General features: G+C 67.0%; 55 protein-coding genes and 1 pseudogene (1 of these 56 cut by a window edge). 22 read left to right on the top strand and 34 right to left on the bottom strand.

Annotation, left to right across the window (positions count from 1 at the left end):
• Positions 1-508 (top strand): OmpA family protein (locus QTH97_RS19575; RefSeq protein ID WP_286570120.1); only part of this gene is annotated, 508 nt, incomplete at its 5' end.
• A gap of 88 nt (positions 509-596) precedes the next feature.
• Here QTH97_RS19575 and QTH97_RS19580 read toward each other — a convergent pair.
• The 3 genes from QTH97_RS19580 to QTH97_RS19590 all read right to left on the bottom strand — a co-directional run bounded on the left by QTH97_RS19580 (position 597) and on the right by QTH97_RS19590 (position 4,377).
• On the bottom strand, positions 597-2,174 hold the full coding sequence (locus QTH97_RS19580) for an alpha/beta hydrolase family protein (RefSeq protein WP_286570121.1): 1,578 nt from the start codon (positions 2,172-2,174) through the stop codon (positions 597-599).
• 170 nt (positions 2,175-2,344) lie between these two features.
• Positions 2,345-3,364 (bottom strand): 4-hydroxythreonine-4-phosphate dehydrogenase PdxA, encoded by a 1,020-nt coding sequence (locus tag QTH97_RS19585; RefSeq protein ID WP_286570122.1) that lies wholly within the window; start codon positions 3,362-3,364, stop codon positions 2,345-2,347.
• A gap of 26 nt (positions 3,365-3,390) precedes the next feature.
• On the bottom strand, positions 3,391-4,377 hold the full coding sequence (locus tag QTH97_RS19590) for a Bug family tripartite tricarboxylate transporter substrate binding protein (protein ID WP_286570123.1): 987 nt from the start codon (positions 4,375-4,377) through the stop codon (positions 3,391-3,393).
• 103 nt (positions 4,378-4,480) lie between these two features.
• On the opposite strand from QTH97_RS19590, the gene QTH97_RS19595 reads away from it, so the two are divergent.
• Positions 4,481-5,419 (top strand): LysR family transcriptional regulator, encoded by a 939-nt coding sequence (locus QTH97_RS19595; RefSeq protein WP_286570124.1) that lies wholly within the window; start codon positions 4,481-4,483, stop codon positions 5,417-5,419.
• 28 nt (positions 5,420-5,447) lie between these two features.
• Here the strand turns inward: QTH97_RS19595 and QTH97_RS19600 are convergent, their stop codons facing one another.
• Together QTH97_RS19600 and QTH97_RS19605 are read right to left on the bottom strand one after the other, a co-directional pair.
• Positions 5,448-6,128: a cupredoxin domain-containing protein gene (locus QTH97_RS19600; protein ID WP_286570125.1), complete on the bottom strand. Its 681-nt coding sequence runs from the start codon at positions 6,126-6,128 to the stop codon at positions 5,448-5,450.
• A 2-nt stretch (positions 6,129-6,130) separates the two neighbouring features.
• Positions 6,131-6,532: a COG4315 family predicted lipoprotein gene (locus QTH97_RS19605; RefSeq protein WP_286570126.1), complete on the bottom strand. Its 402-nt coding sequence runs from the start codon at positions 6,530-6,532 to the stop codon at positions 6,131-6,133.
• A gap of 131 nt (positions 6,533-6,663) precedes the next feature.
• On the opposite strand from QTH97_RS19605, the gene QTH97_RS19610 reads away from it, so the two are divergent.
• Entirely contained in the window at positions 6,664-7,269 is a 606-nt protein-coding gene (locus QTH97_RS19610) for a class I SAM-dependent methyltransferase (protein WP_286570127.1), read from the top strand.
• On the opposite strand, the gene QTH97_RS19615 is transcribed toward QTH97_RS19610, so the two are convergent.
• Entirely contained in the window at positions 7,217-8,218 is a 1,002-nt protein-coding gene (locus QTH97_RS19615) for a LysR family transcriptional regulator (RefSeq protein WP_286570128.1), read from the bottom strand. The two genes, QTH97_RS19610 and QTH97_RS19615, sit on opposite strands and share 53 nt — an antisense overlap.
• 77 nt (positions 8,219-8,295) lie before the next feature.
• On the opposite strand from QTH97_RS19615, the gene QTH97_RS19620 reads away from it, so the two are divergent.
• Positions 8,296-8,808 carry a YybH family protein gene (locus QTH97_RS19620; protein ID WP_286570129.1) on the top strand — a complete coding sequence of 171 codons (513 nt, stop codon included), beginning with the start codon at positions 8,296-8,298 and terminating at the stop codon, positions 8,806-8,808.
• 13 nt (positions 8,809-8,821) lie between these two features.
• Here the strand turns inward: QTH97_RS19620 and QTH97_RS19625 are convergent, their stop codons facing one another.
• From QTH97_RS19625 to QTH97_RS19635, 3 genes are read right to left on the bottom strand one after another with little or no spacing between them, the layout of a single operon-like run.
• Positions 8,822-10,906: an acetate--CoA ligase family protein gene (locus tag QTH97_RS19625; RefSeq protein WP_444813454.1), complete on the bottom strand. Its 2,085-nt coding sequence runs from the start codon at positions 10,904-10,906 to the stop codon at positions 8,822-8,824.
• Between the two features lie 5 nt (positions 10,907-10,911).
• The gene (locus QTH97_RS19630; protein ID WP_286570131.1) at positions 10,912-11,703 is read right to left on the bottom strand and encodes an enoyl-CoA hydratase/isomerase family protein; all 792 of its coding nucleotides are present in this window, start codon (positions 11,701-11,703) and stop codon (positions 10,912-10,914) included.
• 32 nt (positions 11,704-11,735) lie between these two features.
• A complete protein-coding gene (locus QTH97_RS19635) occupies positions 11,736-12,716 on the bottom strand; it encodes a tripartite tricarboxylate transporter substrate binding protein (RefSeq protein WP_286570132.1) in 981 nt (326 codons plus the stop codon).
• Between the two features lie 142 nt (positions 12,717-12,858).
• Here QTH97_RS19635 and QTH97_RS19640 point away from each other — a divergent pair, with 142 nt between their 5' ends.
• Complete coding sequence (locus QTH97_RS19640) at positions 12,859-13,656, top strand: IclR family transcriptional regulator (RefSeq protein WP_286570133.1); 798 nt, start codon at positions 12,859-12,861, stop codon at positions 13,654-13,656.
• A 6-nt stretch (positions 13,657-13,662) separates the two neighbouring features.
• On the opposite strand, the gene QTH97_RS19645 is transcribed toward QTH97_RS19640, so the two are convergent.
• Positions 13,663-14,580, bottom strand: a complete 918-nt coding sequence (locus QTH97_RS19645) for a LysR family transcriptional regulator (RefSeq protein ID WP_286570134.1) — start codon at positions 14,578-14,580, stop codon at positions 13,663-13,665.
• A 121-nt stretch (positions 14,581-14,701) separates the two neighbouring features.
• On the opposite strand from QTH97_RS19645, the gene QTH97_RS19650 reads away from it, so the two are divergent.
• The 9 genes from QTH97_RS19650 (at position 14,702) to QTH97_RS19690 (ending at position 23,796) form a co-directional block, all read left to right on the top strand.
• Positions 14,702-15,856 (top strand): muconate/chloromuconate family cycloisomerase, encoded by a 1,155-nt coding sequence (locus tag QTH97_RS19650; RefSeq protein WP_286570135.1) that lies wholly within the window; start codon positions 14,702-14,704, stop codon positions 15,854-15,856.
• A gap of 11 nt (positions 15,857-15,867) precedes the next feature.
• A complete protein-coding gene (gene catC, locus QTH97_RS19655) occupies positions 15,868-16,158 on the top strand; it encodes a muconolactone Delta-isomerase (protein ID WP_286570136.1) in 291 nt (96 codons plus the stop codon).
• A gap of 49 nt (positions 16,159-16,207) precedes the next feature.
• Positions 16,208-17,128: a dioxygenase family protein gene (locus QTH97_RS19660; protein ID WP_286570137.1), complete on the top strand. Its 921-nt coding sequence runs from the start codon at positions 16,208-16,210 to the stop codon at positions 17,126-17,128.
• Between the two features lie 147 nt (positions 17,129-17,275).
• Positions 17,276-18,661, top strand: a complete 1,386-nt coding sequence (gene benA, locus QTH97_RS19665; protein ID WP_286570138.1) for a benzoate 1,2-dioxygenase large subunit — start codon at positions 17,276-17,278, stop codon at positions 18,659-18,661.
• A complete protein-coding gene (gene benB, locus QTH97_RS19670) occupies positions 18,661-19,146 on the top strand; it encodes a benzoate 1,2-dioxygenase small subunit (RefSeq protein WP_286570139.1) in 486 nt (161 codons plus the stop codon). The genes benA and benB overlap by 1 nt, the downstream gene beginning before the upstream one ends.
• A gap of 31 nt (positions 19,147-19,177) precedes the next feature.
• The gene (gene benC, locus QTH97_RS19675; protein WP_286570140.1) at positions 19,178-20,194 is read left to right on the top strand and encodes a benzoate 1,2-dioxygenase electron transfer component BenC; all 1,017 of its coding nucleotides are present in this window, start codon (positions 19,178-19,180) and stop codon (positions 20,192-20,194) included.
• A complete protein-coding gene (gene benD, locus QTH97_RS19680; RefSeq protein ID WP_286570141.1) occupies positions 20,191-20,979 on the top strand; it encodes a benzoate diol dehydrogenase BenD in 789 nt (262 codons plus the stop codon). Before benC ends, benD begins: the two co-directional genes overlap by 4 nt.
• A 51-nt stretch (positions 20,980-21,030) precedes the next feature.
• Positions 21,031-22,413 (top strand): MFS transporter, encoded by a 1,383-nt coding sequence (locus tag QTH97_RS19685; RefSeq protein ID WP_286570142.1) that lies wholly within the window; start codon positions 21,031-21,033, stop codon positions 22,411-22,413.
• A 9-nt stretch (positions 22,414-22,422) separates the two neighbouring features.
• A complete protein-coding gene (locus QTH97_RS19690; protein WP_286570143.1) occupies positions 22,423-23,796 on the top strand; it encodes a benzoate/H(+) symporter BenE family transporter in 1,374 nt (457 codons plus the stop codon).
• A 68-nt stretch (positions 23,797-23,864) separates the two neighbouring features.
• On the opposite strand, the gene QTH97_RS19695 is transcribed toward QTH97_RS19690, so the two are convergent.
• The 5 genes from QTH97_RS19695 to QTH97_RS19715 all read right to left on the bottom strand — a co-directional run bounded on the left by QTH97_RS19695 (position 23,865) and on the right by QTH97_RS19715 (position 30,560).
• Positions 23,865-25,379 carry an efflux transporter outer membrane subunit gene (locus QTH97_RS19695; RefSeq protein ID WP_286570144.1) on the bottom strand — a complete coding sequence of 505 codons (1,515 nt, stop codon included), beginning with the start codon at positions 25,377-25,379 and terminating at the stop codon, positions 23,865-23,867.
• Positions 25,380-25,457: 78 nt separating this feature from the next.
• Positions 25,458-26,588, bottom strand: coding sequence for an ABC transporter permease (locus tag QTH97_RS19700; protein WP_286570145.1), 1,131 nt, complete (start codon positions 26,586-26,588; stop codon positions 25,458-25,460).
• Positions 26,589-26,593: 5 nt separating this feature from the next.
• A complete protein-coding gene (locus tag QTH97_RS19705) occupies positions 26,594-27,748 on the bottom strand; it encodes an ABC transporter permease (RefSeq protein ID WP_286570146.1) in 1,155 nt (384 codons plus the stop codon).
• Entirely contained in the window at positions 27,745-29,535 is a 1,791-nt protein-coding gene (locus QTH97_RS19710) for an ATP-binding cassette domain-containing protein (RefSeq protein WP_286570147.1), read from the bottom strand. The genes QTH97_RS19705 and QTH97_RS19710 overlap by 4 nt, the downstream gene beginning before the upstream one ends.
• Positions 29,535-30,560: an HlyD family secretion protein gene (locus QTH97_RS19715; RefSeq protein WP_286570148.1), complete on the bottom strand. Its 1,026-nt coding sequence runs from the start codon at positions 30,558-30,560 to the stop codon at positions 29,535-29,537. The genes QTH97_RS19710 and QTH97_RS19715 overlap by 1 nt, the downstream gene beginning before the upstream one ends.
• Positions 30,561-30,665: 105 nt before the next feature.
• On the opposite strand from QTH97_RS19715, the pseudogene QTH97_RS19720 reads away from it, so the two are divergent.
• A pseudogene (locus tag QTH97_RS19720) lies at positions 30,666-31,184 on the top strand (TetR/AcrR family transcriptional regulator); the annotation flags it as partial.
• Positions 31,185-31,287: 103 nt separating this feature from the next.
• On the opposite strand, the gene QTH97_RS19725 reads toward QTH97_RS19720, so the two are convergent.
• Complete coding sequence (locus QTH97_RS19725; RefSeq protein WP_286570149.1) at positions 31,288-32,280, bottom strand: LysR substrate-binding domain-containing protein; 993 nt, start codon at positions 32,278-32,280, stop codon at positions 31,288-31,290.
• A 175-nt stretch (positions 32,281-32,455) separates the two neighbouring features.
• On the opposite strand from QTH97_RS19725, the gene QTH97_RS19730 reads away from it, so the two are divergent.
• From QTH97_RS19730 to treF, 3 genes are read left to right on the top strand one after another with little or no spacing between them, the layout of a single operon-like run.
• Entirely contained in the window at positions 32,456-33,655 is a 1,200-nt protein-coding gene (locus tag QTH97_RS19730; protein ID WP_286570150.1) for an acyl-CoA dehydrogenase, read from the top strand.
• Between the two features lies 1 nt (position 33,656).
• Positions 33,657-34,898 carry a CaiB/BaiF CoA transferase family protein gene (locus QTH97_RS19735; RefSeq protein ID WP_286570151.1) on the top strand — a complete coding sequence of 414 codons (1,242 nt, stop codon included), beginning with the start codon at positions 33,657-33,659 and terminating at the stop codon, positions 34,896-34,898.
• A complete protein-coding gene (treF, locus tag QTH97_RS19740) occupies positions 34,895-36,565 on the top strand; it encodes an alpha,alpha-trehalase TreF (RefSeq protein ID WP_286570152.1) in 1,671 nt (556 codons plus the stop codon). The genes QTH97_RS19735 and treF overlap by 4 nt, the downstream gene beginning before the upstream one ends.
• Here treF and QTH97_RS19745 read toward each other — a convergent pair.
• Positions 36,483-36,749, bottom strand: coding sequence for a YjiS-like domain-containing protein (locus tag QTH97_RS19745; protein ID WP_286570153.1), 267 nt, complete (start codon positions 36,747-36,749; stop codon positions 36,483-36,485). The genes treF and QTH97_RS19745 overlap by 83 nt on opposite strands.
• 88 nt (positions 36,750-36,837) lie before the next feature.
• Between QTH97_RS19745 and QTH97_RS19750 the strand changes: the two genes are divergently transcribed.
• Positions 36,838-37,725 (top strand): LysR family transcriptional regulator, encoded by an 888-nt coding sequence (locus QTH97_RS19750; RefSeq protein ID WP_286570154.1) that lies wholly within the window; start codon positions 36,838-36,840, stop codon positions 37,723-37,725.
• A 12-nt stretch (positions 37,726-37,737) separates the two neighbouring features.
• Here QTH97_RS19750 and QTH97_RS19755 read toward each other — a convergent pair whose 3' ends face one another.
• The 7 genes from QTH97_RS19755 to QTH97_RS19785 all read right to left on the bottom strand — a co-directional run bounded on the left by QTH97_RS19755 (position 37,738) and on the right by QTH97_RS19785 (position 43,321).
• Positions 37,738-38,202: a CopD family protein gene (locus QTH97_RS19755; protein ID WP_286570155.1), complete on the bottom strand. Its 465-nt coding sequence runs from the start codon at positions 38,200-38,202 to the stop codon at positions 37,738-37,740.
• A gap of 46 nt (positions 38,203-38,248) precedes the next feature.
• Positions 38,249-39,229, bottom strand: a complete 981-nt coding sequence (locus QTH97_RS19760) for a tripartite tricarboxylate transporter substrate binding protein (RefSeq protein ID WP_286570156.1) — start codon at positions 39,227-39,229, stop codon at positions 38,249-38,251.
• Between the two features lie 79 nt (positions 39,230-39,308).
• Complete coding sequence (locus QTH97_RS19765; protein WP_286570157.1) at positions 39,309-39,668, bottom strand: cupin domain-containing protein; 360 nt, start codon at positions 39,666-39,668, stop codon at positions 39,309-39,311.
• A 12-nt stretch (positions 39,669-39,680) separates the two neighbouring features.
• Positions 39,681-40,676 (bottom strand): quinone oxidoreductase family protein, encoded by a 996-nt coding sequence (locus QTH97_RS19770; protein ID WP_286570158.1) that lies wholly within the window; start codon positions 40,674-40,676, stop codon positions 39,681-39,683.
• Positions 40,673-41,560 (bottom strand): beta-keto acid cleavage family enzyme, encoded by an 888-nt coding sequence (locus tag QTH97_RS19775; protein ID WP_286570159.1) that lies wholly within the window; start codon positions 41,558-41,560, stop codon positions 40,673-40,675. The genes QTH97_RS19770 and QTH97_RS19775 overlap by 4 nt, the downstream gene beginning before the upstream one ends.
• Positions 41,557-42,321, bottom strand: a complete 765-nt coding sequence (locus QTH97_RS19780) for an SDR family NAD(P)-dependent oxidoreductase (protein ID WP_286570160.1) — start codon at positions 42,319-42,321, stop codon at positions 41,557-41,559. Before QTH97_RS19780 ends, QTH97_RS19775 begins: the two co-directional genes overlap by 4 nt.
• 130 nt (positions 42,322-42,451) lie before the next feature.
• On the bottom strand, positions 42,452-43,321 hold the full coding sequence (locus tag QTH97_RS19785) for a dioxygenase family protein (protein ID WP_286570161.1): 870 nt from the start codon (positions 43,319-43,321) through the stop codon (positions 42,452-42,454).
• Positions 43,322-43,455: 134 nt separating this feature from the next.
• Here QTH97_RS19785 and QTH97_RS19790 point away from each other — a divergent pair, with 134 nt between their 5' ends.
• Entirely contained in the window at positions 43,456-44,487 is a 1,032-nt protein-coding gene (locus QTH97_RS19790) for a LacI family DNA-binding transcriptional regulator (protein WP_286570162.1), read from the top strand.
• Here QTH97_RS19790 and QTH97_RS19795 read toward each other — a convergent pair whose 3' ends face one another.
• The 6 genes from QTH97_RS19795 to QTH97_RS19820 all read right to left on the bottom strand — a co-directional run bounded on the left by QTH97_RS19795 (position 44,488) and on the right by QTH97_RS19820 (position 49,251).
• Positions 44,488-44,964, bottom strand: a complete 477-nt coding sequence (locus QTH97_RS19795) for a hypothetical protein (RefSeq protein WP_286570163.1) — start codon at positions 44,962-44,964, stop codon at positions 44,488-44,490.
• A gap of 20 nt (positions 44,965-44,984) precedes the next feature.
• On the bottom strand, positions 44,985-45,899 hold the full coding sequence (locus QTH97_RS19800) for a glutaminase (protein WP_286570164.1): 915 nt from the start codon (positions 45,897-45,899) through the stop codon (positions 44,985-44,987).
• Complete coding sequence (locus QTH97_RS19805) at positions 45,896-46,798, bottom strand: DMT family transporter (RefSeq protein WP_286570165.1); 903 nt, start codon at positions 46,796-46,798, stop codon at positions 45,896-45,898. Before QTH97_RS19805 ends, QTH97_RS19800 begins: the two co-directional genes overlap by 4 nt.
• The gene (locus tag QTH97_RS19810; RefSeq protein ID WP_286570166.1) at positions 46,795-47,334 is read right to left on the bottom strand and encodes a BON domain-containing protein; all 540 of its coding nucleotides are present in this window, start codon (positions 47,332-47,334) and stop codon (positions 46,795-46,797) included. The genes QTH97_RS19805 and QTH97_RS19810 overlap by 4 nt, the downstream gene beginning before the upstream one ends.
• A complete protein-coding gene (locus QTH97_RS19815; protein ID WP_286570167.1) occupies positions 47,334-47,843 on the bottom strand; it encodes a flavin reductase family protein in 510 nt (169 codons plus the stop codon). Before QTH97_RS19815 ends, QTH97_RS19810 begins: the two co-directional genes overlap by 1 nt.
• Before the next feature lie 178 nt (positions 47,844-48,021).
• The gene (locus QTH97_RS19820) at positions 48,022-49,251 is read right to left on the bottom strand and encodes a spore maturation protein (protein ID WP_286570168.1); all 1,230 of its coding nucleotides are present in this window, start codon (positions 49,249-49,251) and stop codon (positions 48,022-48,024) included.
• 78 nt (positions 49,252-49,329) lie between these two features.
• Here QTH97_RS19820 and QTH97_RS19825 point away from each other — a divergent pair, with 78 nt between their 5' ends.
• Positions 49,330-50,877, top strand: coding sequence for an alkaline phosphatase D family protein (locus QTH97_RS19825; protein WP_286570169.1), 1,548 nt, complete (start codon positions 49,330-49,332; stop codon positions 50,875-50,877).
• Here QTH97_RS19825 and QTH97_RS19830 read toward each other — a convergent pair.
• Complete coding sequence (locus QTH97_RS19830; protein ID WP_286570170.1) at positions 50,869-51,798, bottom strand: helix-turn-helix domain-containing protein; 930 nt, start codon at positions 51,796-51,798, stop codon at positions 50,869-50,871. The genes QTH97_RS19825 and QTH97_RS19830 overlap by 9 nt on opposite strands.
• A gap of 115 nt (positions 51,799-51,913) precedes the next feature.
• Between QTH97_RS19830 and QTH97_RS19835 the strand changes: the two genes are divergently transcribed.
• Complete coding sequence (locus QTH97_RS19835; RefSeq protein WP_286570171.1) at positions 51,914-52,705, top strand: fumarylacetoacetate hydrolase family protein; 792 nt, start codon at positions 51,914-51,916, stop codon at positions 52,703-52,705.
• A 9-nt stretch (positions 52,706-52,714) separates the two neighbouring features.
• On the opposite strand, the gene QTH97_RS19840 is transcribed toward QTH97_RS19835, so the two are convergent.
• The 3 genes in view from QTH97_RS19840 to QTH97_RS19850 are tightly spaced (at most 35 nt apart) and all read right to left on the bottom strand, a layout consistent with a single transcriptional unit that may run on beyond the window.
• Positions 52,715-53,470 (bottom strand): fumarylacetoacetate hydrolase family protein, encoded by a 756-nt coding sequence (locus tag QTH97_RS19840; RefSeq protein ID WP_286570172.1) that lies wholly within the window; start codon positions 53,468-53,470, stop codon positions 52,715-52,717.
• The gene (locus tag QTH97_RS19845; RefSeq protein WP_286570173.1) at positions 53,467-54,447 is read right to left on the bottom strand and encodes a Bug family tripartite tricarboxylate transporter substrate binding protein; all 981 of its coding nucleotides are present in this window, start codon (positions 54,445-54,447) and stop codon (positions 53,467-53,469) included. Before QTH97_RS19845 ends, QTH97_RS19840 begins: the two co-directional genes overlap by 4 nt.
• 35 nt (positions 54,448-54,482) lie before the next feature.
• On the bottom strand, positions 54,483-54,763 hold the end of the coding sequence (locus tag QTH97_RS19850) for a pyridoxal-phosphate-dependent aminotransferase family protein (RefSeq protein ID WP_286570174.1). It continues 961 nt past the right edge of the window; only the last 281 of its 1,242 coding nucleotides appear in the window; its start codon lies beyond the right edge, outside the window — the gene reads right to left on this strand; the stop codon is at positions 54,483-54,485.

Below are 54,763 nucleotides of genomic sequence, written 5' to 3' on the forward strand. Positions count from 1 at the left end.
GGGCCTGCAGATTCCCTTCGGGCCTGCACCCCAAGTGGCGCGGCCAGCCCCGCCACCGGCGGCGCCGGCCGTGGTGCCGCCGCCGCCACCACCACCGCCCCCGGCGACGCGAAACTTCGAGCTCAAGGCCGACGGCACGTTCGCGTTCGCCAAGTCGGACTTGACGCCTGCCGGGCGCACTCGCATCGACAACACGCTCGCAGAACTCAAGGCCTCGAACATCCGGCTGCGCTCGATCGCCATCGTCGGCCACACGGACCCGATAGGCACCTTCGAGTTCAACCAGCGCCTGTCGCTGGCACGGGCCAACTCCGTGCGTGACTACCTGGTGAGCCAAGGCGTGCCGGCCAACATCATCCAGACCGAAGGCCGCAGTTTCTCGGAGCTGAAGGTCACTGAAGCCGATTGCAGGGCCCAGGGCAAGGCCAGGAACCGCACGGCGCTCATCGCCTGCTTCGAGCCGAACCGTCGCGTGGAAATCCGCGCCGCCGGCGAGCAGGGCGGCTAGGCATTCCCGCTGAGCGGCTCAGGAGCGCACGCTCCTGAGTCGCAATCGCGAGCGGGGCTTTCGTAGTCGCCAAGTCCCGGTGATTGCGTCAACTCCCAGCGGCGAGGACGCCCTCGAAGAAGACCCGTGCCGATTGCATGCAATAAGCCGGCACCAGCTGACCGTGGTAGGCGAGGGCCACGGCCTGGTCCTTGGCGGCGTCGGTCCCGGATGCGCCGGCCCGCTCTTGCGCCTTGGCCTGCGCAAAGCCTGCGCGTGCTGCCGCATAGGCATCGTTCACATCCGTCGTCTCCAGATCGACCACGGTCATCGACGAAGCGGGCATGCCGCGCGCGCGGAAGTAGCCTGACGTCGCAAGGCTGCTGGTGAAGTTCACCGTCGGATCATTCGCGCCGCCGCACATCAGCACGGGCCGCGTCGGCAGCCAGTTGCGCAGGTCGTTGGCCACCGCCGCCTTGCGCAGGCCGGTCGTGGGTGCGCAGCCGAGCGGCGATGTCGTGTTGAGCGACGCCGGTGTCGCCGGCAGCGCGTTGCCAGGGCAGGGGTTGGCCTTGACGTCATTGAACCAGGTCGTCAGGTAACTCTGGCGCACCAGGTTGTCCGCGCCGTAGTTGATGGCGACGCTGGCGTTCAGCGGGCCGGGCGTGGCGTCTGCCGGAAAGAATGCGTACTTCGGCAGCTTGCCCGACGACAACAGCTCGTCGCTCGACAGGTAGCTCGGCAGCAGTGTGTCGATGCCGGATGCGTACTTGTCTTCGTAGATGTCGCTCGGGGCTGTGTACACGTTGCCGAACTGCTTCTGCCAACTGGTCGTGAGCATCGGAAAGAAGACGGTGCTGCCGAGTTCCGGTGAGCCGGCAGCGGAATAGTCGATCAGCAGGCTGATCGCCGACGGCGCGGACATGGGGGCGGACGCCGTCACCGACATGCCGGTTGCCTGCATCTCGCGATGCGCCGCCAACGCAGCGTAGCCGCCTTCCGAATAGCCGGTGACCAGCAATGCGCCGCCGTCCACCGCCGACAGCGCGGCCAGCGTCGAGCGCGCCGCCTTGAGCGCGTCGATCATCTCCTTGCCCTGCTGGTCGGCATTCAGGAAGGGGTGATAGGGCAGGGACGACTTGTCGTAGCCCGCGTAGTTGGGTGCCACCACGATGTAGCCCTGCGCCGCGAACATGGCCGCCACGACCACGCCTTCCGCACCGGCCGGCTGGTTGGTATTGCTGAGGTTGGAGATGTCGTAGTTGCGCTCTGTCGCAGTGCCGTGCCCGTAGAGCACCAGGGGGCGCGGGCCGTTGCATGCGGGGTCCGTGCCGGAGGGCAGCATGATGGCGGCGCTGGCCGGGACCGATTCACCCTGTGCGCCGACCGTCTGGTATTGCAGATAGCGCACGTCGATGCCGCACTTGGGGTCGCCCGCGGCGCGCAGGAGTTGCTCGCCGGTGGAAACGGTTCCGATCAGGCTCTTGAATTCGTCTGCCGACAAGCGGATGACGCGGTCGGGTGCGGCCGTGAGCGCGGTGCCGCGCGCTGGAGTCTCAGTGGCCCCGGCGACGGCCAGGGCCATGGCGTTGCTGCCGCCGCTGCCACCACCGCCGCAACCCGACAGCATCAGGGCACATGAAGCAGCAAGGGTGGATGCGATGAAGCAGGCGGCGTGGCGGGGCATGGTCGAGGGTCTCCGGCAGTAAGGATGAAAGGCACGGCGAGGATGCCCGCCACGCCCTTCGCTGCCATGCCAGAAACAGCCGATACCTCGTGAAGCGTCCGGCCTACAGGGGCCCAGGGCAGCGCGATACCCTGCTCCCCGCACCAGCGGCGACGGCCACAAGCCGCGATTCAGGTCGCCCGAGCTGTCGGCGCCTTCCTTTCGCGCGCCATTCGCACGCACAAGTCGAAAGCGTGTTGCAAGCCCTCGATCTTCGCTACGCCCTGGCCCGCGATGTCGAAGGCGCTGCCGCTCGCCGAGGTCGCCACCGGCACTGGCAGACCGCCATGCAGCGTCACGCCCTGTTCGAAGCCCATGAGTTTCATCGCGATCTGGCCCTGGTCGTGATACATCGAGACGACAGCATCGAAGTCGCCTCGGCGCGCGCCGATGAAGACGGTGTCGGGCGAGTAGGGGCCACGGGCGTCGATCCCTTGCGCCTGCAGCTCGCGGACGGCCGGCGCGATGATCTCGATCTCTTCGCTGCCGATGGAGCCGCCGTCGCCCGCATGCGGATTGAGGCCCGACACCGCGATGCGCGGTGCCCGGACGCCGGCACTGACGAGGGCGTCGCGAATGATGTGCACCGCGTCCTTCACGGCGTCGCCGGTGATGAGGGCCGCGACATCCTTCAGCGGCACATGCGAGGTGACGCGCGAGGTCCAGAGGCTGCCGGTGATGTTGAATTCGCAGACGAAGCCCGGTACGCGAAATCGCTCCTGCATGTAGCGCAGTTCGTCCTCATGCTGCAAGCCGCCGAGGCGCAGCGAATGCTTGTTGAGCGGCGCGAAGACGATGCCGTCGACCAGGCCCCGGCGAACGGCCTCGGTGGCCAGTTGCATCGCCTCGAAGGAAGCCACGCCGGAATGCACGTTCGATTCGCCGAGCACCGGCGGACGCCCGCCCATCGTGTCCTGCGCCAAGAGGCTCGGCCGGCCGGGCTCGAATCGCAGCGCGTCGAGACTCTGGATTCGAAGGGGATCGAGCGTGGCGCCGCCGGCGATGCGTTGGCCGCTTTCGAGCACCAGCGGGTCCGCGACGATCAGCAAATCGGCCGCATCGATGTTGGGTGCGCGCGCGAGCAGCTTTACCGTCATCTCGGGACCGATGCCGCTCGGGTCGCCGGGCAGCACTGCGATTCTGGGTTTCATCGGATTCCTTTCCTTGTTCTTCGAAGTCACTCGGCACGCATGCCCGTGTCCCTGACCAGCTTGCCGTAGCGCTCGAACTCATTGCGGTTCATCTCTGCAAAGGCCTCGATGCTCGTGGCCGAGATCTCGCCGCCGAGCGCCTTGATGCGCTCCTGCACGTCGGCCGATCGCAAGCTTTGCGCAAGCTCGGCGTTGAGTCGCTCCACGGCTGCGCGCGGCGTGCCGGCGGTGACAAAGAGGCCGTACCAGGTGTTGACGTCCGCGCCGGAGACGCCGGCTTCCGCGAGCGTCGGGACCTCGGGCAGTTCCGGTGTGCGCTTTGCGGCGGCGACGGCGAGCGGGCGCAACTTGCCGGCCTTGATCTGCTGCATGGCCGAGGAGGTGCTGTCGAACATCATCTCCACCTGCCCGCCGATGATGTCGATGTGCGCCTGCGAACTGCCTCGGTACGGCACATGGATGGCCTTGGTGCCCGTGGCCAGTGCGAAGGCTTCACCGCCCACGTGCTGCGTGCTCCCGATGCCCGAGGACGCGTACTTGAAAGAGCCCGGCCTGGCGCGCATCGCTGCGATCAGTTCTCCGACGTTCTGGTAGGGCGAGGTCGAAGGCACGACCAGGACATTCGGCATCACCGCCACAAGGCCGACCGGCTGCAGGTCCTTGAGAGGGTCGTACTTGAGCTTGAGCAGGTGAGGCGCGACCGCTTGACCCGTGTTGGTGGCCAGGAGCAGCGTGCTGCCATCGCCTGCGGCGCGTGCGGTGAGTTCGGCCGCGATGGTGTTCGACGCGCCGGGCCGGTTCTCGACGACGACAGGTTGCTTCAGCGCGGCGCCGAACTTGTCGGCGAGCAGGCGCGCGAGGATGTCGGTCCCGCCACCGGGGGAGGCGCCGACCATGATGCGCAGGGGCTTGTCCGGATAGGCAGTCTGCGCGGAGGCCGCGGGCGGCGCCGCGACCAACAGCAAGGCGGCCATGGCGCTGACTGCGCGGCACAGCAGGGGGCGGAATGTCATGGGGCGTGTCTCCGTTTTTTCTTCCAGGCTGACGGACGCAGCTTAGGGATGTTTGCCATTCCAATCCAATCGATATTCCTGAAGAATTCATATACATCTGTATATGGCTCAACCTTCCGTCGATCTTCCGCCCTGGCGCCTGCTGTTGCGCCTGCGCACGCGTCAATGGGTGCTCCTTGCGCTGCTCGACCAGCACCGGAACCTGGGCCGGGCGGCGGCGGCGATGAGCGTCAGCCAGCCCGCGGCGACCAAGCTGCTGCAACAGCTCGAAGACACCTTCGCCGTACCGCTATTCACCCGCGTGGCGCGCGGGATGACGCCAACGCCCTACGGCGAGGCGCTGGTGCGCCACGCCCGCTGGGTGCTCACCGACTTCGGCGCAGTGTGCGAAGAGGTCGAAGCGCTGCGTTCCGGCCTCAGTGGCGCGCTGCGCGTGGGAAGCGTTCCGGGTGCAGTGCCGGAACTGCTGGCGCCCACTCTGGTGGCCTACCAGCAGAAGCACGAACGCGTGGCTGTCAGCGTGGTGGTCGACACCAGCGACGTGATGCTGCGCCAGTTGGCGCGCGGCGAGGTCGACCTGATGCTGGGTCGACTCACCGAGGATCACAGCGCCGAGGCTTTCGATTGCGTGTTGCTGCTCGGGGAGCCCCAGGTCGTGGTGGTGCGCAAGACGCATCCGCTGCTCAAGCGCAAGTCGGTGACGCTGCGCGAGCTGGTCGATTGGCCCTGGCTGTTGCAGCCGCCGGGTTCGCCGCAGCGTGGGCGCTTCGAGGCGGCGCTGCGCGAGGCCGGCATCCAGCAACGGTTGCGTGTCACCGAGACGGCGTCGCCGATCGCGATGACCGCGCTCCTGGAACATTCAGACATGGCCGCCGTGATGCCGGCGTCGCAGGCGGCCCACTATGCCAGGCTGGGCGTGCTGTGCGTCCTGCCGGTGAAGCTACCGATACGCGTGCCGCCCATCTACCTGATCACGCGACGCGCGCACAGCCTGTCCCCCGCGGCGGCGGAGTTTGTAGCGCTGTTGCGGCCTGCTTCATAGGCGGTCGCTCCCGGTCCTCCTTCGCGCCTCAGATTCGTTTGCGCCGTGGAACGACATTGAGCTGAAGCGTCGCTTTCGCAGGCGCGTCGCCGAGCATCACCTGCAGCGGCGCGATGTCGATGAGCTGGTCCGCGTGCCACACCTTGACCGACGCCGCGCCTTCCGGCACGTCGATGGTCGCCAGCCCATCCATTCCCGTCAGCGCCGCCCAGGGCGAGTCGCTCACGTAGACATGCCCGCGCATCGAGTTGTGCAGATGGCAGCCGAGCAGCACGGCGCCGGCCTTTTCGAAAGTGGCGTCGGCGACCTTGCCGGGCTTGCCTTCGGGCTTCGCGGCGATCATCAGCTCGAAGCCGCCGGCCGGCCCGGCGTCGAACTGCATGACACCGGCGGCGGACGCGCGCACGTGATGCTCCCACGGGTCGTTGTTCACGAAGCGCGCCTTGGCGCCGACAGCGACCAGGCTCACCGCCGGTACGAAGCGCATCTTTTCCTGGCTGATCGTCACTTCCCTGGGCAGCGGCCTGGCGGGGCTGGCCTTCGATGCGGTGGCCACGACGACGACCGCATCCACGACAGGCTGGCCGTCCTTGTCGAGGACGCTCACCTGGAGCGGCGTCGCAGCGCACAGCGCGCAGGCAAGCGCACCTGCCAATGCAATGGCGCTGCTGCGCAAGCGCGGAACACGCAAGCGAGGAGGCGTTCCCATGCTCAGAGCTGACTCGTCTTGATGACGTGCCAGACCTTGTTGTAGTTGTCGCCGTAGACGTCGCCGGGTTCCTGGTCCTCGGGCCAGGTGTAAAGCGGTTGACCCTTGAACGCCCACTGCTTGCGACCGTCGTCCCGGGTGACGATCGAAAGGCCGCCGCTCGGCTTCGCGCCATCGGCGGCCATGACCGGCGGCCACTTGACGGCGCAGTCGCCGTTGCAGACGGAGCGGCCGCTGTTGGGTGCGTCCTTGTCGAAGGTATAGAGCGTGAGACCCTTTTCGTTGACCAGGATGCCATTGGCAAGCTTCACGGTCGAGACGTCCTTCGAGGCCATCGGCGGTGGTGTGGCGCAACCGCCGAGCATGGTCAGAGCGATGGCGAGGCTGGCAACTGCAATACGCACGAAGGTCTCCTTGTTGTGGTGGGATATGAGATGGTGCGCTCGCATTACACATTTCGATACAGTTTTGCCCTAGTGCAATTTGTCACGGACGCATGCTTTCGGTTGCCGGGCCAGTTGAAAAGGATCCACACATGGAATCAGTCAGTGCCGCCGCTTTCGACGAGTCCTACTATCAGCGCTATTACTTCGACAAGAAGACCAAGGTGGCGGACCCGCAGCACATCGAACGCCTGGGCGCCTTTGTCTGCGCCTATCTGAAATACCTGCGCGTACCCGTGCGTCGGGTGCTGGACGTAGGCTGCGGCGTCGGGTTGTGGCGCGATATCGTGGCGCGGCATTTCCCGCAAGCCAGCTTTCACGGCGTGGAATTCAGCGAGTACCTGTGCGGACGCTACGGATGGGAGCGCGGTTCGGTCGTGGACTATCGGGCCCGGCAGCCGTTCGACTTCCTCATCTGCCAGGGTGTGCTGGCCTACCTGAGCCCGGCGGACCTGAAACTTGCGCTGCGCAACCTCGGGGCGTTGAGCCAGGGTGCGCTCTACGTGGAGGTCGTCACGCGCGAGGACTACGAACGCGACATCGTGGACGAAGACCTGACCGACCCGCAGCTCTTTCGCCACCGCGCCGAGGCGTACCGCCGCGGGTTGACCCGGCAGTTCAAGGAGATCGGAGGCGGCGTGTGGCTCAGCCGGCAATCCGACGTGCCGCTCTTCTCGCTGGAGTGCGTGTCGGAGTGACCCTGAAGCCAGGGGGGCGTGTCCCGATCACGTTGAAGAGCCAAGCCAGCCCCTCGTCTTGCAAGGCCACCTTGGGTGCAACGGCTCGAATCCGGAAGCGATTCAGCCGCATTGGCGCTTCCACGGCAACGACGCCGAATCGCGCTCCATGCGCTGCGACGAATGCCCTCGGCAAGGCGGCGACCAGATCCGTCTCGGCGATGACGGCGAGGGCAAACATGAAGTTCGGAACGGTCAGCGCGATGCGTCGCGAAAGCCCCTGCTCTGCCAGCATCCGGTCGACGAAACCGAAGGCATCTCCGGTATGCGACACGAGAAGATGCTGCAACGCGAGGTACCGGTCGACGGTCGGCCTGGCTGCGAACGAATGGCCGGCGCGCATCGCGATGACGAAGTCCTCTTCGTAGAGAACCCTCTCGGCGAAACGCGTCGGGGCATCGTCCGTGGGGATGATGGCGATGTCCATCGCGCGCGCCTCCAGGTCCGCGAACGCGGCGCGCCACGCATGATCGGGCGACGTTTCCCCTTGCGCGGGAAGCAACTGGCGCACGCTGATGCCGATGCCGGGAGCGCTCTCGCGCAAGACGGCCAGAAGCGGCGGCAGGAACACCGCTGAAGCCCCGTCGGGTGCGCCGATCGTGAAACGGCGGCTCGACGTCGCGGGATCGAACTTCTCCGCGGTCGAGATCACGCTTCTGACGCGTGCCAGGACGTCCCGGATGGGAGCGGCCAATTCGGCTGCGCGGGCCGTGGGCACGACGCCTTTCGGCGTCTTGAGAAAGAGCGGGTCGTTGAGCAGCCGGCGCAGCCTGCCGAGGCCATGACTGATCGCCGAGGGCGACAGGCTCAGTCGTTCGGCCGCCCGGCCGACGTGTCGAGTCTCCAGGACCACCTCGAAGAGCACCAGCAGGTTGAGGTCGGCGCGCGCGAGATCAATCTCGTTCAGCATATCGCTGAAATCGTATCACTTGATTCAGGAGCCTGGGAGTGCGATCGTCCCGACAAACCTGCTCAGGAGCGACCCCTATGCACGCCACGCAACATCCGGATCTCCCAGCCGAAGTCGCCGAACTCGTCCGGCAATCTCAGCAGGCCAACGCAGCCCTCATGCGCGGGGACATTCGCCGGTACCTCGAATTGGTCCCCCACTCCGACGACTACACGCTGATGTCCCCGTTCGGAGGAACGCCGACGCACGGCCCGCAAATCACGAGCGAACGCTGGGAGGAAATCGGGCGATTCTTCAGGAACGGTTCGTTGACGCAGGAACTCGTCCAGTCATACGCTTCGACCGACATGGTGGTTCTTGCGACGATAGAACGAGCACATGTCGAGGTCGGCGGTTTGCCGGCGCAGGCGTGGTCGCTGCGCGTCACCTTGGTCTATCGCCGCGACGGGAGCGGATGGCGTCTGGCGCATCGGCATGCCGACCCGCTCGCCAACGGCGTCAGCCTCGAGCACGCCGCCTCCCTCGCCCGGGACCCCGGAAGTTGCGCTGGCCCGGAACAGGCAGGCCATGGCGCGGTCGTGGAAGTCTGAAGCGGCCTGGGATTCAACGCAACTCGGCCACACCGTCGGCAGCCCGGACCCCGAGACCTTGCGGCAGGACGAAGACGGGATTGATCTCTGCTTCAACCAACTGATCTTTCAACTGCGCGGCCATGCGGGAAAAGGCGACGATGGCATCGACCAGCGCTTCGACGTCGGCCTTGGGCCGGCCGCGGAAGCCGTCGAGCAGCGGCCACGTCCTGAGTTCGCGGGCCATGTTCAATGCGTCGTTCCTGCCAAGGCCGCCTTCCCGCGGGAGCAGGCGCATCGTCGTGTCCTTGAACAGTTCGGCGGTGACGCCGCCCATTCCGAGAAGAATCGCGGTGCCGAGCGGATCGCGGTGCATGCCGAGAATCAACTCGGTTCCTCCGCTCACCATCTCCTGCACCAGGAAGCGAGTGGGGCGCACTCCGGTGTTGCGCTCCACCTCACTCGCCATCGCACCGAGTCGCGCCGCAATCTGGTCCGCCGTGACGTTGACTGCCACGCCACCCACATCGCTCTTGTGCGTGATCTCGCTGGAGAGGATCTTCAGGACCACGCGGCCCCCAAGTTCACGCGCCGCGCGCTCAGCTTCGTCTGCATCGTGCACGACCAACTCGCGCGCGCAGGGCACGCCGAAGCGCGCGAACAATTGCTTCGCCTGCGCCTCGTCCAGCGAGCCCACGGGGAGATCCCGGAGCGCCTCCTGTTCCACTGCGACGGAGTCTTCGTCGACCGGCCTTTCCTGGCTCGACTGCAGCATGCCCGCAAGGGCCGCCGTACAGCTTTCAGCGGCAACGAACGCAGGCACGCCATGCTGGGTGAGCAGCGTAGCGGCCTCGGGCGCATGTGGACTGACGTAGGCCAGCACGGGCTTGTCGGAGAAGGGCAGGCACTCCGCGATGGCGCCGGCCATCAGCTCGGGCCTGCCGACACCCGATGACCCGACGATGATGACCAAGGCGTCGTAAGCCGGACTGGCCAGCAAGGTCCTGATAGCGCCGCGCAAGAGGTCCGGTTGCAGGCCTGCGAGCGTGACATCGATGGGATTGCGATCCAGCGCGGCATGCTCACCGCTCTGCAAGGCCCGCAAGGCTTCGGCAGTCGCTGCATCGGGTGCCGGAGTCTCGAAGCCGGAAACGCCCAGGCTGTCGGACACCAGGGTGCCGGCACCCCCGGTCGAGGTCAGGATGGCCACTCGCCTGCCCCGCAGCACGCGGCGCGTGGCGAGTGCGGCAGATATGTCCAGCAGGTCGCCGAACGTCGTTGCGCGGATCACGCCGGTATGGCGGAACAAGGCGTCGTACATGCGGTCCGCACCGGCGAGCGCACCGGTGTGCGACACCGCGGCCCTGGCGCCGGCTTCGGAGCGCCCGATCTTGAACGCGACGATGGGCTTCCCGGCCCGCGCTGCCTTGAGCGCGGCCTCACGGAACTTCTCCGGATGGCGGATCGCCTCGATGTACAGCGCGATCACTTGGGTCGCTGGATCGTCGACCAAGGCATCGACGAAATCAGCCAGTTCGAGGTCCATCTCGTTGCTGGTCGAAACCAGCTTGGACAGACCGATGCCCCTGGCGGACGCACGCGACAGCAACGCGCCGAGGATGCCTCCGCTCTGCGACACGACGCCAATGGCACCTGCATGGAAGTGCTCCATCTCCAGGGCGCCACTGGCCGAGAGCACGATGCCGTCAGTCAGGTTCACCAAGCCGATCGTGTTGGGACCCAGGATGCGCATGCGTCCGGCGGCTTCCATCAGTTGCTGCTGGCGCCGCGCGCCTTCCTCGCCAGTCTCGGTGTAGCCGCTCGCCAGCACGATGGCCGCGGCTGCGCCACGCCGGGCCAGATCACGAACGGCGAGGTGCGCCCGTTCGGCACCGAGGAGCACGATGCCCACGTCGGGCACCTCGGGCAGCGAATCCACATCGCGGTAGCAAGCCAGTTCCCCGATGCGATCGAGCTTGGGGTTGACTGGATAGATCGAGCCGGCGAAGCCATGCTTCAGCAGGTACGACACGGGACGGCCGGCCGTCTTGGCCGGATCGCCCGAGGCGCCGATCACGGCGACGCTGCGAGGCTGGAGCAAACGTGTGAGTGCTTCCATGGCCGTCATCCCTTCACCGCAGCCTTGGCCAGAAAGGCCTGCACCGACTCGCGGTGCTCGGTGCTCGTGTAGCAGATGCCCTGCGCCTGGCTCCCCTGGGCAAAGACCTGCTGGGCCGGCAACTCGAAGGTCTGGTCGAGGATGGCCTTGGAAAGGGCGAGCGCCGTCGCAGAGCCCTTGCTCAGTTCCGCGGCCCACGCCTGGGCGTCGGGAAGCAGCCGGTCTGCGGTGGTCTTCCGGTCCACGACGCCCAGGGCCAGCGCCTCGTCGACGTCGACCTTGCGACCGGTAAAGATCAGTTCCTTGGCCTTCGGCAAGCCCACGCGGCGCGGCAGGAAGTACATGCCGCCGCCATCGGGAACGATGCCCCGGTGAATGTATGACCAGGTGAAGCTGGCCCACTCGCTGGCGATGATGAAGTCGCAGGCCAGGGCGGTATCCGCGCCGAGTCCGGAGGCGGCGCCGTTCACCGCGGCAATCACGGGCTTGGGCATCGTGTGCAGCAGCATCTGCGCATGGTGCACGCGCTGCTGCCGGTGCCAGCCGTTGAACGCGATCTCGCCGGTGGGGGCGCTCATGCGGCGCTCCATGCCCGCAATGTCGCCCCCGGCGCAGAAGCCCTTGCCTGCGCCCGTGAGCACCAAGGCCCTGATGCGCTTGTCGGCGGCGATGCGCTCCAGAGCGATGATGAATTCGCCGCGCATCTCGTCGCTCATTGCGTTGCGCTTGTCCGGGCGGTTCAGGGCAAGCGTCGCGACGCCGCTCTCGACCTGCAGTTGGATCAGTGAATCAGTCATGGGGTCCATCCTTTTCAGTCTTGAACTCGGCCTCAATCGGCCTTCACGTTGTTTTCCTTGACGATGCGCGACCAGCGGGCAGTCTCGGTTTGAACGAAGTCGCCCAACTCGGCCGAGGAGCCGGCGCTGACGGTGAGGCCTTCCGGTTCGAGCATCTTGCGAAACTGGGCGCTCTCCGTGGCCTTCTTCGCGGCTGCGTTCAACCTGCCGATCACCTCCGTCGGCGTGCCCGCCGGGACGAAGAGGCCATACCAGCTTTCGACCGCGTAGCCCGGAACGGTCTCCGAGATGGCGGGCACATCCTTCAGGGCCTGCGCTCGGCCCGGCGTGGTGACGCCGATGGCGCGCAGCTTGCCGGCGGCGACCTGCGAGGAAGCCGCGGCGGCGGTAGCGAACATCATGTCCACCTGCCCGCCGAGCAGATCGGTCAAGGCGGGGCCCGCGCCCTTGTAGGGAACATGCGTGAGCTGCACCTTCGCCAGGTTGGTGAACATCTCGCCCGCAAGATGCGCCGAGGTGCCGTTGCCTTGCGACGCGTAGGACAACGCGCCCGGCTTTGCGCGCGCTGCGGCGACGACATCCGCCACCGACTTGTAGGAACTGTCCGCGCGCACCACGAGAACGTTGGGGCCGCGTGCGAGCAGGACAACAGGCGCGAAAGCCTTCTGCGTGTCGTAGGGGAGCTTCGCCATGAGGCTCGGATTGACCGCATGCGCAAAGGTCGAGACCAGCACCGAATAGCCGTCGGGTGGGCTCTTGGCCACGGCATCGCTGCCAATGATGGTGCCCGCGCCGGGCTTGTTGTCGACGATGACCGATTGACCCAGCGCCTGCGACATTCCCACGCCCAGCGCGCGAGCGATGGCATCGGTGCCGCCGCCCGGCGCGAAGGGAACGACCAGCTTCACGGGCCTGTCCGGAAACGCCGCGAGGGCGGCGGAGGAGGCCGCCAACGCGGTTGCGGCCAGGCAGCCGGACAAGCGCCGCAGAAATGAACGAAGGGGAAGGGTCATGGGTTGTCTCCTGCCGCGCGGGCAAATGGGCTGTCGTGATCTGGTGCTCACGGGCCGGAGTCACCATGGACGAAGCTTAGGAAGTCCTGGGCCGATTGGCATCCCACCAATTCCATCCAGTGGAACTGGCTAGACTTGCCGCATGTCGTCCAGGTCCGCGCAGTCCCTCAGACCCGAGAACCCCGGCCGCTCTCCGTCCAACAGGTCGCTCGAGCGAGGCATCGAGATACTTCGATCGTTCCGGCCCGGTTCGGAACTGCTCGGCAACGCGGAACTCGCCGAGCGAACGGGCCTGTCGCGCTCCACCGTGAGCCGGCTGGCGCAGACGCTGGTCGGCATGGGCTACCTCCAAGTGGAGCCGCGCACGCGCGCCTACAGCCTCGCGCCCGCAGTGCTCAGCCTGGCGCACGCGATGCGGAGCGGCTCCACCGCGCTCGCCATCGCAGCACCGCACATGCGCGCCGCCTCCCAGGGGGAACGCATCAACGTGGGACTGGCCGCTCCCGATCGGGATGAGATGGTCTATCTGGAATCCATCCGCTACAACCGGCGGCCGTCGCTGCGAACGGTCGTCTCGGGGCAACGCGTGCCGATGGAGCTGACCTCCCTCGGGCGGGCCTATCTCGCGAGCGCTCCGGAAGGGCGGCGCAAGGCCCTGCTGGCTCACTTCCGCCGGCTGCGGCGTGCGCAATGGACGCAACTCGGGCCAGCACTGTCGGAGGCGATTCGCGCGGTGGAAGAACAAGGCTACTGCGCGGCCGCATGGCAGCCCGAGGTCGTCGCGGTGGCCACGCCTTTGGCGTTCAAGGGCTCGCACTATGCGCTGAACGTGAGCCTGTCCACGGCTGAACCATTCGCGCAGATGGTGCGCGAGCTCGCTCCTGTGCTGCTCGCATTGAAAGCTCGCATCCAGCGTGGGCTGGACGCGGCGACCGACTGAACCTTCCTATTCCGCCCGCCTGGCCATGCTGCGCACGGAAGTCGGCAATGACCGGACCATCTCGGCCAGGTAGGTCGTCAACTCAGATTCGTCGCTTCGGCGGCGGTTCATGATCACCGGCGTGGTCACGCCTGCGTCGCCCAAGGGCAGGTAGAGCACGCCGTCGCGGTGCAGGTTCTGCACCGACTGCGGCACCAGTGCATACCCGAGGCCTGCGACCACGAGGCCGATGGCGGTTTGCACCTCGTTCGATTCCAGCGCGATCACGGGCTTCAGGCCGCGCGACTGGAACATCTCCAGCACCTGGTCGGCATAGCTCGGCCGCGGCTTCGCGGGATACAGCAGGAGCGGCTCCGTCGCCAGCTTGGCCAGGCTGATCGTCTTGTGCTTGACCAGGCGATGGTTCGCGGGCAACGCCACCATCACCGGCTCCTCACGAACCAGTTCGCCGACGACGTCATCGTCATCGAAGTTGAGCCGGCCGAAACCCATGTCGATGCGGCCCGCCTTGAGACCCTCCACCTGCTGCACCGTCGTCATCTCGTACAGGCTCAGGTCGACCGTCGGCTGTTCCTCACGGAATTTCCGGATCACGTCGGGCAGCTTGCCGTACAGCGTGGAGGGCGCAAACCCGATCGCGTACCAGGTGCGTCTGCCGCCCGCGATGCGCGCGGTTGCGGCTTGCACTTCCGACATGCGATCGAGCATCTGCTGCGCCTGGATCTGGAAGAACCGTCCGGCCGGCGTGAGACGCAGCGGACGCGACCCCCGGTGCAGCAGTTCCGCGCCGAGTTCCTCTTCGAGCGTGCGGATCTGCCGGCTCAATGGCGGCTGGGCGATATGCAACTGTTCGGCCGCGCGGCTGAAGCTCAGTTCGCGGGCGACCGCGCAGAAGTAGCGCAGATGGCGCAATTCGAGGTGCATGGCGTCTCCTGTTGGCGGATCACGTGCTCGGTGAAAACCCGGAGTCTCTATACCTTGAAGGTATTTTGCCGGACTCAATCGATATTGGACCGCAAGCCTCGTGAAGACGAACATTCAACCCATGAACACGAGCCCCACCATTCAATCCGTCGACGCCGTCCTGGTCGACTTGCCGACCATCCGCGCCCACAAGCTGGCGATGACGACCATGATGCGCCAGACGCTCGTGATCGTGCAGCTGGTCTGCAGCGACGGCCTCACCGGCGTCGGCGAGGCCACCACCATCGGCGGCCTGGCCTACGGCGACCAAAGCCCCGAGAGCATCAAGAGCGCGATCGACAACTACCTCGCGCCGCTGCTCATCGGCACGGACGCGACCGGCGTCAATGTAGCGATGCAGCGCGTGTCCGCTTCCGTCCAAGGCAACTCCTTCGCCAAGTCGGCGGTCGAGATCGCATTGCTCGATGCGCAAGGCCAGCGCCTCGGCCTTCCCATCCACGCGCTGCTGGGTGGCGCCATGCGCGAGGCTCTGCCGGTGCTCTGGACCCTGGCGAGCGGAGATGCCACGCGCGACGTCGACGAGGCGCTTGCCTTGATCGAGGCGCGCCGTCACAACGTCTTCAAGCTGAAGATCGGAAGCCACCCGCTGGCAGAGGACATCGCTCACGTCCAGGCGATCCGCCGCGGCCTGGGCGACGACGTGATGCTCACTGTCGACGTGAACCAGGCCTGGGACGAGACTACCGCCGTCCAAGGCATTGCAGCGCTCGAAGCCATCGGCGTCAGCCTCGTGGAACAACCCGTGGCACGCCGCAATCGTCGCGCATTGAAGCGGCTCAGCGCCCGCTTCGATGTCGCCATCATGGCCGACGAGGCGGTGCACGATGCGATCGATGCCTTCGACCTGGCCGCCGATGCCGCTGCCGACGTCTACGCGCTCAAGATCTCGCAGGCCGGCGGCCTGTGGCCCACCTTGCGGGCTGCTTCCGTCGCCGACGCGAGCGGCGTCGGCATCTACGGCGGCACTCTGCTGGAGGGCAGCATCGGGAGCATCGCCGCGGCCCATGTCTTTGCCGCCTGCCCGAAGCTGAGCTGGGGCACCGAACTGTTCGGCCCGTTGCTGCTCAAGGACGACATCGTTGTCCGGCGTCCTGACTACCGCGACTTCGAACTGCAACTGCCGAAGGTGCCCGGCCTTGGCGTACAGCTCGACCTCGACAAGCTCGCCTTCTATCGCCGCGACCGCTCGTCGCAGGCCGTCGCCGTCACCGCCTGAGGACCACCGCCATGCTGTTCCACGTCGAAATGACCGTTCGCCTTCCGCACGACATGCCGCCGGCGCAAGCCGACCAGCTCAAGTCGCGCGAGAAGGAGATTGCACAGGGCCTCCAGCGCGACGGTGTCTGGCGCCACCTGTGGCGAGTTGCCGGGCGCTACGCCAACGTCAGCATCTTCGACGTTGCCGACAACGCGGCGTTGCACGACACGCTGATGACGCTGCCCCTGTTCCCCTACATGGATATCGAGGTGCGGCCGCTCTGCCGTCACGCCTCGTCCATCCACCACGACGACCGCTGATTTCCATTTCCCTCAACCCTGACCCCCACGACCCCACGGAGACAAAGCCATGAACGAAATGAGCAAGACCCAGCTGCTGGAAAAAGTCACGCACTCGAACCGGCCCAACGGCAACCCACGCGTCCAGAAGATCACGGCGCGCATCGTCGGCGACCTTTTTCGCGCGATCGACGACCTGGACATCCAGCCCGACGAGTTCTGGGCGGGCGTCGACTGGCTTTCGCGCCTGGCATCGAGCGGCCAGGCGGGCCTGATCACCGCCGGCCTGGGCTTCGATCGTCTGCTGGACATCCGCCTCGACGAAGCCGATGAACGCGCGGGGCGCAATGCCGGGACCCCGCGCGCCATCGAAGGGCCGCTCTACATTGCCGGTGCGCCGCTCGCGAAGTACGAAGTGCGCGTCGATGAAGAAGGCGACGCGAAGCGCGGCGAAACGATGGTGATGGAGGGTCGCGTGCTCGACATCCACGGCGAGCCCGTTGCCGGTGCCATCGTCGACGTGTGGCACGCCAACGAACTGGGCCGCTATTCGCACTTCGACCCTGACCAGGCCGAGTACGCCCTGCGCCGCCGCATCGAGACCGACGCCCAAGGGCGCTACCGCTTTCGCAGTTTCCTGCCGCCGGGCTACGCGATTCCCCCGAACAGCCCGACCTCGGAGTTGTTCAGCGCGATCGGACGCCACGGCAACCGCCCGGCGCACATCCACTTCCTCGTGGTCGCGCCGGGGCTGCGCACGCTGACGACGCAGGTCAATGTGCCGGGCGACAGCTTCATCGACGACGACTTCGCCTTCGCAACGCGGGACGGCTTGATCCTCCAACTGGAGAAGAACACGCCCGCCAGGGGTTACGAGTCGCTCGGCGTGAACGAGCCCTTCACCCGTGTGCCATTCGACTTCATCATGCAGCCGGCCATTGACGAGAGCGAGGCCTCGCCTCAGGCCCGCGTGGCCCGCGCTGTCGGCTGATCCGACGCTGCCGCTCCCGAGCCGGCACGAGGCCGGCCGGGAGGTCCATTTCCACACCGATCGTCGATGGGTGAAGCAGCGTGCTTCGGCTTTGCGACGACCCCCTTTCAGTGAATCGCCAATTCGCCTACCTCCCAGGAGACACGCATGATCCCCATCTATCCCGTCCCGTCGACGCCGAACCTCGCCAGGCTGGATGCCTTGCTCGAAGACGATCCGGTCGAGCACAAGTACCGCCTGGACCGTTCCGTCTTCACCGATGAGCAGTTGTTCGACCTGGAGATGAAGCACATCTTCGAAGGCAACTGGGTCTACCTGGCGCACGAGAGCCAGATCGCCAACGTCAACGACTATCTGACCGTGTATGTCGGCCGCCAGCCGGTGGTCATCACGCGCAGCAAGGACGGCAAGCTCAATGCGCTGGCGAACACCTGCACGCACCGTGGCGCCATCCTGTGTCGCCACAAGAAGGGCAACAAGTCGAGCCTCACCTGTCCGTTCCACGGCTGGACGTTCAACAACGCCGGCAAGCTGCTGAAGGTCAAGGACAACAGCGCCGAGGCCGGCTACCCGTCGAGCTTCAATTGCGAAGGCAGCCACGACCTCGCGAGGCTCGGCGCGTTCGAGAACTATCGCGGCTTCCTGTTCGGCAGCGTGAACCCCGACGTCGTTCCTCTGAAGGAACACCTGGGAGAGGCCGCCAAGATCATCGACATGATCGTCGACCAGTCGCCCGATGGCCTAGAGGTGCTGCGCGGTGCGTCGACCTACACCTTCGACGGCAACTGGAAGCTCGGCGCGGAGAACGGTGCGGACGGCTACCACGTGTCGTCGGTGCACTGGAACTACGCGGCCACCACAAGCCGTCGCAGCGTCGACGGCAAGGTCGACACCGTGAAGGCGATGAACGCCGGCAAGTGGGCGCAACAGGGTGGTGGCTCTTACACCTTCAAGCACGGCCATCTGCTTTTGTGGACCAACTGGGCCAACCCCGAAGACCGGCCGTTGTATTCACAGCGCGACGAATGGATCGGGAAGTTCGGCGAGGCCCGCACGGACTGGATGCTGGGCAAGTCGCGCAACCTGTGCCTGTACCCCAACGTCTACCTGATGGACCAGTTCAGCTCGCAGATCCGCATCGTCCGGCCGATCTCGGTCAACAAGACGGAGGTGACGATCTATTGCATCGCGCCGAAGGGCGAGGCACCGGAAGCACGCACGCGCCGCCTGCGCCAGTACGAGGACTTCTTCAACGCGACCGGCATGGCCACGCCCGACGACCTGGAAGAGTTCCGGTCCTGTCAGCACGGCTACGGCGCACGGGCCGTGAAGTGGAACGACATGAGCCGCGGCGCCACGCACTGGATCAAGGGGCCCGACGCGACAGCCGACCTGATCGACCTGAAGCCGGACCTGAGTTGCGTCAAGACCGAAGACGAAGGGCTCTACATCGGCCAGCACGAATACTGGCTCGACACCATGAAGAAGGCCGTGATGGTCGAGCATGCCGAGCACGCCCCGGGAGGCCAGTGATGTTGTCCTACCAGGAACTCCAGGCCTTCGTCTACTCGGAAGCCCGCGCCCTCGACGAGCACCGCTGGGTCGACTGGCTCGCCTGCTACGCGGACGACGCCGAATTCTTCATGCCGTCATGGGATGACGACGACAAGCTCACGACCGATCCGCAGAACGAGGTTTCGCTGATCTACTACCCGAACAAGCAGGGCCTCGAGGATCGCGTGTTCCGTATCCAGACGGAGCGCTCCAGCGCCACGATGCCGGACACACGCACGGGCCATGCGATCAACAACCTCGAGGTGCTGTCCCAGGACGAGAAGCAATGCGTGGTGTCCTTCAACTGGACCACGCACAGCTTCCGCTATGACATCGTGGACGTGTACTTCGGGAGCTCCCAGTACACGCTCGACACGAGCGGAGACAAGCCGCTGATCAAGCGCAAGTACGTCGTCCTCAAGAACGACTACATCCACCACCTGCTCGACATCTATCACATCTGAACCCTTCGCCAATTGGGACAAGGAGACAACCATGTCATTCAACATCGCCTTGCAGTTCGAAGACGGGGTTTCGCGCATCATTCCGTGCGAGCCCAACGAACTGATCGCCGACGCGGCGTATCGCGCCAAGATCAACATTCCCCTCGACTGCCGCGACGGCGCCTGCGGCACCTGCAAGTGCCACTGCGAGAGCGGCAGCTACACGATGGGCGACTACATCGAGGATGCCCTGGCCGACGACGAAGCGGCCAACGGCTACGTGCTCACCTGCCAGATGAAGCCCACTTCCGACTGCGTGGTGCGCGTGCCGGCCTCGTCGGCGGCGTGCAAGACGGAGGTCGGCACGCACGGCGGAAAGCTCACGAAGATAGAACGCGACTCGGCGACGACTGTCTCGTTCTCGCTGCAGGCCGAGCGTCCGCTGGCCTTCCTGCCGGGACAGTACGTGAACCTCACGGTGCCCGGCAGCAAGGAGACGCGCTCGTACTCGTTCAGTTCCGCCCCCAACACGTCCGAACTGGCCTTCCTGATCCGCGACGTGCCCGACGGCCTGATGAGCACCTACATGCGCCAGAAGGCACAGCCCGAGGATTTCATGATGTTCACGGGACCGTACGGCAGCTTCTACCTGCGCCCGGCCGTGCGCCCGATCCTGATGCTGGCGGGTGGCACCGGCCTCGCGCCCTTCCTGTCGATGCTGCTGTGGCTGAAAGAGAACCCGACCGACCAGCCGATTCGCCTGGCCTACGGCGTGAACTCCAACGACGACCTGGTCGAACTCGAAACCCTGGCAGAGCTGAAGGCGAGCTTGCCGGACTTCGAGTTCTTCACCTGCGTGGTGGACGAGGACAGCGGGCATCCGAAGCAAGGCTACGTGACCCATCATCTTTCGGGCGATGACCTGCACGATGGCGACGTCGATGTGTACGTGTGCGGCCCGCCGCCGATGGTGGAAGGGGTGCGCAAGTGGATGTCCGGTGTCGGCGTGACGCCCAGGAGCTTCCACTTCGAGAAGTTCTCTTCCGCCAACGAAGCGGTGGCAGCATGAGCGCGCACCGCTTCAAGGACAAGGTCGTGATCGTCACCGGCGCCGCGCAAGGCATTGGCCGTGGTGTCGCGCTGCAGGTGGCGGCCGAAGGCGGCACGGTGCTGGCCGTCGACCGCGCCGACATCGTCGAGGAGGTCGTCGCCGAGATCGAAAAGGGCGGCGGCACCGCCGCGGCTTTCCGGGCCGATCTCGAAACCTTCGCCGGCGCGCAGGCCATGGTGGCGGAATGCCTGGCCCGGTTCAGGCGCGTCGATGTGCTCATCAACAATGTCGGCGGCACGATCTGGGCCAAGCCCTACGAGCACTATGAAGAGGCGCAGATCGAGGCCGAGATCCGGCGCTCGCTTTTCCCGACGCTGTGGTCCTGCCGCGCCGCGCTGCCGTTCATGGTCAGGAAGAAGCGCGGCGTCATCGTCAACGTCTCGTCGGTCGCCACGCGCGGTGTGCACCGCGTGCCGTATTCGGCGGCCAAGGGGGGCGTCAATGCGCTGACCGCGTCGCTGGCCATGGAGCACACGCGCAACGGCATCCGCATCAATGCCACGGCGCCAGGCGGAACCGATGCGCCTCCGCGTCGCGTGCCGCGCAACGCATCGAAGGCCAAGCCCAATGCGCGCGACACCGCCTGGTACCAGGGCGTGGTCGACCAGACGGTCGATTCCAGTCTCATGCACCGCTACGGGACGATCGACGAACAGGTCGCGCCCATCCTGTTCCTGGCATCCGACGACGCTTCCTACATCACGGGAACGGTCGTGCCGGTCGGCGGCGGCGATCTCGGCTGACGCCGCGGCGGCCTTCATTCCCCACACCCAACCACACATCGAGACAAAACCATGCGCAACATCGATCTCCACAAGCTGGCCGACGAGGCCCGCTTCAATCGCTTCCACGGGCTGGTTCTCTTCTGGTGCGCCCTGATCATCATCTTCGATGGCTACGACCTCGCAGTGGCCGGCATCGCGCTGCCCTCGATCATGAAGGAGATGGGCGTGAGCCCGACGAATGCGGGCTTCATGGTCAGCTCTGCCCTGTTCGGCATGATGTTCGGCGCCATCTTCCTCGGCACGATCGCGGACAGGATCGGCCGGCGACGCGCCATCGTCATCTGCATCGCGCTTTTCAGCATCTTCACCGCGGCGGCCGGCCTCACCCACGAGCCGGTCAGCTTCAGCGTGATGCGCTTCCTGGCCGGGCTTGGCATTGGCGGCGTGATGCCGAACGTAGTCGCCCAGATGACCGAGTATTCACCGCGCAAGATCCGCAGCACGATGGTCACGCTGATGTTCAGCGGCTATGCGGTTGGAGGCATGCTGGCCGCGCTGCTCGGCAAGGGACTGATCGAAGCCTATGGCTGGTCGTCGGTGTTTCTCGCGGCAGGCTTGCCGGTACTGCTGATCCCCGCGATCCTGAAATCGATGCCCGAGTCGATGCCCTTTCTCATGAAGGCGAATCGACTCGACGAGTTGCAACGCCTCGCGTCGCGCCTCGATCCCGCCTACCGGCCGGAGGCTGGCGACAGCTTCGCGTTGCCGCGCGAAGACAAGGCCGCGAGCGCGCCGATCGGCCGCCTGTTCCAGGACGGCCGCGGCTTCAGCACCGTGATGTTCTGGATCGCGTTCTTCATGTGCCTGTTCATGGTGTACGCGCTCAGCTCGTGGCTGACGCGGTTGATGGCGGGCGCCGGCTACAGCCTGGGGTCCGCCTTGACTTTCGTGCTGGTGCTGAACTTCGGCGCCATGATCGGCGCGGTGGGCGGGGGCTGGCTCGCCGATCGCTTCCACATCAAGTACGTCCTGGTGGGCATGTATGCGTTGGCGGCGGTGTCGATCACGCTGCTGGGCTATCGCGCTCCAACGGAATTGCTGTTCCTGCTGGTCGGCCTGGCGGGCGCTTCGACCATCGGCACGCAGATCGTGACCTACGCCTACGTCGGGCAGTTCTATCCGATGGCGGTGCGCGCCACGGGCATCGGCTGGGCCTCGGGCGTGGGACGAAGCGGCGCCATCCTCGCGCCGATCGTGATCGGCAGCCTTGTGGGCCTGGCACTCCCGCTGCAGCAGAACTTCATGGCGATCGCGATTCCCGCGGTGATTGCGGCCGTTGCGGTGGCCTTGATCGACCATGGTCGCTCGACAGGTGCCCAACATGTCGATGCTTCAGGTGCGCCCCGCGAGAATTCGCCAGTTGGCTCGACGGCCGCAGTCGCCGCAAAGTAGCGGCCGGCCATGTTGCACCACCTCGAGCGGCCGTCGGGGTCGCTGCCCGGCTGGCGCCGGGTGGTGGCCGATTTCGGCCCCACCTATGCAGCCAACGGATTCATCGGCTTTGTCTTCGCGGCCACCGCGCCGGTCGCGATCATCCTGTCGGTCGGCGCAGGCGGCGGCTTGAGCGAGGCGGAGTTGGCTTCGTGGCTCTTCGGCGTGTTCTTCGTCAATGGCCTCGTCAGCGTGTCGATGTGCTGGCTGTACCGTCAGCCCCTGGCCTTCTTCTGGACCATTCCCGGTACCGTGCTGGTCGGTCCTGCGCTGATGCACCTCAGCTTCGCCGAGGTGATCGGGGCGTACTACGCGACCGGTGCGCTCATGTTGGTCCTGGGTTGCACGGGCTGGGTGCGCCGGGCGATGGCAGCGATCCCGATGCCGATCGTGATGGGCATGGTGGCCGCCGTGTTCCTGAGGTTCGGATTGGACCTCGTGCGATCGTTGCACGACGACGTCGCGTTGGCGGGGCCGATGGTCATCGCATGGCTGGCGCTGACGGCGGTGCCTGCGCTGGGGCGGCGACTGCCGCCGTTGATCGGTGCCCTGCTGGTGGGTGCCGCCATGACAGCATTCCTGGCGCGAATGGACATCGCCGCGCTCGGGGCCATCGAACTGGTTCGTCCCGTCGTGCGAATGCCAGCGTGGTCGTGGTCCGCCATGGTGGAACTCGTGGTGCCGCTCGCCGTCACGGTGCTGGTCGTCCAGAACGGCCAGGGCATCGCCGTGTTGAAGTCGGCGGGGCACGAGCCACCGGTGAACGCCGTGACGGCAGCCTGCGGGATCGGAGCCATGCTGAGCGCGGCGGTCGGTGCGGTCAGTACCTGCCTCACCGGTCCCACGAATGCAATCATCACGGGCTCGGGGGAGCGTCCCCGCCACTACAGCGCGGCCATCTTCACCGGCATCCTCGCAATGGCCTTCGGCCTGATGTCGCCGGCGTTCACGCGGCTGATGCTCCATCTGCCAAAGGCCTTCATCATGGTGTTGGCTGGCCTGGCCATGCTGCGCATCTTGCAGTCCGCCTTCATGACGGCGTTCAAGGATCGGTTCACGCTCGGCTCGCTGGTGGCCTTTCTTGTCACGGCAGCGGATCTCGCGGTTCTCAACATCGGCGCCGCGTTCTGGGGATTGGTCGTTGGCTTCGCCGTGTCCTGGTGCCTCGAGCGGCAGGACTTCCCGCCGCAACGCACCTCCTTCGGCATGGTTGAGCGGCTGCGCATGATCGCAGCCGCCGTTCACCGCCTCGTCATCGCTTCCGGCGCACTGATCGACGAGGCGACACCTCCCGTCAAAGCCCACCCAAAGAAAGAGCCAAGGCAGGGCCGCAACCCTGAATGACCCCGCAAGGCCTTACGTGGGAGCCGCGCATCGGGTGCAGCGGTCACCATGCGCGAGGCCGTCGAAGTTCACGACTTGCCTCCAACATCCCCCGCCCCACCCAACGCCTTCGACACAGCCACCAACCCCATCGCCAACCGGCTCGTGCTCTCCGCGTACTCCCGCTGCGCCTGCAGCCACGTCCGCTGCGCATCCAGCTGTACCAGAAAGTCCGTGAGCCCGTGCTCGTAGCGCACTTGCGCGAGTTGCAGCGCCTCGCGGCTGCTGCGCTCCCTCACCGCCAGTTGCGCGTTGCGGCGGCGTTCAGCCGTGTAGACGTTCAGCGCATCATCGATCTCGTGCCATGCCCTCAGCACGGTCTGCTGGTAGGCCACGGCGGCTTCCTGTTGCTGCAGCTCGCGCAGGGTCACGGTCGTGCGGCGGCGGCCGCCGTCGAAGATGGGCAGTTGCAGGCTGGGTCCGATGGCCCACGTGCGGCTGCCCCAGTCGCCGAAGCTGCTGCTGTTTACCGATTCGAAGCCGAAGTTCGCGCCCAGCGTGATGCGCGGGTACAGGTCGGCCACGGCCACGCCGACGGTCGCGGTGGCCTCGTGCAGCCGCGCCTGCGCCATCTGGATGTCGGGCCGGCGCAGCGCTATCTCCGAAGGCAGGCCCAGCGACAGATCGGGCAGCCGGGGCGCTGCCGCGGTGTCGGGCAGTGGCGCGAGTTGCGCCTGGAGCGCGCCGGGCCGCTCGGCGATGAGCAGGGTGAGCTGATTGATGGCCTGCGCCTCCTGCACCAGCAGTTGCGGCAACCGCGCGCGGAGGTCGGCGGCCTGCGCGTTCTGGCGCGTGACGTCGAGGTCGGTCGTGAGCCCGCCGTCGGCGCGGGCCTTGACGAGCTGCAGTGTCTCTTCGGCGGCCGCGATGTCTTCGCGTGTCAGGCGGATCTGGCGCTGCACCGCGCGCAGGTCGAAGTAATGCCGTGCCACTTCGGCCTGCACGCTGAGCTGCACCTGTGCGAGCATGGCCTTCGACGCGGCCACGTTGGCATCGGCGGCCTCGACAGAGCGGCGCACGCGGCCCCAGAGATCGATTTCCCACGAGGCGTCGAAGCCGGCCTGATAGAAGTTGTGCGGGTCGCTCAGCACCTTGATCAAGTCGTCGCGATTGGCGGGGTTCAGTGCGCCGAGCAGCCGCGTCATTTCGCCGTCCTCGCTCTCGCGCAGCCGCGTCGCGCGCGCGCTGCCGTTGACCTGGATGCTCTTCTGCGAATCGACCACCGCGAGTTGCGCGCGGCTTTGCGCGAAGCGCAGGGCGGCGGTCTGCAGGTCCTGGTTGGCGGCGAGCGCCTGCGCTTCCAGTGCATCGAGCACAGGGTCGCCGAACATCGACCAGCCCTGCGGCGCCGCAGCGGCGGCCGGCGAGCCGAGTTGCGGGTCGAGCAGTTCCGGCGAGCCACTGTGCCATGCGGCGAAGTTGGAAGGCGCCTCGGGCTCCGGGGGCTTGAAATCGGGGCCGACGGCGCAGCCGGAAAGCAATGCAGCAGCAAGCACGCCGGCAAGGCATGCCGTGGCGCGGAGAGAGCAGGGCGAAGTCTTCATGGTTTGCCTTTCAGCAGCAAGCGATGCCGGGAATCCCGAAGTCCGGCTTTGGCGGCGCGCAGTGGGCGAGGCTGGAAGTCATACCAGTCTGTGGCGGAACAGCCAGGCAGCCAATGGCAGCGTGATCGCCGCGATGATGAAAAGGGGAATGAGGTTGTGCCAGACGGTGAGCAACCCCACACCTTCGAGATAGACGCGTTGCACGAGATCGATGGCAAAGCGCAGCGGGTTGGCCATGGTGGCGATCTGCAGCGCGCGCGGCATGTTGCTCACCGGAGTAGTCAGGCCCGACAGCAGCATCATCGGCATGATCAGCACGAAGGTGTAGAGCATGGCCTGCTGCATGTTGGCCGACACCGCCGAGATCGACAACCCGATGCCCACGCTCGCGATGGTGAAGAACGACAACCCGATGTAGAGCGTGACGAAGGACCCCGCCATCGGCACCCGGAACCACAGCAGCGTGATGAGCAGGACGAGCGTGGATTGCACCAGCCCGATCATCACCGGCGGAATGGCCTTGCCGATCATGATCTCGGTGGGCGACAGCGGCGTCACGAGCAGTTGGTCGAAGGTGCCTTGCTCGCGCTCCCGTGCCACGGACAGCGCGGTCAGCAGCAGGGTCTGGATCATGCTGAGCGCCGCGATCATGCCGGGCATGAAGTTCCAGCGCGTCTCGAGATTGGGGTTGAACCATGCGCGCGATTCGATCGAGACTGGCGCCTGAAGGCCGCCGTGCTTTCGCCGCCATTCATCATTGAAAGCGGAGACGACGGAGTTGACGAAGCCCGCCGCCGAACCCGCGGTGTTCGAGTTGCGCGCATCGATGATCACCTGGATCGGTGCGGATTCGCCCGCGTTGAGTTGCTGCTCGAACTGCGGCCCGATCTGGATCACGACCAGCGCGTCCTGCGCATTGACGATGGGCGCGATCTCGTTGGGTGAGGTGAGCGTCGCGGCGCGGCGGAAGACGCCTGTGCCGTCCAGCTTGGCGATGAGCGCGGTCGATGCGCCGCTGCGGCTCTGGTCGAGCAGTGCGTAGTCGACATGGCTCAGGTCGTAGGTGGCGGCATAGCCGAAGAGCAGGCTTTGCATCAGCGCCGGCACGATCAGGATGACGCGGCTGGACGGGTCCTTGAGGATCGCCAGCAGCTCCTTGCGGCAGAGGTTGGCGACGCGGCGCACGAAGTCGGGCAATGAGCCGTTCATGATCTTCAGTCCAGGTTCTTGCGGGTGACGAAGCGCGCGACGCAAAGCAGCACCACCGCGTAGAGCATCAAGATCGCGCAGTTCCGGAATATCAGCGGCCACACATTGCCCGCGAGGAAGAGAGTGCGCACCAGCTCCATGAAGTAGGTCGCCGGTAACGCCTGCCCCACGATGCGGACGACGGTCGGCACATTGCGCAGGTCGAACAGAAAGCCCGACAGCATCAACGACGGCAGGAAGCTCGAGATCAGCGCCACCTGGCTTGCGAGGAACTGGTTGCGGGTGACGGAGGAAATGACCAGCCCCACTCCCACCGCGACCAGCAGGTAGAGCATCGCGCTGACGACGATGACGGCAAGTGATCCGTACATCGGCACCTCGAACAGGAAGCGCGCGGCGACGAGGCACAGCAGCAGCCCGAGCATGCCGATGCCGAAGTAGGGAATGATCTTCGCCAGCAGGATCTCCACCGGCCGCACGGGCGTGACGAACAGCGCCTCCAGCGTGCCGCGCTCCCATTCGCGCGCCATCACGAGCGCGGTGAGAAAGGCGCCGACCAGCGTCATGATGAGCACGATGAGCCCTGGTACCAGGTACCAGGTGCTGGTATTGGCGCTGTTGAACCACAGCCGCTGCTCGATCGTGACTGCGCCGGTGCCCGGTGCGGTGCCGGCGCCCTGGTCGGCCATCCGCAAGGGGTTCTGTGCGAGGGCGCCGCTCGCGTAGCGCAGCACGATGCCGGCCTTGTTCGCATCCGCGCCGTGCACGATCACCTGGATGCTGGCATTGCCGGCTGCGAGCCGGCGCGAGAAGTCGCCCGGCACGCGCACGATGCCATCCACCTTGCGCTGGTGCATGAGCGCTTCGGCCTCGCGCATCGAGGTCAGCATCACCGGCGAGATGTAGGGCGTGAGCTGCAGGCCCGAGACGGCCTGCACGGCGGTAGGCGAGGTGTCTTCGAGCACCACGGCCATCGGCGCGTTCTTCACGTCGAGCGAGAGCCCGTAGCCGAAGATGAGGATCAGGATGATCGGCAGCAGGATGCCGATCGCCATGCTGCTCGGATCGCGCAGCAGTTGGCGCGTCTCCTTGCGCGTGAGCGCGAGCAGCCGTGGCCAGAAGCGGCTGTGCGTCGCGGGGGCCTGCGCGGGCGTGTTCATGCGGGCGCTCCGGCCGCAGGAGCGCTCGCGTTGCCGCGTGCCTGCGTGACGATGTCGATGAAGGCCTCTTCCATGCTGAGGCGGCTGTCCGGTGCGCTGCCGGCCTGCACGCGCACCTGCTGCGGCGTGCCGATGGCAAGCAGCTTGCCGGCGTCCTGGATCACGATGCGGTCGCAGTATTCCGCCTCTTCCATGAAGTGCGTCGTGATGATCACCGTCACGCCCGCCGCGGCCAGCGCCGTGATGCGACGCCAGAACTCGCGGCGCGCCAGTGGGTCGGTACCGCTGGTGGGTTCGTCGAGGAAGAGGATCTCCGGCTCGTGCAGCAGGCCGGTCGCCATCGCCAGGCGCTGCTTGAAGCCGCCGGGCAACTGGCCGCTGGTGGCGTTCTCCTGGCCCACCAGGTCGAACTGCTGAAGCACCGTCTGCATGCGGTCGTGAAGCCGCTGCCCGCGGAGGCCGTAGGCGCCGCCGAAGAATTGCAGGTTCTCGGTGACGGAGAGGTTGCCGTAGAGCGCGAACTTCTGCGAGACGTAGCCGATCCGGGCGCGCGCCTGTGCGCGTGCGGTGCGCAGGTTGACGCCGGCCACCTGCAGGAAGCCGCTGCTGGCCGGCAGCAGTCCGCAGAGCATGCGGAAGGTGGTGGTCTTTCCTGCCCCGTTGGGGCCGAGCAGGCCGAAGATCTCGCCGCGCCGCACATCGAAGCTGGTGCTAGCGACGGCGGTGAAGTCGCCGAACTTGCGCACGAGGTCTTTCACCTGGATGACGACTTCGTCGGCGTCGGCGTCGTCGGCGGGCGGCGAGGTGTCGGATGGCGGTGTGGCCGCGGCCTTCGCGGAGGATTGCTTCGCGCGCAGCAGCACCATGAAGCCGTCTTCCAGGCGCGCCGGCACGGGCTCGGCCGGCGCACCGCCCAGCAGCGCGTCGACGGAAGCACCGTCCGCGTCCGGCCGTCGGATGAAGCGCACCTCGCCGCCTTGCGGCACCGCATCGATGATCGCCGCGGGTGCGTCGAGCAAGCGTGCCTGCAAGGTGCGCGGTGCCATGCCTTTGGGAGGTGTCGTGACGAAGCAGAGATCCCTCGCGTTGTCGCGGATCTCGGCGGGCGGACCTTGCGCGATCAGCTTGCCGCCGTGCAGCACGAAGACCTGCGCGCAACGCTCGGCCTCGTCCAGATAGGCGGTGCTGACGATGACCGACAGATGCTCTTCGTCGACGAGTTGCTGCACGATCTCCCACAGCTCGCGTCGCGAGAGCGGATCGACGCCGACCGTAGGCTCGTCGAGCAGCAGCAGCGCCGGCGAGCGCACCAGCGTGCAGGCCAGTCCCAGCTTCTGCTTCATGCCGCCCGAGAGCTTGCCGGCCGGACGCGATGTGAAGCGGCCCAGGTCGGTCATCTCCATCAGGCGTGCGTAACGCTCGCGCCGCTCGGCCTTGCCCACGCCGTGAAGGTCGGCGTAAAGGTCGAGGTTCTCCTGCACGCTCAGGTCTTCGTAGAGGCCGAAGCGCTGCGGCATGTAGCTGATGCGATCCTGCACCGCCTGCGGATCTTTCGCGACATCGATGCCCAGTACGGTCAGCGAACCCTCATCGGCGCGCATCAGGCCGGCGGCCAGCCGCAGCAGCGTGGTCTTGCCGGCGCCGTCGGGGCCGACCAGCGCGGTGAGCATTCCGGAAGGCACTTCGAGCGACACGTCGTCGAGTGCGCGAACCACGTCCACCGCACCCTTGACCTCGAAGCGCTTGTGCAGGCCGCGGCCCGCGAGCGCCGGCGCCGGCGTGTCCATCAGGGCTTGCTCCCCGCCGTTGCGGTGTTGCCGTCGAGCGCGAGACGCACCGTCGCGGGCATGCCGAGGCGCAGACGGTCTTCGGGGTCGTCGGCCAGCACGCGGATCTCGTAGACCAGGCTGCTGCGCAGCTCCTCGGTCTGCACGGTCTTGGGCGTGAATTCGGCGACCGAGGAGATGTAGCCGACCTTGCCTTGCAAGGGCTGCCCCGGATGGCTGTCGGTGCTCAGCGTGGCGGCCATGCCGGGCTTGACGCGGCCGAGGTCGGCTTCAGTCACATAGGCGCGCACCCATTTGGGATCGGTGATCGCCAGCGTGAACACCGGCCGCTGCGGCGATGCCATGTCGCCCGGTTCCATCAGCCGCGCGCGCACCACCGCATCGATGGGCGCCTTGAGCTGCGCTTCCTGCAACTGGTGCCTGAGCACGGCGAGCGCCGCGACCGCGACGTCGAGTTGCGCCTGCGCCTGCGCGATGTCTTCCTTGCGCGGCCCGGTCACGACGAGCTGCTGTGCCTTGCGCACGTTCTCGAGCTGCGCCTGCGCCACCTTCTGGCGGGCCTGGGCGGCGTCGATGTCCTGCTGGCTGACCGCGCGGCCGACGGTGGTCTGGCGAATGGATTGCAGGCGCTCCAGTTGCTGGCGGGCCAGTTCGGCATCCGCGGCAGCGGCGGCGACTTGTGCCCGCGACTGGGCGACTTCCTCCGGGCGGCTGCCGCTCTTCAGGCGTTGCAGCGCCTGCGTCTGCACGGCGATCTGTGCCTCGGCCTGCGCGGCCTGCAGTTGCAGCGTGCGGGTGTCGAGCTCGCCGAGCACCTGGCCAGCCTTCACGCGGTCGCCTTCCTGCACGTGGAGCTTGCCGATGCGCTCGCTGCCGTTGAAGGCCAGGGATACCTGCCGCAGGTCGACGTTGCCGTAGAGCACGAGGCTGTGTGCGTCGGCGGGTTGCCGGTTGAAGTACCAGGCCGCGAAGGCGGCCCCTGCCAGGAGAACGATGGCGCCCAGGATGATCGGCTTCTTGTTCATGGTCTCTTGCGCGCCGGGGATGACGCTGCGTTGTCGATGAAGTAGACTGATGATATCGAATTTGAATTTAAATTCAAACTGCTACTTTGTTTCCAGGGTTTACAGATGCCAGCGACCGCGAAGAAGACATCCGCCGTTCCCGCCAAGCGCGCGTCACGCCCCGACGGCGACGCCACGCGGCTGACGTTGGTCGAGACGGCGGGGCAGGTCTTCGCCGAACGCGGCTATGCCGAAGCCACCAGCAAGGAAATCTGCGAACGCGCCGGCATGCCCCTGGCGTCGGTCAACTACCACTTCGGCAGCCGCGACGGCCTGTACGAGGCCGTGCTCATCGCCGCGCATCAGCAGGTGGTGGGACTCGAGGACCTCATGGCATTGGCGGAAGGTATCGACGACCCGGTGCTGAGACTGCGCACGGTGCTGACGCAGCTCGTCAGGCTGGCGACGCGCGCGGGTGCGCCTTGGGGATTCCGCGTCGTGCTGCGCGAAGTGATGACGCCCTCTGCCGCGATGCCCGCATTGATCGAGAAGGCGATCCGGCCCAAGGCGCAGTTCATGCTTGGCCTCGTCAGCGGCGCAATGGGGCTGCCGCCGGAGCATCCGACCGTTCAGCGCGGGCTGGTTTTTGCGCTGTTGCCGTGTCTGGCGATCATGATCGTCCCGAAGGATGTGCCGGCCAAGCTGCTGCCGGCCATTGCACGCGACAGCGACGGGTTGGCAGATGAACTCATGAGCTACGTGATGGCGGGACTGGACGCGATAGCGCGGGCGCAGCGGCCCGAGCGGAAGGAAGTGAAGACGGGGAAGAAACAGGCGCGCCCGGAGCCTCCGCCTGCGCCAGCAGCCAGGCACGAAAAAGCGTGAGGGCGGGACGCTCGTCCTGGGTCGCGGGCGTCACGAGGAAATAGCTTCGTTCGCCGCGCAATGGCCGGTCGCAGGCTATGACGAGTTCACCCCGCGCCAGCTCCGCCTCGATCAACATGCTGGGCATCAATGCCACGCCGAGGCCGTGCGCCGCAGCGATCGCCAGCATCGAAAACAGTTCGTAGCGCGGGCCGCTGTGCGCGCGTGCCGAATCCACGCGCTGCGCGTCGAACCACTGGCGCCATCCATCGGGTCGCGTGCTCTGCTGCAGCAGCGGCATGCGCGCCACCGCGGCCGGCGACAGCGGCTTGCGGCCGGCGAGCAGGGCGGGGCTGCAAACGGGCACCACGTCTTCATTGAGCAGCACTGTCGATTGCGTGCCGGCCCAGTTGGCCGTCTGCGCGGCGGTGCCGGCATAGAGCGCGGCGTCGAAGGTCGTGTCGTTGAACAGGAAGGGCCGCGTCCGGGTCTCGATGTGCACCGTGATGTCCGGGTGCTTCGCCGCGAAGTCCGGCAGCCGCGGGATCAGCCATCGCGTCGCGAAGGTCGGCACCGCCGCAAGCTGGAGCGAGCCGCCCTGGCCCTGCCGCGCCATTGCGTCGAGCGTGTCGCGCTCCATGGTGTCGAGTTGCCGTGCGATCTGTCGCGCGTAGTCGGCGCCGGCGGGTGTCAGCGCCACGCCGTGCCGGGTGCGGCGGAAGAGCGCCATGCCCAGGAAGTCTTCCAGCGCGGTGATCTGGCGCGACACGGCGCTCTGCGTCAGCGCCAGCTCCTGCGCCGCGCGCGTGTAGCTCTCGTGGCGGGCTGCAGCCTCGAAACAGATGAGGGCCTGGGTGGATGGGATCTTGCGCCGCATGGTATGCAAAGCCTACATAGTTGAGCGTTGGAGTTCGTCTATGGAACGCCAGTCCCGGATTGTGCTTTGACGTGAGTAAAACGCATAACTGGGTGTCGAATCATCGTTTGCGCTCCTCACCCCGCGCGCTTACGATCACGGCCAACCTCAGCACTTCCACCCTCGGAGACTTCACATGGCCAAGCACGCCGCATTTCATTGGGACGACCCCCTTCTCCTCGACCAGCAGCTCACCGACGACGAGCGCATGGTGCGCGATGCCGCCAACGCCTACTGCCAGGAGCGTCTCGCACCCCGCGTGCTCGAAGGCTTCCGCAACGGCGAGACCGATCCGGCCATCTTCCGCGAGATGGGCGCCCTTGGCTTGCTCGGCCCGACCATTCCCGAGCAATACGGCGGCCCCGGCCTCAACTACGTCTGCTACGGCCTGATCGCCCGCGAAGTCGAACGCGTCGACTCCGGCTATCGCTCCATGGCCAGCGTGCAAAGCTCGCTCGTGATGGTGCCGATCTACGAGTTCGGCTCCGAAGCGCAGAAGCAGAAGTTCCTGCCCAAGCTCGCCACCGGCGAGTGGATCGGGTGCTTCGGCCTCACTGAGCCCGACCATGGGTCCGACCCCGGCAGCATGGTCACGCGCGCCAAGAAGGTGCCCGGCGGCTACTCGCTCACCGGCGCCAAGATGTGGATCAGCAACAGCCCGATCGCGGACGTGTTCGTCGTCTGGGCCAAGGAAGTCAGCGAGAGCGGCGCCGTCGGCCCGATCCGCGGCTTCGTGCTCGAGAAGGGCGCCAAGGGCCTGAGCGCTCCGGCCATCCACGGCAAGGTCGGCCTGCGCGCCTCGATCACCGGCGAGATCGTGATGGACAACGTGTTCTGCCCCGAGGAAAACGCATTCCCCGAAGTGCAGGGCCTCAAGGGTCCGTTCACCTGCCTCAACAGCGCCCGCTACGGCATCTCGTGGGGCGCACTCGGCGCCGCCGAGGACTGCTGGCACCGTGCGCGCCAGTACACGCTGGACCGCAAGCAGTTCGGCCGTCCGCTCGCCGCCAACCAGTTGATCCAGAAGAAGCTGGCCGACATGCAGACAGAGATCACGCTGGGCTTGCAAGGCTGCCTGCGCCTCGGCCGGATGAAGGACGAAGGCACGGCCTCGGTCGAAGTGACCTCGCTGCTCAAGCGCAATTCCTGCGGCAAGGCGCTGGACATCGCGCGCCTGGCCCGCGACATGATGGGCGGCAACGGCATCAGCGACGAGTTCGGCGTGGCGCGCCACCTGGTCAACCTCGAGGTCGTGAATACCTACGAAGGCACGCACGACATTCACGCCCTCATCCTTGGCCGCGCGCAGACCGGCATCGCCGCGTTTGCCAACTGACATGGCGGCGCCGAAGGAAGGCGCCCTCGCGGGCCTCAAGGTTCTGGACCTCTCCCGCGTCCTCGCCGGCCCGTGGTGCACGCAGATCCTGGCCGACCTGGGTGCGGACGTCGTCAAGATCGAGCGCCCCGGCGTCGGCGACGACACGCGCACCTGGGGCCCGCCTTTCCTGAAGGACGCCGAAGGCAGGGACACCAACCAGGCAACCTACTTCACCGCCTGCAATCGCAACAAGCGTTCGGTCACCATCGACATGGCCTCGGCCGAAGGGCAGGCACTGCTGAAGCAGATGGCCGCGCAGAGCGACATCCTGGTCGAGAACTTCAAGACCGGCGGGCTCAGGCAATACGGGCTCGACCACGAATCCCTGCGCGCGGCCAACCCGCGCCTCATCTATTGCAGCGTGACGGGCTTCGGCCACGACGGCCCGCATGCCTCGCGTGCCGGATACGACCTGATGATCCAGGCCACCAGCGGGATGATGAGCATCACCGGCCGTCCCGACGACGCGCCCGGCGGTGGACCGTTGCGCGTGGGCGTGGCGCTGACCGACCTGTTCACCGGCGTCTACGCGAGCACCGCGATCCTTGCCGCGCTCGAAGTGCGGCACCGCACCGGCGAGGGCCAGCACATCGACATGGCGCTGCTCGACGTCGGCATGGCGATCCTCGCCAACCAGGCGAGCGCCTTCCTCAATACCGGGGTGGCGCCGCAGCGCCAGGGCAACAGCCACCCGAGCCTCGCGCCCTACCAGGACTTCCGCACGAAGGACGGCGCGATGCTGCTCGCCATCGGCAACAACGGCCAGTTCGCCCGCTTCTGCGAAGCAGCCGGGCACGCCGAATGGGCCAGCGATCCGCGCTTTGCCACGAACACGCTGCGCGTGAAACATCGCGAAGTGCTGATCCCGCAGATGGAAGTCGTGACGCGCACCCGCACCACCGCGGAATGGATTGCGCTGCTCGAAGACAAGGCCGTGCCCTGCGGCCCGATCAACGACATCGCGCAGGCTTTCGATGACGACCAGGTCAAGGCGCGCGGCCTCGCCGTGAGCCTGCCTCGCGATGCGGGCGACGGCATCGACCAGATCGTCGGCGTCGCAAGCCCGCTGCGCCTGCAGGCCACGCCACCGGTGCTGCGCCACGCGCCGCCCGCACTGGGGCAGCACACCGACGAGGTGCTGGCCGAACTGGGCATTGACGAGAAGCGGCGGGCATCGCTGCGTGAGGCGGGCGTGGTGTGAACCAAGCGGGCCCGGCTGGCACGCAGCGCGCGACGCGCGCGGCCGCCGCGCCCGCGCCCGACACGCTGACGCCGGCCGACCGCTACGAAGAACTGTTCATCGCGGTCCAGTCGAATCACGTCTTCTCGGACAGCAAGAGCTTCGTCGACTGCGTGCCGCGCATCGAGCCGGCGGACATCCTCGCGGCCTACCGCGCGCAATCCCCGCAGCCCGGCTTCGATCTCGCGGCTTTCGTGCATGCGCATTTCGATGTGCTGGAGCAGGCGGCGTCCGACTATGTGTCGGTGCCCGGGCAGCCCATCGCCGCGCACATCGATGATCTGTGGGCGGTGCTCACGCGGCATCCGCAGGCCCATCCGCCGCAGTCGTCGCTGTTGCAACTGCCGCACTCGTACATCGTGCCGGGCGGGCGCTTTCGCGAGCTGTACTACTGGGACTCGTACTTCACCTTGCTGGGCCTGCTCGGGGAGGGCCGTACGCAGCTCATGCGCGACATGCTGCAGAACTTCGCCTATCTGATCGACACCTACGGCCATGTGCCGAATGGCACGCGCATCTACTACCTGAGCCGATCCCAGCCGCCGGTGTTCGCCTTGATGGTCGAACTCGCGCAACAGCGCGGCGTTGCGAACGAAGTGGACTTCCTGCCGCAGCTTCGCAAGGAGCATGCGTTCTGGATGAAGGGCAGCGACGGCCTGGCGGAGGGGCAGGCTGCGCGGCGCGTGGTGCGCTTGCCCGGCGGCGCCTTGCTCAATCGCTACTGGGACGAGCGCGACACGCCGCGCGAAGAGTCGTGGATCGAGGACGTGACGACGGCGCACTCCTGCCAGCGCGACCCCGCCGAGATCTACCGCGACATCCGCGCGGCCTGTGAATCGGGCTGGGATTTCAGCACCCGTTGGCTGCGGTCGCCGCCGCCCCACGGCGGCCAGCGCACGCGGCCGCACGTGCGAGCAAGCACCGCGCCATCGTTGTCGAGCATCTGCACCACCGAGATCCTGCCAGTGGACCTCAACGCCTTCCTCCACAAGCTGGAATCGAAGATTGCCGCGCTCGCGCAGCAAGCCGGCGACGCCACTGGCGCGCGCGAATTCGCCGCGCGTGCCGACGAGCGCAAGGCCGCGATCCAGCAGTATTTCTGGGACCCGAGGCACAACGCCTATTTCGACTACGACTGGCGCCGCGGCGAGCTGCGCGATTGCCTGACCGCCGCCTGCGTGGTGCCGCTCTTCGTCGGTGTCGCCGAACCGGTGCAGGCGCAGGCGTTGGCGGAAACCGTGTCGCGCCGGTTGCTGGCGCATGGCGGGCTTTCGACGACCGAATGCGGCAGCGACCAGCAATGGGACCAACCCAACGGCTGGGCCGCACTGCAATGGATGGCGATTCGCGGACTGGCCGACTACGGCCATGAAGCCCTGGCCGGCACCATCGCCAGGCGCTGGCTCGCGACGGTGGCGGCTGTCTACGAGCGCGAGGGCAAGCTGGTCGAGAAGTATGCGATGCGGCACGTGGAGCACGATGACACCGAAGGCGGCAGCGGCGGCGAGTACCCGCTGCAGGATGGCTTCGGCTGGACCAACGGCGTCACGGCCGCACTGCTCGCCCAGCAGCCCCGGCATACCGCGCATGGCTGCGTAGCCCACTCCGCGGCGCCGCAACATCGCTGAGCTGCGCGCATCCGGCGGCCGCGCCTTGCCGAAGCAATCCGGGGATCTCGCTGCGGCCGACGCCCAGGTCGCTCAGTTCGCGCTCGCTCATGCCCCGTAGCAGCCGGAGATCCTGGCGAGTTCGGCGCACGTTGCGAATCCTCTCCGCGATGGCGACAAAGAGGGCGGACTTGGGCGATGGCATGAGTGGCTCCTTGGATGGGATGCCATGGTGCAAGCTCGCGTGCTATTGTGGAAGTTGAGATTTCTGTTGCAACCGATCAGATTTACTGATGAGACAGCTCAACCTCGACCAACTCCGTACCCTGGTGTCCATCGTGGACCTCGGCACTTTCTCGGCCGCCTCCCGGGCGCTGCACCTCGCGCAGCCCACCGTCAGTCTGCACATCAGCGAACTCGAATCGCGGCTCGGCGCCAGGCTGGTCGTGCGGGGCAGCCGCCGCGTCACCCCCACGGCGGCGGGCGCGGCGCTGGTGGAGCGCGCGCGGCGCCTGCTGCGCGACGCCGACGATGCAGTGGACGCCGTGCGGCGCCAGGCCGAGGGCCGCGTAGGTCGCGTGCGTCTGGGCACCTCGACAGGCGTGGTCGTCGAGCTTCTGCCGCAGGTGCTCGAGGCTCTGAAGCGTGACCATGCCGGCATCGATGTCGAGGTCAGTATCCTCGGCTCGGGCGAGGCCATGTCGCGCCTCGCGATGGGCACGCTGGACATCGGGCTCGTGGCGATCCCGCAGCCTCCGACACGCGACCTGGTGGTCACGCGCTGGCGCAGCCAGCCGATGATGGCCTTCCTGCCGAAGAAGTGGGACGCGCCAAGGCGCATCACGCCGCCATGGCTGGCCGAGAGGCCCCTGATCATCAATGACGCGACCACGCACATGTACCGGCTCACGATGGAATGGTTCGCAACGGCCGGCGAGTCGCCGCGCCCGCGCCTCGAACTCAACTACGACGCGGCGATGCTCGCCCTGGTGGCGGCCGGCTACGGCGCAGCGGTGCTGCCGGTGCATCAACCGGTGGGTGCGGACTTCAACGAGCGGCTGCAAGTGCTGCCGCTGAGCCCGAAGCTCACGCGGCATCTGGGCATCGCGCACCGCCCGCGCGCATCGCTCGACGGCGCCGCCGAAAGCGTGCTCCAGATACTGGAAAGCTTCGGCCAGTGATAGCGCATCCGTTCAGACGGATCGCCCGATCACCGCGAAAGCGAACACCAGCACGCCCAGCGCCAGGTTCACCGCGACCAGCTTGCGAATCGCATTGAGGTTGGCGGCAGCCACCGGCCATTCGCGAGCCGCGACGGCGCGCTGCAGGCGAGGATAGGGCGCAAAGCGGATGTGCAGGAACAGCGCCATCATCACCAGTCCGATCGTGAGCATGGCGTGCACGCTCCAGTGAACACGCCCGAAGCCGCCGGACACCCAGACCATCAGCAGTCCGCTCGCGAGCAGCACGACGATGGCGGTCGAAACGCCGACGAAGAAGCGCGACAGCGTTGCCGCCAGGAAGGGCAGCCGCATCGGCGGCTCCAGCGTCGCCACGGCAGCCGGTCGAACGGCGAAGTGCATCAGGGCCATGCCGCCAACCCAGAAAGCGGCGGCGAGCAGATGCAGGAAGAGGAGGGTGGAGAGGAGCAGGGACATGCCGAAGCGTAGACCAGAAACGCGCCGGCATGGACCGCAGCGCGTGTCAGTCCACCTTGATCCCCGCCGCCTTCACCACCTGCTGCGCCTTGGCCGTCTCGTCGACGAGGAACTTGTCGAACTGCGCCGACGGCATGGTGAAGGGCTCCGCGCCGAGCTTGTCGAGCCGGTCCTTGAGGTCCGGCGCGACCATGATCTTCGCGACCTCGGCCTGCAGGCGATCGACGACGGGCTTCGGCGTCTTGGCCGGCGCGAAGAGGCCGACCCAGAAGAGGTATTCGGAACCGGGCACGCCGGCCTCGACGGTGGTCGGGACCTGCGGCATCACGGACGAGCGCTTGTCGGTGCCGACGGCCAGAGCCTTGAGGCGGCCGTCCTTGATCAGCGGCAGCGCCGACACCATGGGAGCGAAGAACCAGTCGATGCGCCCGCCCATCACTTCCGTCATCGCTTCCGGCGTCCCGCGGAAGGGCACATGCTGGGCCTGCAGGCCGGCAGCGAGACGGAACACCTCGGCGTTCATGTGCGTGGCGGAACCATTGCCCGCCGAGCCATAGTTGAAGCTGCCCGGCTTTGCCTTGACCTGAGCGACAAGATCCTTTTCATCGGCGAACTTGTTGGGCGAGGTGACGAGCACGTTGGGCAGGCTCGCCAAGGGCGTGACGCCAGCGAAGTCCTTCAACGTGTCGTAGGAGAGGTTCGGATAGATCGATGGGTTCACCAGATGCCCGGCCGAATGGATGAGCAGCGTGTAGCCATCGGCCGGCGCCTTGGCGACCTGCGCCGCACCGAGCGTGCCGCCCGCGCCGGGCTTGTTGTCGATGATCACGCTGGTGCCCAGCGCGGGTCCGAGCTTCTCCGCCATGAGGCGCGCCACGATGTCGGTGCCGCTGCCTGCGGTGAACGGCACCACGATGCGGACCGTCTGGCCGCGTGGCCAGTCGCCTTGGGCGTGGGCGCCAGCCACGGCGCACAGGGCGAGGGCGGCGGTGAGAAGCTGGCGGCGGCCGGGGAAGAATGTCGTCATGGGGTGTCTCCGTTGGAATCGTTGAATCGTTGAATCGCTGGGGGATGAGGTACGACGGGATCGGGTTGCGCTTTCCGCCTCAGGCGGGCGGCGGTGCGTTCGCCATCACCAGCGCCACCAGAACGGGGCGGTTGGTGCGGTTGACGAGTTGCCGCTTCTCGCCGGGCGCGTAGCGGCAACTGTCATAGGGGCCGAGTTCCTGCTCGTCCTGCCGGCCGTCGAGTTCGGAGACGACGGTCAGCCGTCCTTCGAGCACGAGGTAGAGCTTTTCGATCGGCGAACCGTCGAGCGTGGTGTGACCGCCGGGCAGGATCTGGCTCATGCCCATCCACATCTGCGTCGAAGGGCCGGCGTCCTTGCCTTGCAGGCGCAGGCAGCGCATGTCGAAGTGGTTGGGCGCCTCGTAGGCCGGCGCCGAATCGAATCGGGTGACGTGCATGGCTGCTTCTCCTCAGGGGCGCAGGACGACACGGTCGGTGCTGCCCGACAGCACGAGGCGATAGGCATCGAGCGCTTCGTCGAGCGCGAAGGCGCGCGCCACGGGGAAGGGCTTCAGCGTGCCGCGCTCGAAGCCTTCGCGCATGGCGTCGAGCTGTGCGGTCGAGGCGATGCAGTCCATCGCGAGCGAATCGATACCGACGTAGGTGTGCATGCCGCGGTAGAACGCGAAGATGTCGAAGGGCACCGCGCGGTCCTGCGTGGAGATCAGGATCTGCGTTGCGCCCTTGGCCATCGCCTTGTTGGCCGCCTCGAAGTAGGCGCTGCCGACTGTGTTGTAGGCGATGTCGACGCCGCGTCCGTTCGTCAGCTCGCGCACGCGCGCCGCGATGTCGCCCTGCGTGGCATCGATCACATCGACCGGCGAACTCGCGAAGCCCTCGAAGGAACCGGCGCGCCGCTGCACCGCGATCACGCGCGCACCGCCTTGCGCGGCGAGCTGCACCGCAGCCTGGCCGACCTTGCCATTGGCGCCGAGCACCAGCACGGTCTGCCCCGACTGCGGCATGCCGCTGCGGCGAAAGCCCTCGTAGGCGGTGACGAAGGGCACGCCGACGGCGCCGGCCTCGTCCATCGAAATGCTGCGCGGACGGTCGCGCAAGGCTGCCACCGGGAGCACCAGGAAGCGCGCATGCGAGCCGTCGCGCGTGATGCCGACGTCGCCGCCCGAACCGTAGACCTCGCGGCCGATCCAATCGCTCGGACCGTCCACCACCACGCCGGCAAAGTCGCGGCCCGGCGTACGCGGCCACACGGCTTGCGGCATCAGGCCCAGCGCCGCCTTCACGTCGCTGGGGTTGACGGCCGCGGCGCCGACCTTGACCACGGCGAAGCCGGGCTTGGCGACAGGTTGCGGTTGTGGTGCTGCTTCGAGTCGAAGAGCGTCCAGGTTCGCCGCCTTCTGGCTCACGCGCAATGCGCGGGCGCTGTCGTTGATCACCGCGCTCATGCCCGGCCCTCCCGCAGTCCCAGCATCGAACGCGCCTCGCGCGCATTCGCGACTTCGCCGCCCAGGCTCTGGATGATGTCCCGCGCCTTCGCGACGAGCTGCGCATTGCTTTGTGCGAGCACGCCCTTGTCGAGGTAGATGTTGTCTTCCATCCCGACGCGCACATGGCCGCCGAGCAGCCATGCCTGCGCAACGATCGGGAATTCCATGCGGCCGATGCCGAAGGCACTCCAGAAGGCGCCGCGCGGCAGCATGTCGCGGGCATAGAGCACGGTTTGCGGAGTCGGCATGAAGCCGTACTTCACGCCGAGCACCAGTGTCCACATGGCGGGCCCTTCGAGCGTGCCATCGGCAATGAGGTCGAGCGCCATGTGGATGTCGCCCGAGTCGAAGATCTCCAGCTCCGGCTTCACCCCGGCGTCGCGAATCACCTTCGCCATGCGGCGCACGTTCTTCGGCGTGTTGATGACGACGTCGGGCCCGGAGTTCATCGTGTTGAGGTCGAGCGAGCAGACGTCGGGCTTGATGAGTGCGATGTGCTCGACGCGCTTTTCCGGCGGCAGCAGCGTGCTGCCCGGCGCCGCCACCTTGGGGTCGTCCTCGCTCGGGATGAAGCGGCCGCCGGGGCCGGTGGTGAGATTGATGATCAGCTCGCGGTTGGCGCGGCGGATGCGGTCCACCACGTCGCGGTACAGCTCGACCTGCATGGACGGTCGGCCCGTCTCGGGGTCGCGCACATGGATGTGGACCTGGCCGGCACCGGCTTCGGCGGCGGCGAGGCATTCGTCCGCGATCTGCGCAGGGGTGATCGGCAGGTGCGGCGTCTGCTCCGGCTTCACGAGGTTGCCCGTGACGGCGCAGGTGATGAGGGTCTTCGTGCTCACAGGTGCCTCCCCCCATCGACCACGATGCGCGTGCCGGTGACGAAGCGCAGCGTCGTCGCGAGCGCCTCCACCGTCGCGGCCACGTCTTCGGGCAACCCGATACGCCCCAGCGGCGTCGTGCTGGCCATCTTGGCCTTGAAGTCGTCGCCGCGTCCCGGCACGAAGGCGGATTCGACCGCGCCCGGCGACACCGACACCACGCGCACGGCAGGCGCCAGCGCCTTGGCGAGCGCATCGCCCACCACGTCCAAGCCGGCCTTGGCCGCGACATAGGCGAGATTGCTGCCCACGCCGGTGAATCCGGCGATCGAGGAGATGTTGACCACCAGCCCGTCGCCGCTTGCCTTCAGCAGCGGCGCGAAGGCGCGGATGGTGGCGAACACGCCGCGGAAGTTGGCGCGCAGCAGCTCGTCGATGAGTTCGTCCGTCAGCGCGTCGAGATCGGCCGCGGGCACCGGCCGTGTGTGGCCGGCGCTGTTCACCAGGATGTCGCAGCGGCCGTGGGAGGACTGCACCTCGGAGGCGGCGCGCTGCAGGCTGGGCGTGTCGACGATGTCCGCGCGGATCGCCGAATGGCGCTGGCCGGCGGCGCTGGGCAGAGCGGCAGCGCGGGCGTCAGCGTCCTCGCCCTTGCGATGCAGCAGCACGCAGGTCGCGCCGAGCGCTGCGAGCCGGCGTGCGCTCGCGTAGCCGATCGCGCCGAGGCCTCCGGTGATGACGGCCACCTTGCCGTCGAGTCGGGTTGCGGGGTCAAAGCTCATGAGTTTTCCAGGTTGAAGTCGCGTTGAAGGGGCGTACGGGGGCTGCCGCGGACCCGGCTTCGCCGGTCCGCCAGCATGGCCCCCTGCACGGAGGTTGGCGGCCACACGAAGTGGGCAAGCCTGGGGGTGCTCAAGGAATCGGTGGGCGAGGGAACTTCATTTCCCCCGGCTCCAGAACGAAGTCGTGCTGCAGGGTCGCGCGCTGTCCGCCTGGCTCGAGCTCGTAGCGCCCGATCAGCTTGCGCGTCACGCCGAACACCGGATCGCTTTCGAGGTTCTCGTCGTCGTCCGCGAACACCTGCGTGATCAGCACCTTGTGTCCCGGCTTGCTGACCATGAAGTGCAGATGCGCGGGGCGGTTCGGATGCCGAAGCTGCGCACGCAGCAGGTCACCGCAAGGCCCATCGGTCGGCACCGGATAGCCGGCCGGCCGCACGCTGCGGAAGTGAAAGCGCCCCTCGGCATCGGTCTGGAAGCGTCCGCGAAGGTTCATGTCTTCCTGCGCCGCGTCCTGGTTCTCGTAGAGGCCGACGGGCGAGGCTTGCCACACGTCGACGGTGGCGCCGGCCACCGGCTGCCCGTCGGCGGTGCGGACGCTGCCCGACACCTCCAGCGGAACGCCGCCCGGCGTCTCGGAGCGCGCGATGTTCTCGCCCGCATCGCACACGGGCGCGTTGGCGCGCCAGAAAGGACCCAGCAGCGCAGCGGGCGACTCGCCTTGCGGGTCCTGGTTGTTGAGCAGTGCGACCAGCGTCGACACGCCGAGCAGGTCGGCGGCCAGCACGACCTCGTTCTTGGTGTCGCCGCTGGCCTGGCCGATGGCGACGAGGAATCCGAGCGCGTGCTCGAACTCGTCCTCGGTCAGCTTCACCTCCTGCACGAAGGCATGGAGGTGGCGGGCCAGCGCGGCCATCACGGTCCGCAGGCGCGGATCGGGTGTGCGGTCCATGGCGTGGAGGGTCATCTGCAGCACGGAATCGGGGGTGGTGACGATGTTCATGGTGGGCTGGGGTTTATGCAAACGTTTGCAAATTAAACTCCGGTTTGGGCGGAACGTAAAATCAGGGTATCCCCTTGACCCTTATGAAAACCGGGTCAAATTGGCATCTGCTCCAAGTTCAATCGTTTGCATTCATGAACCCTTCGGCATCCTCCACCGTCACCATCCGCGACGTCGCGCAGGCCGCAGGCGTGCATGTGTCCACGGTGTCCCGCGCCCTCAATCCGGACAAGCGCGGGCTCATCAGCGCCGAGGTGCTTCGGGTGGTCGAGGAGGCGGCGCTGAAGCTCGGCTACCGGCCCAACCGCGCGGCTTCGGCGTTGCGCACGGGGCGCACGCACACCATCGGCGTGCTGGTGCCGGACATCACCAACCCCGTCTTTCCGCCGATCCTGCAGGGCATCGAGGCCAGCGCCGCGGCGCGCGGCTACTTCGTCTTCGTGACCAACGTCGTGGACCATGCACTGGCCCGGCCGATCGTCGAGCGCATGCTGGCGCAGCGGGTCGATGGGCTGGTGATGGCGACCGCCACGCGCGACGATCCGCTGGTCGACTACATCGCCAAGGCCGGGATGCATGCCGTGCTGGTCAACCGGGCCGACGAAACCGGGCGGCTGCCGGCCGTGGTAAGCGATGACCGGCTGGCGATGAAGCTCGCGGTCGACCACCTCGTGTCGGCAGGGCACCGACGCATCGGCCACCTGGCGGGGCCGCAGAACATCCCGACCGGCGTGGGCCGCCGGCAAGGCGTGGAGCAGGCGCTGCGCGACCGCGGGCTGGAGATGTCCTGCGTGGTCGAGTGCGAAAGCTACAGCCGCGAAGCCGGCCGGGCCGCGATGCAGCAGTTGCTCGCGGCGCCCACGCGACCCGACGCGGTGGTGTGCTGCAACGACCTCGTCGCACTCGGCGCGTACGACGTGCTGCGCGAACACGGCATCCGCGTGCCGCAGGACATCTCGATCACCGGACACAACGACATGCCGCTCGTCGACATGGTGAATCCGCCGCTCACCACCATCCGCCTGCCGCACCGCGAGCTGGGCTGGCGCGCGGCGGAAATGCTCTTCGACGAGATCGAGGGCAAGGCGCTGTCGGCGTCGACGGTGGTCCTGCGTCCGGAACTGGTCGTGCGCGAGTCGACCCGCAACCTGGTGACCGCCGCCTGATCAGCGCGGCTTCTGGAAGCCGCCTTCGATCCAGGCCTCCGCGCTCGCTGCGTTGAGCTTGAAATCCGGCCTCACCCGCGCCTGGCCGAGCGCTTCGCCGGATTCGTCGTGCGCCCGCAGCACAGCATGCGGATTGTCCTCGTCGGGCACGATCTGCAGCGATACCCGGATGCGCTCCGACCCGGCGCCGATGCTCACATGCTTGTTCAGTTGTGCATGCAGTTGCTGCTCGTGCCGGCGCAGCACTTCGGATGCGGTCTTCACCAGCGTGTGGAAGGCCGGCGCGTCGAGCGGCTTGGGGTTCTTCTTGTCGCGGCCCATGGTCCATGGCCCGACCAGTGCGGGCTCGGGGTCGCCGTGGCGCGTCATCGCGACGGCCCAGCCGTCGTCGTCCTCGTTCTTGATGACGCGTGCGGTCCAGAGCTCGTCGCTCCAGAGAGTGGCTTCTTGAATGGGGGTTGCGGCTTCTTCTGTCATGTCGGGCGCGTTCGCGCGAATCAAAAAATGGAAAGGCCGGTGCGCGCGACGAAGAGTTCGAGCGCCTTCATGCCCAGCAGGGAATTGCCCGTCGCATCGAGCGCGGGCGACCAGACGCATAGCGTGAGCTGGTCCGGCACCACCGCGACGATGCCGCCGCCCACGCCGCTCTTGCAGGGCAGGCCGATCGAGAAAGCCACGTCACCGGCGGCGTCGTAGGTGCCGCAGGTCAGCATCAGGGCGTTGATGCGGTGCGTGTGGCGCTCGGTGGTGATTTCCGGCTCGCCATCGAAGGGGTGCGCGCCGTCGCGGCACAGGAAGCACGCCGCGCGGGCGAGTTGCACGCAGTTCATGCGAATCGCGCACTGGTGAAAGTACATGTCCAGCACTTCGCTCACCGCATTGTCGATCTTGCCGAAGCTCTTCATGAAGTTGGCGAGCGCGATGTTGCGATAGCCGGTGGCGGCTTCGGACGCGGCGACTTCGTCGTCGAAACCGACCGGCTCGCCGCACAGGCTCGACATCAGCGCCAGCACGTCGGGCTTGGCGTGGCCCCGGCTGACCAGCCGGTCGGCCACGGCGATCGCGCCCGCATTGATGAAGGGGTTGCGCGGCTTTCCATGTTCGTTCTCGAGCTGCACCAGCGAGTTGAACGGATTGCCGGAGGGCTCGCGGCCAATGCGCTCCCACAGCGCGTCGCCCATGCACCGCATGGCGAGCGTGAGCGTGAAGAGCTTGGAGATGCTCTGGATCGAGAACGGCGTGGCCGCGTCGCCCGCCGAAGCCTCGACACCCTCACGCGTTCGCAGCGCGATGCCGAACTGGTTCGCCGGTATGCGCGCCAGTGCGGGGATATAGCTGGCCACGGCGCCCTCGGCGCCCAGCAGTGGACGCATCTCTGCGTTGATCTGGTCGAGGACGGGCTGGAAGTTCATGGCTTCAGGGCGGGCCGCCGGTTCACCAGCACGATCCCGAGTGCCACACCGGCGAGTGCCAGCACGAGTTGCAAGGTGAGCGATTCGGACAGTAGCACCACGCCGAACACCAGCGCAAACAGCGGCGTCAGAAAGGTGAAGGACGAAATGCGCGTGGCCGGGTAGTGCCGCAGCAGCCACATCCAGGCCAGGTAGCTCGCGAAGGCGCCGATGGCGGTCTGCAGCGCGATCGAGAACCAAGCGTAGGTCGAATACGAAAAGCCCCATTGCTCGCCGAGCATCAGCGACAGCACCGGCGACACCGCCGCGGTGACCGCGATTTGATAGAAGAGCGTCTTTTCGGCGCTGGCCGTCGCAAGCTTGGTGGTGCGGATCGCCATCGTCGTGAGTCCCCACAGCACGCCGGCCGCGAGCGCCAGCGCATCGCCGTGCAACTGGCTGGACGTGCTGTGTCCGAAGCTTTCGCTGAAGGCCAGGATCACGCCCGCGAAGGCCAGCGCGAGGCCGACCCATTGCATGCCGTGCAGCCGCTCCGAGGGCACGACGCGCGGCAGCAGCACGGCGACCACGAAGGGCGCGGTGTAAAGGAACACCGTGAGCCGGGAGGCCGAGGTGTGCTGCAACCCGATGTAGATGCAGACGAACTCGCCCGCGAACAAGGCGCCGGCCAGCAGCCCGCCTGGCAGCGTGCCGTCGCGCTCGAACAGCGGAACGCCTCGCGAACGGCACCACAGCCACAGCAGCACGACGGCACCTGTCATGCGGATCGACGCCTGCCAGAGCGGCGGCACTTCGGTGACGGTCGTCTTGATGAGGATCTGCTGCAGCCCCCAGAACGCGCAGCAGGCGATCAGGAGGGTGGTGGCGCGGGAGTCGAGATGGTCCTTGCGGTCGATCATTCTTTGTCTTTTTGTTGATGGGTCGCGAGCGGATAGGGCGGCTTGCCGCGGGTGCCGGCCATGAGGTCGGGCACGACGGTCTCGACGTCGGCCACGGCCTTCGCTGCGCGTTCGAGCCGTCGGGCCAGGTCACGCGTCGGCACGCAGCCTTGCAGATAGACCCAGCGGCGCTGCACCGTCACCCACACGCTGCTGCGGCGAGTGCCCGGCACGCCGTCCAGCGCCTTGCGTACTTCGGGCGCGATGGCCTTGTCGTAGCGGTAGGCGTTGCTGTCCTTGCAGCGGCCGGCGAGCCAGCAGCTGGTGCCGCGCTCCAGCCGGCCGTGCATCTGGGAACGCACCTCGGCAGGCGTGTAGAGCGGCCCCAATGGCACGGGGCAGTCCTTCAGGCCCGACGACACCTGGAAGAACGGGTCGTCGAAGAAGTTGGTCCGCGCCTCGCTTTCGGCGGCATGGACTGCAGGTGAGACGGCAAGCAGCAGCACCGCGAGCGATGGCGTGCAGGAATGCGCCCGGCGAGAACTCGGCCCGTCCATCAGAGCGGATGCTCGGTATAGAAGCGTCCGCCGTGAAACAGGAGCGGCGAAGCGCCGGCGCTGTGCGAGCAGCGCTCCACTTCGCCGACGAAGATCACATGGTCGCCTTCGTCATACCGGCTGCGGTTGAAGCACTCGAAGCTCGCTGCCGCGCCCACCAGCACCGGCGCGCCGCCGACGCCCTCGCTGTAGACGACATCGGCCCAGCGATCGACGTCCTTCGTTGCGAAACGCTCCGCGAGATCCTTCTGGTTCGCCGCGAGGATGTTGATCGCGTAGTGCGACCCTGTGCTCAGCGCGGCCATCGACGCCGCACTGCGCGCCAGGCTCCACAGCACCAGCGGCGGATCGAGCGAGACGGAGTTGAAGGAGTTGGCCGTGAGGCCGACCAGTGTGCCGTTGGCGGAACGCGCGGTGACGATCGTCACGCCGGTCGCGAACATGCCGAGGGCTGCGCGGAACTCGTCAGTCGAGAAGGAGGGCGGTTGCGCCTGGGCGGGAGCGGTCACGGGGAAGCGGGAAGGAGAGTGAGGGGCTATTCTGGCCGATCCCGCCTCGACAAGTTTGCAGGACCCGTGCAGTCTGGTCCAGGAATGCCGCGGAACCGGCTTCGCCGGGCCGCCGGCATTGCCCCCGGCGGGGGGCGGGCGGCCACGCGAAGCGGGCAAGCCTGGGGGCGAGTTCCACCTATCCGAAGAACCAGTAGCCCACGCCTATCGCGGCCAACACGCCAGCCAGTTCAGCCAGCAAGGCGCAGCCCACCGCATGTCGCGCACGCTGGATGCCGACCGCACCGAAGTACACGGCGAGCACGTAGAACGTCGTCTCGGTGCTGCCCTGGATCACGGCTGCGACCAGCGCCGGGAAGCTGTCGACGCCATGGGTCTTCATGGTCTCGATCAGCATCGCGCGTGCCGCGCTGCCGGAAAAGGGCTTGACGAGCGCCGTGGGCAACGCATCGACGAAGCGCGTGTCCCAGCCGGTCCACGCCACCAGCCATCGGATGCCTTCCAGCGCAAGATCGAGCGCACCCGAAGCGCGCAGCACGCCGACGGCGCACAGCATCGCGACCAGGTAGGGCAGCAGGTTCTTCGCGACGTCGAAGCCTTCCTTCGCACCCTCGACGAAGCATTCGTAGACCTTGACCCGCCGGATCGCGCCCACCAGCAGGAAGGCGACGATCAGGCCGAAGAGCGTGAGGTTTCCGAGCAGCGACGACAGCGATGCCAGGGCCGCGGCCGACAGGGTCGCGAGCAACGCCATGAAGCCACCCAGCAACAGCGCGCCGGGCAGCAGGTAGGCCAGCACCACGGGGTCCCACAGCTTCAGCCGCTGCATGACAGCGACCGACAGCAGCCCTACCAGCGTCGACGCGCTGGTGGCGAGCAGGATCGGCAGGAACACCATCGTCGGATCGGCCGCGCCCAACTGCGCGCGGTACATGAAGATCGTGACCGGCAGCAGCGTCAACGACGACGCGTTGAGCACAAGGAACAGGATCTGTGCATTGCTCGCCGTCGTCGCGCTCGGGTTGAGCGTCTGCAGCTCGCGCATCGCCTTCAGCCCGATCGGCGTCGCAGCGTTGTCCAGTCCCAGCGCGTTGGCCGCGAAGTTGAGCGTGATGAGGCCGAGGGCCGGATGGCCCGGGGGCACCTCCGGCATCAGCCGGCGAAACAGCGGGCCGAGCAGGCGCGCGAGCCGGTCCACGATGCCGGCTGCCTCGGCGATGCGCAGGAAGCCGAGCCAGAGCGTGAGCGTGCCGAAGAGCAGCACCATCACCTCGACGGAGAGCTTCGCCATCGCGAACAGGCTCTCGACCACGGCAGCGAACACCGTGGCGTCGCCGCCGACGAGCCAACGCGCGAGCGCAGCCACCGCTGCCGTCAAGAAGAAGCCAAGCCACAAACCGTTGAGCACACGAATCCTTGCTGCGAATGCGCGCCGATCATAGGGGGCACGTCAGCGGGTGCCGGCCCGCGCGCTACATTCGCGGCCATGAACTTGAGCCGCAGAGATTTGAACCGGGCCGCACTGTGGCTGGCATTGGGGAACTGGGCCGCGCCCTTGCGCGCCGAAGAGAAGCCGGCCCCGCGCTGGTCGTCGAACCCGTTCACGCTCGGCGTAGCGAGCGGCCAGCCTCGGCCGGACAGCGTCGTGCTGTGGACCCGGCTTGCGCCCGGGGGCGAGGAAGATGCCGCGCGTCATGCGAAGACCGCGTGCGCCGTCCAATACGAGATCTGTTCGGACGCGGCCTTGCGCCGGACCGTCGCCCGCGGCGAGGTGTTGACCGATGCATCGCGAGCGCTCAGCGTGCATGTCCACGCGCGGGGCCTGCAGCCGCAGCGCGACTACTGGTATCGCTTCAGGTGCGGCAACGCCGTCAGCCCGGTCGGCCATACGCGCACCGCGCCGTCGCCCGATGCGGATGTGCGGCGCCTGCGCTTCGCGCTCGCTTCCTGCCAGCACTACGAGCAGGGCTACTTCAGGTCGCATCGGGAAATCGCCGGCCGCGAACTGGATTTCGTGCTTTTCGTCGGCGACTACATCTACGAAGGCAGCAGCCCGGCCTACGAGGTGCGCAAGCACGGCACCCGGACTCCGTACACCCTCGACGCCTACCGCGACCGCCATGCGCTCTACAAGGGCGATGCCGATCTGCAGGCTGCCCATGCTGCGCATCCATGGATCCTGACCTGGGACGACCACGAGGTCGTCAACGACTATGCCGGCGACCGGGAGCCGGCCCGCGACGATCCCGAGCGTTTCCTGCGCCGCCGCGCAGCGGCCTACCAGGCCTACTTCGAGCACATGCCGCTGCTGATTCCGCCGCAGGGCAGCGCGATGCGGATTCATGACCGCTACACCTGGGGCCGCCTGGCCGAGCTCTGGACGCTCGACTGCCGGCAATACCGCAGCCGCCATGGCTGCCCCGATCCCGAGCGTGACGTCGGCCGCACGGTCATCGGCTGCGCGGAACTTGCAGAGCGCTCACGCACGATGCTCGGCGCCGAACAGGAGCGCTGGCTGGCACAAGGCCTGGCCGCTTCGACCCGGCAGTGGAAGCTGCTCGGCCAGTCCTCGCAGGTCAGCGCCACCGGAATCGACACGCCCGAAGGCCGCAAGGTCTGGACCGATGGATGGGACGGCTACCCCGAGGCTCGTCGACGCTTGCTGGATGGCGCCCACAACGCAGGCGTGCGCAATCTGGTGGCGTTCGGCGGCGACGTGCACCGCCATGCCGCAGCCGACCTTCGCGTGGTGCCGAACGACAGCGCTTCGCCCGTCGTGGCCACTGAATTCGTCGGTGGCTCGGTGACTTCCAAGGGTGCCAGCATGGCCGCCATGGCGCGCATGCGGCGCGACAACCCCGACGTGGCGCATGCGCGGGGCGACCAGCGCGGCCATGCGTTCGTGGACATCACGCCTCGACAACTGCAGTGCGAGTTTCGCGCCACCGCGCACCCGGTGCTGGCCGATGCGGCCTTCGACACGCAGGCCCGCTTCGTGGTCGAGACGGGCCGCGCTGGCCTTCAATCAGCCTGAGACCTGCGTGCGCATGGCCTGGGCCTCGTTGCGAAACTGCCGCGGCGTGACCCCGGTCCACTGCCGGAACCGGCGGCCGAAGTAGACGGCGTCGCCGAAGCCGCATCGGTGCGCGACATCGCCGATGCGGTCGGTGGAGGTCAGCAGCAGTTCCTTCGCATGGTCCAGTCGCCGCTCGGTCACGAGTTCGGTGAAGGTGCGATCGGTCTGCTTCTTCAGCAGGTGCGCGAGGTAGTTGGGCGACAGCATGGCGGCGGCCGCCGCATCGTTGAGCGACATTTCCTCGTGCAGGTGTTCACGCACGTAGCGCATGACGCGTTGCAGCGCGTCGTGCCGCGAACTGCGGCCGCTGTGGCGTGCCGCATGTTCCAGCAGTTGCGCTTCCCGCCGCTGGCAAGCCAGTCCGAGCAGTTGCAGCAGGATGCCGCGAATCGCACCTTGCGTACCGAAGGAGCGGGCCTGGTTCAACGCGGTCAACTCGTCCAGCCAGCCGAGGATGCGGGCGAAGTCCGTGTCGCCGAAATGGAAGTCGACGTATTCCTGAAAGAGAAACGGCGCCAGTTCCGGCAGGCGGGCGATGGAGACTTCTTCGAGGTCCAGCGCTTCCACGTCGAGTTCCGGCCAGAGAAAGCCCTGGTCGAAATTGATGATGGCGTAGCGGGAGCCGGGCGGATGCGGAACGACATGCACGCGATAGGGCAGCACGAAGCTCACATGGCCCGTGCCAAAGGGCCGCACCGCGCCGCCGATCACTTGCTGCGAGCCACCCTGAACGCTCACCTGAATCTGGAAGTACTCGTGCCGGTGCGGTCGCGCGAGAACGTCGCGGGCACCTTCGAATCGGATGTCGAAGTCGAGGTGGTTGGCACGCTCTTGCATGCCGTACAGGCGGAGGCTGGGATGGCGGGACGTCGTTGGCATCGGGCGATCGTAAGGGTGTGTGGGTTGCGTCCGTGTTCTGCGTAAATGCGTGCGGCATCGCGACCGCATACGGGTCCAGAATGAATCTTTTCAGAGCACCCCTAGGAGACAAGACATGTCCAGTTCACGTCGCGGCCTGCTGGCGACATCCGCCGCCATGGCCAGCGGAGCCCTCGTCGGTTGCGCACTGCCGGCCGGCGCCGCACGCTCCCCGAGCACGCCTTTCGAAGTGTCTTCGTCGACGATTCCGATCGTCGGCAGCGAGCAGGTTTTTCCGGTTCGCCGCATCTATTGCATCGGACGCAACTACGCCGCACATGCGCGCGAGATGGGTTCCGATCCGACGCGCGAGCCGCCTTTCTTCTTCCAGAAGCCGGCGGATGCGATCCAGGTCGTCATGCCAGGGACCGTGCCCAACCATCCCTATCCGAGCCTGACGAAGAACTACCACTACGAGGCCGAACTGGTGGTCGCGTTGTCCAAGGGAGGAACCAACATCCCGATCGAGAACGCGCTGTCGCATGTGTACGGTTACTCGCTGGGCCTGGACATGACGCGCCGGGACCTGCAGCGCGAGATGGGCGACCAGAAGAAGCCGTGGGAGATCGGCAAGAGCTTCGACAGCTCGGCGCCGATCGGGCCGATCCATCCGGTTGCGAAGGTGGGTCATTTCACCGATGGCGCGATCTGGCTCAAGGTCAACGGCCAGACCAAGCAGAGCGCGACGCTCAAGCACATGATCTGGTCGGTGGCCGAGCAGATCAGCCGGTTGTCGCAGGCCTTCGAGCTGATGCCCGGAGACATCATCTATTCCGGTACGCCTGAGAACGTCGGGCCGGTGGTGCGCGGCGACTTGATCGAAATGCACATCGACGGGCTTCCGAACCTGTCGGTCCGCGTGGTCTGATCCAGAGGCTCAGAGGCGGGCTTCGGCCCGCCCGATGCCCGGGAATTCGACAACCACCGTATCGCCCTTGCCAACGGGCAGCACGCCGACCCACGAACCGGTGGTGACCACGGTGCCGGCGGGCACGGTCGCGCCGTTGCGCGTCGCATGCCGCAGCCAGATCGGCAGCAGCCAGGCGGGATCGCCCATCGAGTGCGCGCCCTTGCGCAGATCGGTTGCGCTGGAGCCGATGCGGGTCTCGCACGTTTGCGCCGCCCAGTCGCGCGCGGAGTAAGGCACCCAATCACCCAGTACCAGCGCACCATGCGACTGCTGGTCCGCGAGGCGCAGCAGGGCCGAAGCATTCGCCGGGTGTTCCCAGCGTGAATCGACGATCTCGATCGAGACGGCCATCGCATCGATCAAGGCCGCCGCTGTCTCAGGCGTGAGCGCCGCGGCGCGCTCGGGCGTCACGGCTTCGCCGAGGCGCAGCGCGATCTCGGATTCGATGCCCGGCGCATTGAAATGCATGTCGCTGTAGTTCGCCGGGCTGGCGCGCACGCCGGCCGGCGGCAGTGGTGCGTGCGTCAGCACGGCATCACGCGAAGGACCGCCGGACTTCCAGTGGCCGGGAACGGCCGTGCCGAACCAGCCCATCGCCTGCGCCACTCGGTCCTGCACGCCATAGGCCTGCGCCGCGTCGCCCACGCCGTCCCGCCAGGCCGCCGCATCGAGTGCGCGACCCTCGCGCCAGGCCGATGCCAGGGATTCCGCCAGATCGGTCATGCGTCCACCTTCACCTTGCCGTCCTTGACGACTCTCGCCCACTTGTCGATCTCGCTGGAGATGAACTTGGTGAACTTCTCGCGCGAGCCGCCGCCGTCCTCGGCGCCGTAGGTGTCGAGCCGCTCCTGCACATCGGGCATGGCGAGAACCGTGTTGACGTCGCGATTGATCTTGTCGGCAATGCCCGTCGGCAGCTTGCCGGGGCCGGCGAGCCCGTACCAGGTGGTGGCCTCGAAGCCATCGAAGCCCTGCTCCTGCATGGTCGGAATGCCCGGGTGGCCCTTGGCGCGCTTGAGTCGTGTCTGGGCGACGCCGACCACCTTGCCGCTCTTCACGTGCGGGGTGGCGGCCGTCATCGTCTCGAAGCTGTACTGAATCTGGCTGCCCATCAGGTCGGCCAGCAACGGCCCGCTGCCCTTGTAGGGCACATGCATTGCATCGACCTTGGCCTGCAGCTTGAACATCTCCAGCGCCAGATGCTGCGCGGAGCCGGCACCGGCCGAGCCGAAGCTGACCTTGCCCGGTTCCGCGGCGCACAGGGCCACGATGTCCTTGACCGTCACGGCCTTCTGCGTGGGGCTCGCGATCAGCAGATTGGGCGTCACGCCGACCAGCACGATCGGCACGAAGTCGCGCTCGACGTTGTAGCGCAGCTTGGGCTGCAGGCTCGGCGCCAGGGCATGGCTGTTGATGTGGGCCATCAACAGCGTGCTGCCATCCGCCGGCTGGGTCGCCACGTATTCGGCCGCCAACACGCCCGCCACGCCGCCCTTGTTCTCGACGATGACGGTCTGATTCCACATGACGGCCAGCTTCTGGGCGACCACCCGGGCCAGCGCGTCGGTGCCGCCGCCCGGCGGAAAGCCGACCACGATGCGCACGGGGCCCGAGGGCCAGTCCTGTGCGAACACGCTGGGCACGCCGAGGGTCGCGGCCGCCGCCGCGCCTGCGGCCTGGATGAAGGAACGTCGTTGCATGTTGTCTCCGTTTTCTTGAATGAACGCGCGAGCGCTCAGGCCGCCTTCTGCAAGGCGGCCGGCGCGGCATGGCCGGCGAAGTAGTCCATCGTGGCCTGCACGCCGCTGCCGGCGAGCTTCACGCCGGAGAGCTTCAGCCCCATCTCGACGCCGGCGACCATCGCGACGAGCGTCAGGTCGTTGCTGTCGCCGAGGTGGCCCATGCGGAACATGCGGCCCTTGAGCTTGCCCAGGCCGGTGCCCAGCGACAGGTCGAAGCGCTGGTGGATGAGGCGGCGCACCGCATCCGCATCCACGCCTTCGGGAGTGATCACGC

This window comes from Variovorax gracilis, assembly GCF_030317115.1.
Taxonomy (GTDB): domain Bacteria; phylum Pseudomonadota; class Gammaproteobacteria; order Burkholderiales; family Burkholderiaceae_C; genus Variovorax; species Variovorax gracilis.

What these genes read in the sequence shown, in the direction of transcription:
- QTH97_RS19750 (WP_286570154.1), top strand. Translation starts at nt 36,838, where the DNA reads ATGAGACAGCTCAACCTCGACCAACTCCGTACCCTGGTGTCCATCGTG.
- QTH97_RS19795 (WP_286570163.1), bottom strand. Translation starts at nt 44,964, where the DNA reads ATGACAGAAGAAGCCGCAACCCCCATTCAAGAAGCCACTCTCTGGAGC.
- QTH97_RS19835 (WP_286570171.1), top strand. Translation starts at nt 51,914, where the DNA reads ATGTCCAGTTCACGTCGCGGCCTGCTGGCGACATCCGCCGCCATGGCC.
- QTH97_RS19770 (WP_286570158.1), bottom strand. Translation starts at nt 40,676, where the DNA reads ATGAGCGCGGTGATCAACGACAGCGCCCGCGCATTGCGCGTGAGCCAG.
- benC (WP_286570140.1), top strand. Translation starts at nt 19,178, where the DNA reads ATGTCATTCAACATCGCCTTGCAGTTCGAAGACGGGGTTTCGCGCATC.
- benD (WP_286570141.1), top strand. Translation starts at nt 20,191, where the DNA reads ATGAGCGCGCACCGCTTCAAGGACAAGGTCGTGATCGTCACCGGCGCC.
- QTH97_RS19745 (WP_286570153.1), bottom strand. Translation starts at nt 36,749, where the DNA reads ATGCCATCGCCCAAGTCCGCCCTCTTTGTCGCCATCGCGGAGAGGATT.
- QTH97_RS19780 (WP_286570160.1), bottom strand. Translation starts at nt 42,321, where the DNA reads ATGAGCTTTGACCCCGCAACCCGACTCGACGGCAAGGTGGCCGTCATC.
- QTH97_RS19580 (WP_286570121.1), bottom strand. Translation starts at nt 2,174, where the DNA reads ATGCCCCGCCACGCCGCCTGCTTCATCGCATCCACCCTTGCTGCTTCA.
- QTH97_RS19640 (WP_286570133.1), top strand. Translation starts at nt 12,859, where the DNA reads ATGTCGTCCAGGTCCGCGCAGTCCCTCAGACCCGAGAACCCCGGCCGC.
- catC (WP_286570136.1), top strand. Translation starts at nt 15,868, where the DNA reads ATGCTGTTCCACGTCGAAATGACCGTTCGCCTTCCGCACGACATGCCG.
- QTH97_RS19785 (WP_286570161.1), bottom strand. Translation starts at nt 43,321, where the DNA reads ATGAACATCGTCACCACCCCCGATTCCGTGCTGCAGATGACCCTCCAC.
- QTH97_RS19800 (WP_286570164.1), bottom strand. Translation starts at nt 45,899, where the DNA reads ATGAACTTCCAGCCCGTCCTCGACCAGATCAACGCAGAGATGCGTCCA.
- QTH97_RS19840 (WP_286570172.1), bottom strand. Translation starts at nt 53,470, where the DNA reads ATGACCGATCTGGCGGAATCCCTGGCATCGGCCTGGCGCGAGGGTCGC.
- QTH97_RS19725 (WP_286570149.1), bottom strand. Translation starts at nt 32,280, where the DNA reads ATGCGGCGCAAGATCCCATCCACCCAGGCCCTCATCTGTTTCGAGGCT.
- QTH97_RS19760 (WP_286570156.1), bottom strand. Translation starts at nt 39,229, where the DNA reads ATGACGACATTCTTCCCCGGCCGCCGCCAGCTTCTCACCGCCGCCCTC.
- QTH97_RS19630 (WP_286570131.1), bottom strand. Translation starts at nt 11,703, where the DNA reads ATGACTGATTCACTGATCCAACTGCAGGTCGAGAGCGGCGTCGCGACG.
- QTH97_RS19730 (WP_286570150.1), top strand. Translation starts at nt 32,456, where the DNA reads ATGGCCAAGCACGCCGCATTTCATTGGGACGACCCCCTTCTCCTCGAC.
- QTH97_RS19830 (WP_286570170.1), bottom strand. Translation starts at nt 51,798, where the DNA reads ATGCCAACGACGTCCCGCCATCCCAGCCTCCGCCTGTACGGCATGCAA.
- QTH97_RS19620 (WP_286570129.1), top strand. Translation starts at nt 8,296, where the DNA reads ATGCACGCCACGCAACATCCGGATCTCCCAGCCGAAGTCGCCGAACTC.
- QTH97_RS19735 (WP_286570151.1), top strand. Translation starts at nt 33,657, where the DNA reads ATGGCGGCGCCGAAGGAAGGCGCCCTCGCGGGCCTCAAGGTTCTGGAC.
- QTH97_RS19765 (WP_286570157.1), bottom strand. Translation starts at nt 39,668, where the DNA reads ATGCACGTCACCCGATTCGATTCGGCGCCGGCCTACGAGGCGCCCAAC.
- QTH97_RS19660 (WP_286570137.1), top strand. Translation starts at nt 16,208, where the DNA reads ATGAACGAAATGAGCAAGACCCAGCTGCTGGAAAAAGTCACGCACTCG.
- QTH97_RS19790 (WP_286570162.1), top strand. Translation starts at nt 43,456, where the DNA reads ATGAACCCTTCGGCATCCTCCACCGTCACCATCCGCGACGTCGCGCAG.
- QTH97_RS19805 (WP_286570165.1), bottom strand. Translation starts at nt 46,798, where the DNA reads ATGATCGACCGCAAGGACCATCTCGACTCCCGCGCCACCACCCTCCTG.
- QTH97_RS19645 (WP_286570134.1), bottom strand. Translation starts at nt 14,580, where the DNA reads ATGCACCTCGAATTGCGCCATCTGCGCTACTTCTGCGCGGTCGCCCGC.
- QTH97_RS19590 (WP_286570123.1), bottom strand. Translation starts at nt 4,377, where the DNA reads ATGACATTCCGCCCCCTGCTGTGCCGCGCAGTCAGCGCCATGGCCGCC.
- QTH97_RS19615 (WP_286570128.1), bottom strand. Translation starts at nt 8,218, where the DNA reads ATGCTGAACGAGATTGATCTCGCGCGCGCCGACCTCAACCTGCTGGTG.
- QTH97_RS19635 (WP_286570132.1), bottom strand. Translation starts at nt 12,716, where the DNA reads ATGACCCTTCCCCTTCGTTCATTTCTGCGGCGCTTGTCCGGCTGCCTG.
- QTH97_RS19710 (WP_286570147.1), bottom strand. Translation starts at nt 29,535, where the DNA reads ATGGACACGCCGGCGCCGGCGCTCGCGGGCCGCGGCCTGCACAAGCGC.
- QTH97_RS19695 (WP_286570144.1), bottom strand. Translation starts at nt 25,379, where the DNA reads ATGAAGACTTCGCCCTGCTCTCTCCGCGCCACGGCATGCCTTGCCGGC.
- QTH97_RS19705 (WP_286570146.1), bottom strand. Translation starts at nt 27,748, where the DNA reads ATGAACACGCCCGCGCAGGCCCCCGCGACGCACAGCCGCTTCTGGCCA.
- benB (WP_286570139.1), top strand. Translation starts at nt 18,661, where the DNA reads ATGTTGTCCTACCAGGAACTCCAGGCCTTCGTCTACTCGGAAGCCCGC.
- QTH97_RS19610 (WP_286570127.1), top strand. Translation starts at nt 6,664, where the DNA reads ATGGAATCAGTCAGTGCCGCCGCTTTCGACGAGTCCTACTATCAGCGC.
- QTH97_RS19810 (WP_286570166.1), bottom strand. Translation starts at nt 47,334, where the DNA reads ATGGACGGGCCGAGTTCTCGCCGGGCGCATTCCTGCACGCCATCGCTC.
- benA (WP_286570138.1), top strand. Translation starts at nt 17,276, where the DNA reads ATGATCCCCATCTATCCCGTCCCGTCGACGCCGAACCTCGCCAGGCTG.
- QTH97_RS19625 (WP_444813454.1), bottom strand. Translation starts at nt 10,906, where the DNA reads ATGGAAGCACTCACACGTTTGCTCCAGCCTCGCAGCGTCGCCGTGATC.
- QTH97_RS19715 (WP_286570148.1), bottom strand. Translation starts at nt 30,560, where the DNA reads ATGAACAAGAAGCCGATCATCCTGGGCGCCATCGTTCTCCTGGCAGGG.
- QTH97_RS19755 (WP_286570155.1), bottom strand. Translation starts at nt 38,202, where the DNA reads ATGTCCCTGCTCCTCTCCACCCTCCTCTTCCTGCATCTGCTCGCCGCC.
- QTH97_RS19595 (WP_286570124.1), top strand. Translation starts at nt 4,481, where the DNA reads ATGGCTCAACCTTCCGTCGATCTTCCGCCCTGGCGCCTGCTGTTGCGC.
- QTH97_RS19700 (WP_286570145.1), bottom strand. Translation starts at nt 26,588, where the DNA reads ATGAACGGCTCATTGCCCGACTTCGTGCGCCGCGTCGCCAACCTCTGC.
- QTH97_RS19600 (WP_286570125.1), bottom strand. Translation starts at nt 6,128, where the DNA reads ATGGGAACGCCTCCTCGCTTGCGTGTTCCGCGCTTGCGCAGCAGCGCC.
- QTH97_RS19585 (WP_286570122.1), bottom strand. Translation starts at nt 3,364, where the DNA reads ATGAAACCCAGAATCGCAGTGCTGCCCGGCGACCCGAGCGGCATCGGT.
- QTH97_RS19845 (WP_286570173.1), bottom strand. Translation starts at nt 54,447, where the DNA reads ATGCAACGACGTTCCTTCATCCAGGCCGCAGGCGCGGCGGCGGCCGCG.
- QTH97_RS19685 (WP_286570142.1), top strand. Translation starts at nt 21,031, where the DNA reads ATGCGCAACATCGATCTCCACAAGCTGGCCGACGAGGCCCGCTTCAAT.
- QTH97_RS19650 (WP_286570135.1), top strand. Translation starts at nt 14,702, where the DNA reads ATGAACACGAGCCCCACCATTCAATCCGTCGACGCCGTCCTGGTCGAC.
- QTH97_RS19825 (WP_286570169.1), top strand. Translation starts at nt 49,330, where the DNA reads ATGAACTTGAGCCGCAGAGATTTGAACCGGGCCGCACTGTGGCTGGCA.
- QTH97_RS19690 (WP_286570143.1), top strand. Translation starts at nt 22,423, where the DNA reads ATGTTGCACCACCTCGAGCGGCCGTCGGGGTCGCTGCCCGGCTGGCGC.